Origin of the sequence: Comamonas sp. lk (assembly GCF_900564145.1) — a bacterium.
Lineage (GTDB): Bacteria > Pseudomonadota > Gammaproteobacteria > Burkholderiales > Burkholderiaceae_C > Comamonas.
In genome coordinates this window covers 4002006-4059676 of record NZ_UOOB01000001.1, presented here as the reverse complement: position 1 = coordinate 4059676, position 57671 = coordinate 4002006, and the positions used below count along the sequence as shown (strand labels likewise).

Sequence of the window (57671 nt, the reverse complement as noted above, 5' to 3'; positions counted from 1 at the left end):
AGCGCTGGTGATGCGGGAGTGACGGCGCAGGGGCCTCGCGCTCACCGCGTGCTTGCCGGTTTGCGCTTGACGCGGTAGCAGGCCGTGCTGGCACTGGGCTTCGCTCGGTGTGCATTGAGCAGGGCCTTGCGACCTCTGGTCAGTTAGCGCACACGCCTGGCGAACCCTGGGGCGCCACCGGTCATGGCGTTCCCTGCCGGTCCTGCCCCGGTCGCAGGGGGCCTGGCGCGCGCGGCCTCACCGAGGGTGGTGTTGACCCATGTATTTGGCCCTCGGGCGCAGCATGGCCCCGGTCAGGCGCTGCTCCATCGCATGGGCGATCCAGCCGCTGGTGCGCGCCAAGGTGTGGAGCATCGCGCCACTTCCGTTGGGTAGACCGATCGCCTTGCACAGGATCACGAGGGCGGCGAACACGTTCGGATGCTGCCCTGCCTGCCGTGCACCGGCCACCAGTGCCTGTACCCTCGGCGTGTCCGGTCCATGCGTGTCCAGGCGTCCGATGAAGTCGAGGAGCACTGCCGAGCGCGGATCCTCGCCGTCGTACAGAGGGTGTCCGAAGCAGGGCAGTTCGTTGCTCTTGAAGCCCGAGGCCGCCGCCAGCGGCAGGGCGTCTTCCGGTTCCAGTCCGAAGGGCAGGGCATCGATGAGCGCCTCCACCTCGACGGCCCCCCCGACCTGCATCGACCCCGACTGGGTCAGCATCGCGGCCGCGACGCAGGCATGCAGATCCGCTCCCGTCGAGGCGCAGATCCGCGTGGCGAACGTCGGGGCCGACAGTTCGTGCTCGGCGGACATCACAAGCGCTGCATCGATGGCCCGCACAGCATCGGGCCTGTCGCCCAGGCCCAGCCCGCGGGCTACGCACTGCGCCATGAACTCTCCGTCTCGGGGCGCTGAAAACTGAGCCCTGGGACCGAAGACGCCCGCGGTGCCGGCCAGCGTCTGCAACAGCCTCCGGCAGGCTGCGAAGCCGGCCGTCTGCATGTCGTCCTCGGCCCGCTCGAATGCCGACAGCGAGGTCGTCAGCATCGACAGGAGCTTGAGCGGCGTGACGTGCTCTGCCGAATGCAAGGCCAGATTGACCAGGGATTCCGCTTGGCGGGTGTCCTGCAGGGGGGGCCATGCGATGTCCCGTGTGCGCGGCAGTCCCGTCCAGATGAGCTCGCTGGCGAATTCGAACGACCGGCCGTCGCGCACCAGGTCGCGCGCGAGCACCCCCCGGTAGCGCGGGCCGTGGGCGGTGATCTCGCTGATCCATGTCTGCGCGATCGGCTCGCCATAGCGAAGGGAGTGTGCGACCTGGGGCCCGCCCGAGCGGGCAACGGCCCGGCTCCTGAGTTTTTCGACATCGGCCTTGCGGTATAGCTTGGCCTTCACGCCCGGGCGCTGCATCGTCTTGATGAGTCCGCGGCTGACGTAGGTGTACAGCGTTTCGCGCCGCACGCCCAGGATCGACATGGCTTCGGCGCTGCCGACGTAGTCGACGTCGTTGATCTGGCGCTGAGGACGTGCGCTCTCAGAGGGATTATTCAAGGGCATAGGGTTCTCCCGATAGAATATATCGATTCTCATATCGATCTATACATTAATCAATGTATTGTCTAGTATCCGCTGCGCACGATCAACGCATTTCTGAAAGGATGACCACGATGCAAGTAGCCGAACAACAGCTCCTGGACCTGCGCCCCAAGTTCAAGGAAACTCGCAAGAAATTGCTCAGTGCACGTCACCTGCCGGGCGAGGTGTACAGCTCGCCCGAGATCTACGACATGGAAAAGCAGCAGATCTTTATGAAGTACTGGCTTTCTGTGGGGCGCGTCGAAGAGATCCCCAATGTTGGCGACTACTACACCTTCCAGGTGATGAAGGAATCGATCGTTGTGTCCCGTCCGGCGCCCGATCAGGTCGTGGCCTACATGAACCAGTGCCTGCACCGGGGCGTGGAGATCGCCGTCGGCCGCGGCAATGCGAAGGAATTCAGCTGCCCCTACCACGCGTGGCTGTATGACGTGAGCGGCAAGCTGGTTGTCGCACCCGGCATGAAGGCCTCGGAGGTTGAACTGAAGAACTGCAGCCTGCGGCAGTTGCACGTCAAGGTCTGGCGCGGCTGGATTTTCGTGAACTTCAGCGATGAGCCGATGTCCTTCGAGGACTACATCGCACCGTTCGAGCAGCCGCTGTGGTGGTTCCAGACCGACCATTGCAGGCTTGCCCAGAAGGTCGAGATCGACGTCAAGTGCAATTGGAAATTCCTGGTCGAGAACTTGATCGACATCTACCACGTCGGCGTCATCCACAAGGGAACCTTCGGCGGCTTCGTCAAGGGCGAGCAGGTGCGCTTCAATCTCCTGGGAAACGGCGGATGGCATACCCAGTACGAGGCCCGGCCCCACTCGACGTCCGGTGATCAGGTCTTCCCGACCCTGCCCTGGGCGCAGGACAAGCCCAGTGGCATTGCCTGCAAGGCGGGTATCTATCCCAACCTGAACCTGTCGATGCGCGCCGACAGCGTTCGCATGTGGCACATCTGGCCGATCTCCCCCACCGAGACCCGGGTCATCTGCTACCTGCTGTTCCCCGAAGGCGCCTTCTCGATCCCGAACTACGACGAGGAGATGGAGAAATATGTCGGCTTCGTGCGCCAAATCATCGCCGAGGATGCCGTGATGGTGGAGGGCATGCAGAACAGCGCAGGTTCGGAGTTCTTCAAGCCCGGTCCGATGTCTCCGCTGGAGGAGGCTCTGTACCACATGGAGAATCACTACATCGACGTGATGACGTCCGAGGCGGCGTAAGGCACAGGAACAAATGGGAGTCATTATGGAAGATGAATGGATCAAGGTCGGCAACGTCTCCGATATCGACGAAGACGACACGCATTCGGTGGAGTTCGACGGCAAGCGAGTGTGCCTTTACAACCTCGGCGGGGACATCTTCGCCACGGACGGCACGTGCACGCACGGAGACGCGGACCTGTCGCTGGGCATGGTGGTTGACTCCTGTCTCATCGAGTGTCCGCTGCACGAGGGTACGTTCGACATCAGGAGTGGCCGTGCGGTGGGCGCCCCATGCACCGTGCCGCTGCACTGCTATCCGGTCAAGGTCGAGCAGGGGGTGATCTTCCTGCGGCCGGTCCACTGAGCGATGCAACGGGAAACAGTCATGGATGTCGTCATCATAGGAGCCGGCCAGGCCGGCGCTTGGGTTGCCCGGTCGCTGCGCGAGGGAGGGCATGAGGGAGGGATCCTCCTTCTGGGCCGCGAGCCGCATGCGCCGTACGAGCGCCCCCCGCTGTCCAAGGGGGTACTCAGCGGAGCGCAGGAGCACCCTCCCGTGCTTCTCACCGCACAGCAGTGCGAGGCGCTGCGCGTGGACTTCCGGCCTGGCGTCGAGGCCGTCGGCATCGACCGCGCCGGCCACCTGGTCCGGTGCGCGGATGGCTCGCTGGTCCACTACGACAAGCTCGTGCTGGCCACCGGCGGGCGCCCTCGGCAGCTGTCGTGTCCCGGCGCGGACCTGCCCAGCGTCCATGCCCTGCGCACGATCGAGGATTCCCGGGCCATCGCCAGGCACCTGGTTCCCGGCAACCGGCTGCTGGTCATCGGGGGCGGATGGATCGGGCTGGAGATCGCGGCAACGGCGAGGAAGAAGCAGGTCAACGTTATGCTGCTGGAGGCCGGGCCGCGCCTGTGCGCGCGGTCGCTTCCCCCCCGATTCTCGGAGTTCCTGCTCGAAAAGCACCGCCAGGAGGGCGTCGAGGTCCGCCTGTCGACAACAATCACATCGTTTTCTGTGGGACTCCAGCGCGCTCTGGCCGTGCAACTGCCCGGCGAGTCGCAGGAGTTCGATGCGGTCGTGGTCGGGATCGGGCTGGTCCTGGACACCAGCTTGGCCGAAGCCTGTGGGCTCGAGGTCCGGGACGGCATTGTCGTAGACCAGTCCGGTCGGACCTCCGACCCCGACATCTATGCGGCCGGCGACGTGGCGAATCAGCCCAATTCCTGGGCGGGCTGCCGTCTGCGCTTCGAGTCGTGGGCCAACGCCCAGAACCAGGCGATCGCCGTGGGCAAGGCGATCGCCGGCGGGAACGGGGCATATGACGAGATCCCGTGGTTCTGGTCCGACCAGTACAACCTGAATTTGCAGGTCCTCGGCACTCCGTCCAACGACCTGGAGGGCACCCTGCGCGGGTCTGCAGAGGAGGGCGCGTTCTCCATGTTCCAGATCTCGGATGGCCGACTGCGCAGCGTGATCTCGGTGAATGCACCGCGGGACATCAAGGTGGCCAAGCGTTGGCTCAAGCAGGGCGCGTGCCCGTCGGCAGATATGCTCGCCGACCGCTCGGTGCGCCTCGATAAGCTCTGACCTCCAGGCTGGCCGTCTTCTAAGCGAGGACTGAGCCGGGCACGACCACATGGCTTGGTGTCCCCTGTGGGCGCGCCGGGCCGTAGGAGACCATGGCCTGGCCTCCTGCGTGCAACACCGCGCTACCCGACGCGCACCTGGGCCTTGACCATCGTACTCAGGCTGTTCGTGAACTCATTGAAGCTGGTGTTCTCGGCCCGGTACTTTCAGCGCTTGACGTACCAATCCTGCACGCCTGCTTTGCAGGTGGGCTGCCGGCAGGAAGGTATCCCACTGTCTCATCTCGTGCACCCGCCGGATCTATCGCGCAATGGCACTTTGGAAGTACATCTCCGTGGTTCTTGCCACCTTGCGTTGCTCTGTGCTAGGTTTGCGCGCACATGGGGCCGTGCTGGCCTCTCTCGCCTCAGGGGCCTGCCGAGTCCGTTATGCGCTGCGAGGACAAGGATTCTGGTGACATGCTGCACATCGACACCAGGATGCTCTGGAGCATCGTCAGACCCACCCATCAAGTGACTGGCGGCCGGCGAGACTCGGTCGAGGGTACAGGCCGGGAGACATTGTTTGTGGCGATCGTTGACCACGCGTGCATCAAATGCCTGCTGACTGACAGCAGTGCAGCTTTCCGGTGGAAGGTGTTTGCGGCTGCCTGCGAGGCTTTGGACGTGCGGCAAAAGCTCATCAGATCGCACCGGCCATAGACCAATGGCGAGGCCGAGCGGTCCATCCAGTCAGAGCTAAGTGAGTGGGCCTATGGCCTGACGTACCAGAACTCTGCTGAGTGGCTCGTGCCCTGGCGAACTGGCAGCACCACTACAACTGCCACGGCCGCACAGCGGCATCGCCAACGTCGCTTCGGTGTCCCGGCTCAAATCTGCAAATAACCGCTTGGCGATTCGCAGCCAGCCATCTTTTTGCGCCGTCATTGATTGAGTCCCGTAGTTCCGTGTAAAGGCGGAATGACTAATTGTTAGTTGACAAATAATTTTAGGGAAACCCCGGGGTGAAATTCATTGCCGAGACGAGCTTGCATTGTTAGAATTGTTAGGTGTCTAATAAAAAATTGCCGGCTGTGTATGTCGATGTCTGCTTTGACTATTCAGATGCCTATTGAGTCATCACCGCCGCTCTGGTCAGAGGCGCTATTGCTAGGACTCGCGGCAGTCGATGATGAGCACGAGCGGCTCGCTTGGCTAATCGAACGCATGCAGCGTGCCAGCGCTTCCGATATGGCGCAAACGCTTGAAGCAGTGCTTACGCATGCGACATCGCACTTTGAGGCTGAGAATGAGTTGATGCTCGCTACGCAATTTCCTCCACGCGACTGTCACATTCGTGAGCACGATGCCGTGCTTTCAACGCTTCGAGGTGTGCTCCGGCGTATGGATTGCACCGGCGAAGTCAGCGTTGCATATCGGTTGGCGGACGAGTTGGCTGCTTGGTTTCCAGCCCATGTTCAGCACCTCGACTCGGCCCTTTCTCATTGGCTTTGCAAGCTGCAGCACGGCGCTAAACCGATAGTGCTGCGCAAGGGGCGCCAATCTGAGACTGCCTTGGCGACCTAGTTCGATACCTTTAATCACTCCTGGAGAGAACACATCATGATGACCCACGAAGAAAACGAACTGCTTTGTCGCGTTGAAGGAGACGCACCGATGGGGCGTCTCATGCGTCGGCATTGGACGCCCATCTGCCTAGTGGAGGAGGTGGGCGAGCCTGACGGAACGCCAGTGAAAGCGCGTGCGTTCGGCGAGGATCTGGTGGTCTTTCGCGACAGTGAGGGCCGCGTCGGTGTCATGGACGAGTATTGCCCTCACCGCCGAGCCTCGTTGGTGTACGGTCGCAACGAGGAGGGAGGTCTGCGCTGCCTCTACCACGGCTGGAAGATGGATGTCGATGGCAACGTGCTGGAGATGGCGTCCGAGCCAGCAGCCAGCGGCATGGTTGACAAGGTTAAGCACACCGCGTATCCGACCCAAGAGTGGGCCGGTATGGTGTGGGCTTACATGGGACCGAAGGAAACCATGCCTGAATTCCTGCCGCCGGCATGGGCGCCGACGGCCGACACGCGGGTGAGCATCGCGAAGGTGCTACTGCCGTGCAACTGGGCGCAGATTCTCGAAGGCGCTATCGACTCAGCCCATAGCTCCAGTCTCCATTCTTCAGATATGGTGCCGGCTCGGGTCGATGGCGCGAAGGCTACCGACAAGACTTGGTTGCGTCCCTCGACCGACAAGGCTCCGCGCATGCAGGTGCAGCGTACCGGTTACGGTTTTCGCTATGCCGCGTTGCGCCGGCCGCTCTCGAATGCTGCGGAGAACGATTACGTGCGCTCCACGGTTTTCGTGGCCCCGGCTACTGCGCTGATCCCGCCAAACAACCTCTATAACGTGGCCAACATCAACGTGCCGATGGATGACACAAACACGGCGTTCTATTTCATCGCGTGGGGCCATCCGTCGCAAACGCCGGAGACTGAAACCTGGCGCAAGTTTTTGCGTCAGACGGTGGGGGTCGACCTGGATCAAAACTACCGTCCCTTGCGCAATGAAGCAAACAAATTCTGGCAGGACCGTAACGCTATGAAGGCCGGTAACTTCACTGGCATCACTGGTTTCCCTAACCAAGATGTCGCGATGTGGCTGACTATGGGGCCCATCGCCGACCGTACCCATGACCGCCTGGGCGCAAGCGATCTGGCTATCGTGGAATTTCGCAAGCAGATGCTCGACGCGGTGAAGGCCTTCGAGCAAGGGGCACCTGCCATCGGGACGGGGGTCGAAGCGGCGACGCCAACAGTCTGTTCCTTCCAAGCCATCGTCCCAAAGACGACCGACTGGCGCACATACGACGCTCACTATGTCTGGCTGGATGGCCAGGATCGCCCCGAGTTCGAACCCTCCTATTCCGTGAAGTCCTGATCCCATGAGTAAACTCCAACTTTCCGTCGCGATGGGCGACTACGACCGTACTCGAGCATTGTTCGATGGCCGTGTGCAAATAGATGGCGTCGACCCAGTGTATATGCTCCTCAATCCCGAGGAGATGTTCTTCCGAGCGATGCGTAGCATTGACTTCGACGTCACCGAGCTTTCTTTCTCCAGCTACTTGGTGAAACACTCGCGCGGTGAGTGTCCCTATATCGCGCTGCCGGTCTTTCTGTCGCGGGCTTTTCGGCACACATCAATCTACGTCCGCAAGGACCGTATTAGGGAGCCTTCTGACCTGAAGGGCAAGCGCATTGGTGTACCTGAGTATCAACTTACCGCTAATGTATGGGCACGAGCGGTCTTGCAAGACGATTTCGGAGTCAGTCCCTCCGATGTGACCTGGGTACGCGGAGGCATTGAGACGCCCGGTCGCCCTGAGAAAGTCAAACTGCAGCTTCCAGCTGATATCCGTATTGAACAGGCTCCCGAGGGGGCAACGATTTCGCAAATGCTCGATTCAGGAGAGATCGACGCTTTTATGGCCCCCCGTCCACCCAGTCGGGCAGCGCTGGCCAACCCAAATATTGGCTGGCTCTTCGACGATCCGACTGCGGTAGCCAAGGACTATTACCGTCGTACAGGCGTCTTTCCGATCATGCATGTGGCGGCAATTAAAAAAGATCTGGCGGCCAAGCACCCTTGGCTGGCAGCTGCGATTGTGAAGGCTTTCACCCAGTCCAAGGCTGTGGCTTTGGAGCTTCTTTCCGATACCTCGGCCACCAAGGTCACGCTTCCATTCGTTGAAGAGCAACTGCACGCTGCACGCGTGGCTATGGGTGAGGATTTCTGGTCCTATGGTGTGGCGCCGGCAAGTAGGACCCTGGAGACCTTCGTTCGTAGTCACTACGAGCAAGGCCTGTCATCCAGACTGGTTCCAGTTAGTGAGCTGTTCCATCCCGCAACCTATGAGAGCTACAGCATCTAAATCCAAAAGAACATAAGTGGAGACAAGCCCCATGAGACGCAAAACCCTAATCAAGTTGCTTGGGATGGCCTTTCTGGCTCCCTTTGCATTTAGCTCCAACGCGTACGCTCAAAACTACCCGACCCGCGCTATCAAGTTGATAGTTCCCTATTCTGCGGGTGGTCTTCCTGACACAGTGGCTCGTATCCTCTCTCGCCCTTTGGGCGATGTTTTGGGGCAGCCGGTCTACGTCGATAATCGGCCCGGCGCCGGTGGCGCGGTGGCGGCATCAGCGATACTGCAGGCGCCGGCAGATGGTTACACGCTGCTGGTGACCGATGGACCAATGCTGTCGATTACGCCGCTGCTAACAAAGAAGATTAGCTACGACGCTGGTCGCGATTTTGTCCCGATTTCGCTCGTCGGCAAGGCTCCGCTGTTCCTTGCTGTCAATGCGAAGGTTAAGGCGAAGACGCTGGAGGAACTCATCGCGCTGGCGAAGGCCAAGCCGGGAGAGCTTAACTATGGCTCAGCAGGCACAGGCAGCATCCACCACCTCACGGCAGAGGCCATGAATGCTAGCTTAGGCCTCACGATGACACACGTCCCTTTTAAGGGAAGCGCCAACTCGGTGCCTGCGATGATCGGGGGGCAGGTTGACATGGTTTTCGCTTCGCCACCATCGCTCATGGGGTTTGTCAAATCAGGTCAAGCTCGGCTTCTGGCCACTAATTCCTCAGCGCGGTCCCTTCTAGTGCCGCAAATGCCAGCGCTGGCCGAAAAGATTCCTGGCTTTGACTTTGCCTTTACGGTTGCGGTTCTAGGAAAGAAGGATACACCTGAAGCAGTGGTTAGCCGCATAAATGCCGAGATTGACAAGATTGTGAAGATGCCCGAAGTCATTGAACAGCTTCGCACTGCCGGTGTTGACCCAGTAGGCGGCTCGGTGGAGCAATTGAGGCAGGCACTACGTGCCGAGAAGACGCAGGTGACAGACGCGGCTAAGCGGGCCCAACTCAAGGCCGAATAAGAGAGATTTCACAATGTCTTCTACGCATACTCACTCCGATACGCAGATGCCGTTGAGGGTGTCTCGCATCATCGACTTGGCGCTGGATATCCGCAGCTTTGAGTTGGTGCATGACGATGGCAGCGATCTACCCCCCTTCACTCCCGGCTCGCATGTAAAGGTGCAAGCCCCTAACGGCATGCTGCGAAAATATTCGCTCTGCAATGACCCGACAGAGCGAAAGCGCTATGTTATTGCCGTCAAGCGCGACCCCGAAGGGCAGGGCGGTTCACTTTCAATGCATGAGCAACTGCAGGAAGGCGACACGCTGCCTACATCGCTTCCTTCCAACGCATTTCCGCTGGTGGATAACGCCAAGCGCTACCTTTTTATCGCCGGGGGTATTGGCATCACGCCGATCCTTTCCATGATCCGTTCGTTCGGTGAGTTGCCGCCTGCGCCGTGGAAGCTAATCTATCTGACGCGCTTTCCCGAAAACACAGCCTTCCGTGAAGAGCTTGGAGCCCCCGAACTCAAGGGGCGAGTGCGGATCCACCACAGTCACGGGGACGCTGAGCGCGTCTTCGACCTGTGGCCCGAGCTTGAAAAGCCTAATTCCGCCCACGTATACTGTTGTGGCCCCCGCCCGCTGATGGAAGCTGTGCGCGACATGACTGGGCACTGGTCGCCGACCAACGTACATTTCGAGAGCTTTAACGAAGGCGGAGGAGTGCGGCCAGACGACAAGCCTTTCATGGTAAAACTGGCCAACTCCGGCGCGGCGTTTGAGGTACCAGTCGGCAAGTCGATTCTGTCTGTGCTTCGTGAGCATGGCTGTAATGCAGCGGCGTCTTGCGAGAGCGGTACTTGCGGCACCTGCCGCACGAATCTACTTAGTGGCGAGGCTGATCATCGAGACATGGTATTGCTGCCCGAGGAGATGGACAAGCAAATCATGATCTGCGTCTCTCGGGCTAAGTCAGACGAATTGGTGATCGACCTGTGAACGCCGGCCACCAACTTCGACTGGGTGTCGCCGGACTCGGGCGCGCCTTCACGCTTATGTTGCCGACACTCCAGCAGGACCCGCGGATAAAGCTGGTGGCTGCTTGCGATCCGCGCGAATCGGCGCGGGCTCAATTTGCGAGCGACTTCCGTGCTCCGGTGTACCCGGACATTGAAGGCCTGGCATCTAATCCGGATGTAGAGGCTATCTATATCGCCAGCCCACACCAATTTCATGCGCAGCAGGCACGCATTGCAGCACGTCACGGCAAGCATGTTCTTGTGGAAAAACCGATGGCGCTGTCCCTTGGCGACTGCGACGAGATGATCCAGCACTGCCGTGATGCAGGGGTACACCTGATCGTCGGTCATTGTCACAGCTTTGACACACCCTACCTGAGCGCTCGAGAGATCGTGCAGAGCGGGGAGCTGGGGCCCGTGCGTATGGTCCACGCGTTGAATTACACCGACTTTCTCTACCGACCGCGTCGTCCCGAGGAACTGCGCACTGAAGAGGGCGGTGGCGTGGTGTTCAGTCAGGCTGCTCACCAAGTCGACATTGTGCGCTTGCTGGTTGGCACTCGGGTCAGGAGGGTTCGAGCCATCACGGGTGACTGGGATCCTATGCGTCCTACCCAGGGTGCCTATTCGGCGCTGCTGTGGTTCGAGGGGGGCGCGTTCGCCAGCATCTCCTATAACGGCTACGGGCACTTCGACTCCGACGAGTGGTGCGACTGGATTGGCGAGATGGGCGGTGACAAGTCTCCTGAGGCATATGGCGCCGCCCGCCGCAAGCTGGCTACCGTGGGCTCAGCACAGGAGGAGGCGAACCTCAAGGCTGCTGCTACCTATGGAGGTCCTGGATATGTGGCTGCCGCAATGGATGCGCAGCCTATCTGGCACCAACATTTTGGCCCGATAGTGGTGTCGTGCGAGCGCGGAGACATACGCCCGTTACCGGACAGTGTCTGCGTGTACGCAGACCTCGCCAAGGAGCGGCGGTCGTTGCAGCGGCCGGTGGTGCCCCGTTTCGAGGTTATTGATGAGTTGTACCACGCTGTGGTTAACGAGATCAAGCCGCTGCATGATGGCGAATGGGCGCGCGCTACGCTTGAGGTATGTCTAGCGTTGCTCGACTCGGCCGGCTCGGGTAAAGACGTGGAACTGCCGCGCTGAAGTGCTTGCGTAAGAGAAAGGTGCGGACAGAGTGGTCGGAAGCTCCACCCTATGTGGCCTCTCCTCTGCGATGGCCACAGGCGAGCAAGACGTCAGTGTTATAAGAGTCTCCTTTGGTCTGACGACAGTACCTTGTGTCTGGCCTCATTTTGCAGTGGCCTTATGCGCATGCATGATTCCGGATGCAGTGCATGTAAGGTGCTTGGCTAAGGCTGGAACTCCAACAACTTTTCAAACTATAGACTTATTGCATAGCGTGGACAAAATGACGCCTTCTCAAGAGGACTTGAATCTGCTAATTGTCTTCGAAGCGCTCATGGAAACCCGCAGTGTGTCTAAGGCTGGCGAGCAATTGCACCTGAGTCAACCTTCTATGAGCCACGCGCTGTCGAAGATGCGTAAGGCTTTCGACGATCCAATGTTCGTGCGTGTTAAGAACGAGATGCAGCCTACGCTAAGGGCGCAGGAGGTCGCTGAGCCGATCCGGCAAGCCCTCGAACTCGCCCGCCAGCATATTTTTTCCAAGGTGGCGTTGGACTTGCGTACTTCCTCGCGCATATTCACGATCTGCATGACAGATGTCGGCGAAACTTGCTATTTGCCGCTGCTGATCAATGCTGTACGCAAGCAGGCTCCAGGTGTTCGCCTGAGAACGGTGTCCCCTATCGTGGAAAAGCTCAAGGTAGGTCTGGAATCAGGAGGTGTCGATCTTGCCGTTGGGTACTTTCCCGATATCACTAGTGGAGGTGTTTTTCAGCAGAGGTTGTTGCGCAATAGCGGATTTCTGTGCATCACGGGCGACAGGGAGCTCGCCGCGCGCGGCGAGATGGATATCGCTTCGTTCCAAGCCGCGGAGCACATTGCGGTCAGAACAGAAGGCCGTAGCCAGGAGGTCATTGAGAAGGCTATGGCTGCAATGGGCGTGCAGCGGAATGTGGTGGCCACGGTTCCCCATTATCTTGGCCTGTTGACCATCATTCCGCAAACCGAGCTGACAGCCATTATTCCGATGGATCTGGCCAGTGCGTTTGACGGCAAGGAAGGTATAACGGCCATCCCGCTGCCGTTCGCGTCGCCGAGCGTGGAAATAATTCAGATATGGCACAGGCGCCACCATCAGGATCCGGCGCATCGTTGGCTGCGTACGCTAGTGAGGGATACTCTGCAAAGGCGGTGCTAGCCTAGGGCATATGTGTGCCGGTGCAATGCACAAGGCTTGCGCTTGGCGGGCACCTTGTACGTTCTTGCAAAACGCCCTCCTCAGAGATTTAAGATACAGAGTAGCCTGATCCTGCTGACTGCTGTATGTCATTTTGGGGCGGTTATCCTACAGTCGGCGGCTTACGGTACTGCCGCTCAGGTGTACTTTCAATTTTGCCAGTGGTGCCGTATTGCTGCGTGTTCTGTTTCTGCAGTGGTGGAGTTCGGAACTAAGGAATGCGGAGTGCTATATTTGCTAAGCTCGCTTGGCCTGGTTTCGTACCTTTTCATTCTTCTCCCCCTTGTTTGTACCTGTCGGCTCGTGTAGACGTAGTCGCTCGTTGCCTGTGTTGCGGGGAATAAATCAGGCAAAGTGTCTGTTAGTATGCATTGAGGGATGAACATTGGCTAAGAAAGCAAGGACAGAATCAGCAGAGATGGCGAGCCGAATCCTGCAGCACTGGCATGAGGGCGTTCCTGACGATCGCTTGGCTCACTTGGTTAAAGACGCGACGCGCGCATTTCTTCGGTCACTGCAGAATCGTCTCGCGCGCTACGATGTTCAGCTCGGCCATTGGACTTTTCTGCGGATCCTCTGGGAAAGGGATGGACTCACCCAGGCGGAGCTGAGCGTTGAGGCAGGAGTGATGGCGCCCACGACGGCCATTGCACTGAAAGCCATGGAAGAGTTAGGATATGTCGTGCGAAGGCACCGGCCCGACAATCGTAAAAGCATGTACGTATTCCTTACGCCTGCAGGCAAGCGCCTCAAGGCAAAGCTTGTGCCTATGGCCGAGGAGGTTAACGCACTGGCGGTTAAGTCTCTGTCGGATGCGCATGTCGGGATCGTGCGGCGCTCGCTATTGAAGATTATTGAGAATCTTGCGAATGACGAGTGTATCCAAGATGACACGAGGAGAGCGGCTGTCCAAGGTTCCCCAAAGCCTTAACCCGTGGAGGCGCTAGCCCTCATGCCTAGGCGCTGACCCGCATAGAGCAAGACGCTTTTGAGAATCTTTGTAGATAGGCTAAATGCCATGTCCCATGCGGCAGTTGGCTAAGCTCGCTCTCTGCGGTAGATTCCATCTGTCGTGTAAAATTATTAGATGGCTAATAAATATGAGCCATGTAGATATGGCACGCTTTATGGAATCCCTTGCCATTGCAGGTCTGGATTGCGTGGGACCCCATGATCACAGGCTCTGACTCCACGTCCTCTCGACACCCTGACTTCCTTGATGCGAAGGCTAGTCTTGCCCTCCTGGGCGTTCGACCACAGACGCTCTACGCATATGTGAGCAGAGGGGCAATTCGTAGTGTGCCTCAGCCCGGGACCAAAGCGCACCTATACAGCCGAGCGGACGTTGAGCGGGTCATTGCGCGTGCGGCGGCCCGTGCAGGCCATGCTGCTGCGGCAGCTGGCGCGATGGACCATGGGCAGCCCATCATTAGCAGCGGAATAACAGAAATCACCGAGGCTGGCCCAGCATACCGAGGCTATCTGGCTAGTGACCTCGCGCGCCAGGGTGTTCCATTCGAGCGCGTTTGCGAGTTGCTATGGGGCGCTCCGCTCGACGTTGCCAGAATTGGCGCTTGGATAATCCCTCCGCGGGAGTTGGCTCGCGCTCGGGAAGCTGGCTTGCGGATTTTGCACGGCACCGACCCGCACACAGTGTATGGGGCGATCGCAATGCTGGCCCTTGAGCTGGGACGTACCCGCAAGCTGTCGGGCAGCGGCGGTCGTGTTGGTGGCGTGGTGCAAGAGCCGCATCTGCTGATCTCTGCCATTGCGCAAGCGCTAGGCTGTGTCAGCCCCGTACACGCGCTGACGCTGCCGGAGCGTTCGGAACTGATCGCGTCGACGCTCATTCGCTCCTTCGGATGCGAGGCCACGCTCGAGCGGAGCCGCGCGGTGAACGCGCTGCTGGTGCTCCTTGCAGACCATGAGCTGCCGCCAGGCACCCTGGCTGTTCGGGCCGCGGCATCGGGTGGGGCAAACCTGTTCGACTGTATTTCCGCGGGCATCTGCGCTAGCTCCGGGACCGAGATCGCCGGGCACTATGCGATCGTTGACCGCTTTCTGACGGCAAGACCGACGGCGGTTGCGTTGCGTGAAAAGGCCATTCGCCTTCACCAAAGCGGGCAGCAGATACCGGGGTTCACGCATCCTCTCTACAAGGGGGGCGACCCGCGCGCGAGGCACTTACTTGCCATCGCCGCCGACTTGGCTGACGACTCTTTCGACATGAGACAGGTGTTCGATTTCGTCGCTTGGGCGCAGGAAAACCTCGCAGACCATCCCAGGCATGAGTTCGGACTTGTCTGTCTGGTGCGCGGGCTTCGGCTGCCCGTGTGGTCGGCTGCGGTTCTCTTTTTAGTGGCGCGCATGGCTGGCTGGGCGGCGCACGTACAGGAGCAGCGCGGCGCGACTGGCCTGTGGCGTCCGCGCGCCCGTTATGTCCCTCAACCATGAGCGTGATAAGGCCCTGACGCACGTATTGCTGCCTCGCTCGCGTCGTCTTCTGTCGCTTAGATGTACGGTCCCAGGAAGTCATGGTGCATTCTTCAGCCTGGAACAGGAGAAAGCACTATGGCAATCCGCCTGCATGGTAGCGCCCGCACGACGCCGCGTATCCGCGCAGAACTCCAGCTAGCGACCGGCTCCCATCGGTTCTTGGCCAAGTTCTACGGCATCAACCCCAAGACCGTGGCCAAGTGGCGTGCACGCACCTCGGTTCTCGATGAGCCCATGGGGCCTCGGGACAGAGCAAGCCAGCATCTTTCCCAAGAGTAAGAACACTTGGCAATTGCATTGCGCAAGCAAGGGCATCTGTCGCTGGACGATCTCATGGGACAGCATCCAAGCTCAGCCGTAGCGCCTTGCATCGATGCCTGCAGCGTCACGGAATCAGTTGACAGCCCATAACGCAGGTGTCACAAAGGCACGGAAAGTTTGAAGAAGCGACGCTGGGCTTCGTGCCCATCGACAGCGCCGAAATGAAGGTCTCCCGCACCAAACAGCACACGTTCGTCGTCATAGACCGCGTCACAAATTCACGCATTCCGCGTTCTTTGACAGGGCCACGAAAGCCAATGCAGCAAAGTTCCTTCGACAGGTGCTTGGGGCCTTCCTGTACCGCATGCATTCCCTTCTGACGGAAAACGGCATGGCCTTTACGGGACAAGAATGCTTCAGAGGCGGTGTCACCGACACATGCATCGGTCACATCTTCGAGCGCATCTGCAAGTTCAATGGCGTCGCGAAAACGCATACCAAGCCGTATCACCCGTGGACGAACGGCATGGTCGAACGCATGAACCGGACCTTCAGGGAATCCACGATCAAGGCGTACGAGTACGAGGGACTGGAGCAACGACGGGAGCATGTCCAGACCTTCGTTCAAAGCTACAACTTCGGCAAGCACTTGAAGGCGCTCAGGTGGAAGACACCATTCCGGCCGATGTGCGAGGCATGGGAAAAGACCCAAGCCGCTTTAGACTTCATCCGCACCATCTCTCTGTGGGACTGAACGACAAGTCCTGTGAAATACTGGCACAAACTAGGCCTAGCCGCATAACACCAGTCCAAACTCTTATCCGAACCTCCTGGGGGCCAGTTTTGCGTGGAAATTAACAACCCAGGTGCTCGTGTGGATAGGATACTGGCATAGATCCTTGCTTACCCGGGTAACCCGATGGGTCATGTGGAGTGCGCTGTTTTCAAAAATCACCCGCTTGAGCAACAACCAGGTAGTAAGGCTGGCTAGTTAGCTATACATGTAGTCGAGTGCGAAGCGCATGCTGCAGTCAACGAGCTTCTTGCTGGGTCTAGCATTTTTCTAAGGCCTTGCACAGCCGTCTCGCCGACAGGATGTAGTGCGGGGCGCTGTTGCGACCGGTGCCAGCACAGTCAGGCCGCCCCATCTGGTTGTCCTAGACTGAGAAAAAAGGTATTCATCTTGGGCGACCGCTGGCTGTCGCCATGTAGCTGGAACCGGTACGCGCTCCGCCGTGGATCAGTACTATGGGTGGCTTGCCGGTCTTCGCAACTGGCCTCAATATCTCATAGTAGGCTGAAGGTTCGGTCACGAAGCTGATGCATACTCACACAGCGCCTTGGGGCTTGCACTGGCTTGGAAAGCGCTGTTACAGGCGACTGCAGCTAATATAGCGTCCATACTAATGCCAGTATGGAAGAACCTCCGATTGTCAGAGTACCAGGATTTGTTGAGATTTGATCCTTTATCTCCGTGGCTACGTGACAATCATCGCGGTGATGCGATATGTTTTGAGAGATGGACAATGGACTCGTATGAGTCCATTGTGTTTGGGGAAGGTTGGAGACCGAGGACGCAGTGGCTCCAACAATCGACTCTTCTTGGAAGCAGTGCTTTGGATTACACGAACAGGTAGCCCTTGGCGAGATTTGCCACCCGAGTTTGGTAAGTGGAGCACCGTCTTGAAGCGGTTTCGCGACTGGGTCAAAGCTGATGTTTTTCAAAAGCTGTTTGATGCAGTCAGCGATCAACCGCACATGGAATACGTGATGTTGGATGCAACGATGGTGCGAGTGCACCGGCATGGTAATGGTGCAAAAGAGGGTCTGCGGGCTAGGCCATAGGTCGCAGTCGAGGTGGTTTGACCACCAAGATCTTGGCGCTGACAGATACCCTTGGGAACTTGATCCGATTTGTTTTGCGGCCAGGCCAACGACATGATCTTCAAGGTGTAGAGCAACTGCTTGAAGGCATAGATCTGCTGGCATTGCTGGCCGATAAAGCATTTGACGCAGACTGGCTGGAGCAACGCTTGCTGGCACAGGGCTTCCAAGTGGTGATTGCACATAAGTCCAATCGGCGAGCGCCCTTGCAGATTGATATAGAGGTCTACAAGTGGCGGCACCTGATCGAGAACTTCTTTTGCAAGCTCAAGGAGTTCAAACGTATTGCAATGCGCTGCGACAAGACAGACAGCAGCTTCGCTGCTGTCATCACGTTGGTATCGGCTGTGATCAATTCACGTTAAATCTCAACACGCCCTAGTCGAGCCTCACGTTGACGTTCTTGACCTGCGTGAACTCCAGTAGTTCCTCCTTGGATTCCTCCCTACCGACGCCGGACTGCTTGTAGCCGCCGAACGGCGCGCCAGGAATATGTGCTGAGCATTCGTTGACCCATACATATCCGGCCTGAATACGTTTGGCGGCGCGCAAGCCGGTGTTGAGGCTCGTGGTCCACACCGAGGCCGTAAGGCCTAGTTCGACGGCATTGACATCGGCGAACATTTGGTTCTCGTCTTCCCAAGAGAAGACCGAGAGCACAGGACCGAAGATTTCCTCGCGCGCGATCCGCATATCGGGGAGTACGCCTGTGAATATGGTCGGTTCGATAAACAGACCGGCTTGCAGATGCGCTTCGCGTGCCGGGCAGCCGCCCGTCAAGAGCGTGGCTCCGTCCTCGATGCCTGCACGAATGTAGTGCAGGGCACGCTCGTACTGAGCGCGGCTCGCCATCGCTCCCATGGTCGTGTCCGAATGCGTGGCGATACCGGGCCGGTGCTTCTTCGCGAGTTCCGCCACTACACGCTGCATAAATGTGTCGTGGATAGATCGGTGTACGTATAGGCGACTGGTAGAGCCACAGGACTGCCCACACCATGTGAAGTTCATACCTCGCACGGCACCTTCCACGGCGCGGTCCAGTTCGGCGTCGGGATAGATGACCATTGCGTTCTTGCCGCCGAGCTCAAGCAAGGTGTGCTTCATCGTGTCCGCAGCAGACCTCAGTACAGCCTTGCCCGCGCCAACACTTCCAATTAATGCGACAGCGGCAACATCTGTATGTGCAGAGAGCGCGGCGCCCGTTTCGCGCCCGCCGGTGACGCAGTTCAGTACCCCGGGAGGAAACAGGTCCTCGAGAATTTCCAGCAATCGAATGGTCGAGAGAGGGGCTTGCTCTGGCGGTTTGAGAATGACGGTGTTGCCTGCTGCGAGAGGTGCCGCGATCTTCCCGGCAGCGAACATGAACGGATGGTTGAAGGGGAAGATGCGTGCCACAGGGCCGAGGGGCTCCCTGAGCGTGTAGTTCAGCGAGCCATTCGCGGTCGGAATGGTTTCGCCCTTGATCTCAAGCACTAGTCCCGAGAAATAGTCCAGTTGGGTGGCAGCGATCTCCGCATCCATCTGCATGGCGTGCACGGGATTACCACAGTTGGCGGCGTCTAGCAGCGCTAGCTCCCGTGAATGCAGTCGTACGCGGCGTGCGGCCTCGCGTAATAGCGCGCCACGCTGCAACGGAGGCGTTTCGGCCCATGTCGGGAACGCGGACTTGGCTGAGGCGACCGCCGCGTTCACTTCTGCCTGGGATGCGCAGGGGATATCGGCCAGAAGGTCACCGGTCGATGGGTTGAAGGTCGCAATTGTGTCGCTCCCACCTTCATGCCAACGTCCCGCCCAGAAATGACCGCTTGAACGCGGTAAAGTGCTCTGGATGTACGGGGTCAGGTCGCCGCTTTCCTGCAGGGAGATTGGTATCTTCGTCATGCTTGGCTTCCTTCATGATCTTCATGCGAACGGGTCATGCCGGAGGTCATTGCAGCGCTGTATCCTGGAGTGACCCGTACGTCGACGACAACGGTTGAGCCAGCCCGAACCGCTGCTACGGCGCGAGCTAGTATCTCGTCAAGCATGGCCGGGTTGGTAGTCGGCCCAAAGCCTTGTAGCCCCAGTCCGCGCGCGAGTGCAGCTAGATCCGGATCCGGGTCTCCGATTCGCTGCCCGATCCAGCGATTTTGCACTGGTCGGTCACGGTCGCGTGCCACACGCTCCTGATGCAGTTCGTCGTTGAAAAAAGAACAGTTGTTGCATACAACAGTGAGCAGCGGAATGCCGGCATTGGCCGCTGTCCATAGTGCCGTCAGGCCCATCAAGTAATCGCCATCACCTGTCATCAGTACGGGGAGACGATCGGTATCGCGAAGTGCCAGTGCAGCACCTACGGCCATACCCGGTCCTGAGCCAATACCTGCACCGCCGTCCATGCCTAGGTAGTCCAGAGGATCGCGAAAGTGGCCCATCTCTCCACTCCATCCCAGTGGCACGCGAATCAGCGTCACGGGCTGCTCGCCTGCTGCGCGGCGCAGGGCATCCGCGACCATCGCAATACTGATTGTGCCGTCCTGCAGCGCCGGCAGCTTGGCGGCTACCGTCTTCGAGGGGCGAGTGGCGACCGAGCGGCGATTGCATGCGGCGGATAGGAGAGGAACGGCGACGTCCGGTTCAACTGGCATAAATACGTCGACCGGCGGGAGGCCTTGATGGTCCATGCTCCAGCCGCGATGGCTGTAGTGGTCGAGTGAGACCTGGATCACTTTGGCGCTCACAGACTCACCGCGCCATGCCTGTTGGAGTGTTCCATTCAAGTCGTACCAATCAAGACTAAGGACGACGTCCGCGGCGCGCAGCGTAGTTGCCGCCTCGGGTGAGAGAAAGACACCTGGCACGGCGGCGTGAAGTTCATGGTCCGTAGGAAAGGACGCACCAGCGCGCAGGTCAGTGAGGACCTCCGCATTTAGCTTCTCGGCCAGTTGGATGCGATGGCGCCAGCTTTCGCTCGAGCGAGATACGCGTCCCATGAGAATGACGGGCCGAGTTGCCGAGGAAAGTAGTTCTGCGGCTTTCTCCAGATCTTCCTTGCCCGGTACAGCGGGTGAGGCAACCTCGTATCGCGAGACGTTGGGTAATGGCGGGATCGCGTCGATTCTCGTCTCTTGTAAGGAAACATCAAAACAGACGTAGGTTGGACCGGACGGTGCAGTCAGTGCAATCTGTTTGGCTCGGAGCAGCGCTTCATAAGAGGCAACAACGGAAGCGGGCTGCGCATCCCATTTGGTGAAGGCGCGTACCAACGCACCTTGGTCCTGCGCGGTATGCATCCAGTCGATCCAAGGGCGGCGTTTTGCGGCATCGACTGGGCCCGTTGCGCCGAGAACCATCACCGGCACGCGGTCTACCCAGGCATTAAAGATCGCCATAGAAGCGTGCATCAGTCCGACATTACTGTGGACAATGGCAGCCAGGGGCTTTCCTGTTACCTTTGCATAGCCGTGGGCGATAGCAACGGCATGCTCCTCATGAAGCACAACCAGCATTTGGGGGTTGATATTGCCCAGGTGGTTGACCAAGCTGTCGTGCAGACCGCGAAAGCTTGATCCGGGGTTTAGTAGGACATAGGGGATATCAAGCGCGCGGATCATCTCTGCGATCGCATCGCTAGCCCACAGACTGTCGGTATCATTGCCAGGGAGTGGAATGTCTCGACGCAGCGGGACGGGTTGCATTGAATTCATTTGGTTGCTCCGTTTAATCGGCTTTGATGCCTGCGCCCTTAATGACGCTGGCCCAGCGCGCGGTATCTCTTTCGACAAGTTGGGTCATTTCTTGCGGTGTCGAGGATCGCGCTTCAATACCTTGCTCCGCTAGCTTTTCTTTAACGCCCGACTCCTCCAGAACTCTGGAGACATCGGCGTTGATACGCTTGATCACTGCGGAGGGGGTGCCTGTTGGAGCTGCCAGGCCTAGCCAGATTTCGCTGTCGTACTGGGGTAGGCCTACTTCTGCCATTGTTGGGACATTGGGTAGCAGGCTGGCGCGCCGGGTCCCACCTACGGCAAGCGCTCGAAGCTTACCGCTGCGAATGTGTGGCAGCAGCGAGTTGATGGCACCGAACTGAAGGTCAACCTGTCCAGCTAGCATGTCCGTGATGGCGGGGGCTGCGCCTTTGTAGGGAATGTGGGCTATATCAGTGCCTGTCATGGACTTGAAAAGCTCTGCCGAGAGATGCTGCGGACTGCCTGAGCCCGACGATGCATACGAAAGTTTCCCGGGGCTGATTTTTGCGAGAGCGACTAGCTCCTTCACAGTGGTAACCTTCAAATTTGAATTCACGACCAGCACCACGGGTACTGTGCCCAATTGCGTCACTTGGGCGAAATCGCGTGCAACAGCGTACGGAGTGTTCGGCAGCAGCATCGGGTTGATCGACATCGTGTTGTTGTTGGTTATTAGTAGCTTGTAGCCGTCAGCAGAGGCTTTGGCCACTTGGTCGGTGCCGATACTTCCTGCTGCGCCGGGCTTGTTGTCCACGATGACCGGCTGATGCCAAATTTGGCTAAGCCGCTGCCCGACTACTCGGGCGATAACGTCGTTGCTACCTGCTGGGGTGAAGGGGACGACAAGTGTGACCGGTTTTGCCGGATAGTTCTCTTGTGCAACGGCCGTATGGCCCAGGAAGGCGATGACCAAGGCTGAGGTCACACATAGCGACCGCCGGGTTAGGCTTGAGTTTTTCATGGTGTCTCCAATATCGGGCAACTAAACGTGCTCTCTGGGGATTCAAATGCTAGGAAGTCTGTTGACTGCCATCAAGCTTGAATGCTCCCTCAACCTAAGGGCGGTGGCGAAGGGAGAAGGAGTCTTTCGTTAAATGGCTCCTCCAGCTACGTTGCTCTCGGCTGAGTAGTACCTTCGTGCTGTGTGCGACGAAAAGGTTCTACGACGTAATCTTCAATTCGATGTAGCACGTTCCGGTTCACAGCCAGGGTGGGCACAAATAAATTGCTTTGTGAAGCGCAGAAGGTGCACTGCCTCATGAAATCGATAAATCAATTACGGCGCGGTTACCGAGCGCGGCCTGTCTGCACACACTGTGCTTGCCGAACTGGTGATACCTAGTGCTCAGATGGCATTGATCACTTAATCAATCCGGGTTGTTTGGGATGAATTGGGGGACACTTCTCGAGCGTTGCTTGTTTGCCTGCGACGCCTCGCAGATAAAGCGTGGCACCTCAGCCACAGTCGGGAATTTTGAACCTAGGAAATTTACTTAGATGGCTATCTAAATTGTTAGATGGCTACCTATACTTCGCAAGCCAGAGGAGCCATGTTGAATTTGAGATTCATCTGAGGATGTGGACGCTGGAAGACTGTGCTTGGGACTGCCCATGAAGATTCAAGTGCATTGTGAGGAACAGGAGTTGGGGCAAAAGGCCCCAAAAAAAATGAAGGAGACATCAATGATCGGACTGACCAAACATGCTGTGGCATGCGCGGTGTTGCTCAACGTTTGCGGAGCAGCGAACGCACAAGGAAGTGTGACCATTTATGGGCGCATGGACTCTGGTGTGGATGCCCCTCGCTCGAACGGTTCCAGCATCAATCGCCTGTATTCGGGCGGCAGCGCTGGTAGTAACCTAGGCTTCCGAGGTGTAGAGAACTTGGGAGGAGGGCTCTCAGCCGTTTTTCGCCTAGAGCAAGGCCTTAACCTCGATGAAGGTACCTTGGCCCAAGGCGGACGTGCATTCGGGCGGGAAGCATCGGTTGGCCTCAGCGATACAAGGCTCGGTACTGTGCAGATGGGGCGCGCTCCTACGCCCTACTATTTGGTCCAGAGTAATGTGGACGCCTTCATCTGGGAGGGAGCGGGTGGGCTGCTGTCGCTCACCCGAAACATCAGCTCAACGACGCAGCGACAGGTATTGCCGATGGGGGTAGCGGCTCGCCAAGATAACGCCATCAATTATGTGTCTCCGCGCTGGGGGGGGCTTGAAATACGCGGGCAGTATTCCTTTGGTGAGAAGTCCGCGACGATCGGTCGCGGTTACGGCGTATCTGGTCGTTATCAGGCTGGTAGCTTCGACCTCAATGCTGGCTTCCAGTGGCAGGAGGGGGCGGACAACGCCGGCTCGGGTAAGGTCTCGGCAATGGTGCTGGGGGGATCCTATGATGCCCGCTTCGCTAGGTTTTTCCTCGGCACGACGGTTGAGAAGAACTCCTGTAGCACCTGCACTGGTGCCATCGCTCGACTGCCAGGAACTTCCACAAGCGAATTCAGGTTGACCAACGTCGGTGTGCGCGTGCCATTTGGGTTGTTCACCGCCATTGCCCAATTCACTCGAGTTAACGACCGCTCCGACTACACCGCTTCGACCGGCAATCGCAATGCTAATTGGATTGCCTTTGGTGGTGACTATGACTTGTCTAAGCGAACGCGTCTCTACTTCGGTGCCGCTCGGATTACCAACCAGAACGGATCGCAGTACGTGCTAGGCACTGGAACTGCACAAGCTCCAGCAACGTTAGTTGGCTCGACGAATGGAAGCTCACGCAATATCTACATGGGGGTACGGCACAACTTCTGAGGGCGGCTCGTAGAGCAACCTTGCATTCTTTCAATGCTTTGCGGCGTGTAACAGACGGTAGCGGTGGAATAGCTGTTCCAGAGGCTTTGTGTCGGAGAAATTCGGTACTTTTTAAGCACTTACCAATTGGACTGCCCCTAGGCAGAGAGAGAACCCTTTCTATCTTTTGAGCATAGGAGGTAGTCCATGAGTGCGCAGATGTTTACGCCGGAATTCAAGGAAGAAGCGGTCAAGCAAGTCGCTGAGAAGGGACTCTCGGTGGCTAAAGTCGCAGTCCGTTTAGGCGTGCCTACGCATACCTTGCATAAATGGGTCAGGCCCTTATCCCCAGCCACGAGCGAGCAGCAGTCCAAAGAGCTGCTCGAAGCCAAGAGCGAGATCCTGCGTTTGCGCAGTCAGATGCGACGCATCAAAGAAGAACGGGATATCTGAAAAAAGCCGTGCGGTACTTGGCCAGGGAGCCCGGGTGAAGTACCACTTCATCAACGAGCACCGCAGCCAACATGCCATTAGCTTGATGTGCAGATTGCTGCGAGTGCCTCGTGCAGGGGTCTATGCGTGGCTACACGATCTGGCCTCAATTCACGAACATGACGACAGACGCTTGCTCAAGCTGATCCGCCATTCACTTACGCCCGGCCACGGAGTCTACGGTGCTATCCGTGCGTTTGCGGATCTGCGCGAGGCCGTGGAGCGCTGCGGTAAGCATCTCGTTGCCCGCATCATGCGCAAGCAAAAGACCAAAGCGATATGGGGCTACAAGACTCCTGGCACATTCCAGGCCAGCCTTCCATCATTGCCTCCAACCACTTGCATTGGCAGTTCACCGAGGATGCCCCAGACAAAGCGTGCGTCACTGATATCACCGTGCATCTTGGGTCTGTGGTGGCTAGCTCCTGCTGGCGCAGTACGCACGTCTGGTGAAGCAAAGGAAACCCGGTGTTGCGACGACCGGTTGAATCCGCCCAGTACAGCAGCGATGACTTCAAGCGTTTCTGCCGAGCCCATGGCCTAGCGTCCAGCATGAGTCGCCGTGGCAACTGCTGGGACAACGCCGTCGTGGAGTCTTTCTTCAGCAGCCTGAAGAAGGAGCGCGTCCGCGAGCGTATTTACAAGACCCGGGACAAAACCTGGGCCGATGTATTCGACTATATCGAGGTGATCTACAACCGGTCATGCCGCCATAGCCATCTGGGTGGAATCAGCCCTGAGGCGTTTGAGCGCACCGGACTTGTGGCTGGGATTTGCCTACCTGAATAGAAGCAGTCCACCAAAGAGTGGCCGAGTATGTCTGCCTGCCTAGGGCAGTCCAAGATGATAGCGCTGAGGCGGTTACACAAAAAGTCACAGTCTGTCGTGAACTTCTAGAAGCGTTGGCCAATAACGCCAACAGGGTAGCACGCTAGGCCGAAAAGCTCGCAGTGGATGAGGTGATGTATTTAGCCTGAGCGATCCTGACGACCGGAACACAGCGGAACGTTTTCAGCACCATGTGCGAGCAGGCGTTGTCCTTGCAAGAAGGGGACAACGCCTTTGCGCGGTGCATTCCTGATGTGATCAGTGGGACGCTGTGATGACTTCACGTCGCACTGATTTTGCATTTCGATTCGTCTAGGGGTGGCAAGGTTGGGGCGGTCTTCAACCTCAACATCAAATGGGTCTGTATGTCTCTAACTTAGTGTGAGACGTGCTGTGCGGCAGTGCGCTGGGTGTCATGGGAGTTAGTGCATGGAGCGGATGGCAGATTCCTTTTTTCGATACAGCGAATTGCCACTGCCACATTGCCGGGCGTGTGGCACCCGACCAGAATTGACTACTAAACAAATATCCGCAGTTCGTTGTTGCGGATATCGACAACCGTATAGGAGACTCTCCATGATGACCTCCCAGGCCGCAGCGGCCCTAGCCTTATCGTTAGTGTGGAGCTCTGTTCCGCTACAAGCGCAGGCACAAGCTTCGCGTGATTTTCCAAGTCGGCCTATCAGGATGGTTGTACCTTTCCCGGCTGGCGGTCCTACTGATTTGCTGGCCCGCGTCGTTGGGCAGCGTATGGGTGAATTGGTGCGCCAGCCGATCGTCGTTGACAACAAGCCAGGCGCAAATACCATCATCGGCGCTGACGTCGTTGCGAAGGCAGTGCCAGATGGATATACGCTGCTGATGGCTATCGACAATACGCTGGTGATGAATCAGTATCTCTACTCCAAGCTGCCCTACGATCCCATCAAGGACTTCGAGCCAATAGGCAAAGTAGCCACCACGCCGTTGGTCGTTATGACCAATCAGGCAGGGCCTGATTCAATGCAAGTGCTGCTGTCACGAACCAAGGCTGACCCCACTGCAATTAGCTACGGTTTTGGAACTTTCACATCCCAGCTTTCTGGTGAACTCCTCAAGCGCGTGCTAGGAAAGGATGTGGTTTCTGCGTCCTACAAGGGCAGTGCTGGGACAACCCAAGGCCTACTTTCCAAGGACATCACCTTTACTATCGACGGAATCACGACGGCCATGCCCCATTTCGCGAAGGGCACGTTAAAGCCGTTGGCTCGTCTGAGCGCAAAACCCATCCCCTCGCTGCCGGCCGTGCCGTCTATGTCCGATGTGGGTATCAAGCTGCCCGATATCGATGTATGGATGGCGTTGCTGGCGCCAAAGGGAACTCCGGCCGCCGTGGTGGAAAAGCTTAACCAGGCGCTGATGCAGGCCCTTGCCTCGAAGGACGTACAGGAAAAGCTCCTGGGCGCTGGCCTGATGGCGGACGTCAGCTCGCCACAGGCGCTGCGAAGTTTTATGGCCTCGGAAGCGGCGCGCTGGCGTCCGGTCATCGCGGAAGCCGGCATCAGGATCGATTGAATCTCACCACGAAGGTATTTCACCATGAGCATCACCACCCCCCAGTCCCAAAGCTTCGCACCGATCGTCCATAGCGCCGCCGAATGGCGCGCGGAGATGGCTCGCCTTTCCAAGCCGGGCCAACCCAGCTTCTTTCATATCCGTGCCCAACTGCCGAAAGAGGGGCGGACTAATCAGGTGCTGGGCGCCTCGCGCTACATGAACGTGGTGCTTAAGACCTATGCCAGCGGGGGAGAGAACGAGATCCACGCCCATTCCAATGAAGACCATGTGTTCGTTGTCCTGCAGGGCGGCGCAGTGTTCCACGGGCCTAACGGCGAAACGCGTGAGGTCGGCAAGAACGACTGCGTTCTGCTGCCGGCCGGAGCTTTCTACTGGTTCCAGGCCAAAGAAGGCGAGGGTGCCCTAGTGATGCTGCGCATCGGCGCGCACATCGATCCCAGCAGCGACGTGCTCGCGCGCATCGACCTCGCAGGAAAGCCTTTCGACGGCTATTCGGAGAGGAACAAGGAGGTGCCGGTGGTGCTCCATGAGGACAAGGTCTTTGAGTGACCGCCCTCCTTCTAACAACGACTATGCAAGCGCCTGAGATGATTCCACTGTGCCAGCCTCCCTATCCTGTTGCTCGCAAGCCTCGGCTGATCTGCCCGCCGGGTACGGCGGACTGCCATGTGCATGTCTACGGTCCTGCCGAGCGCTATCCCGTCGCCCCAACGCGTGCTTTCGATGTGCCCGAGGCCCTGCCCAGCCAACTGCGGGCGCTGCACGACGTCCTGGGTGTCCAGCGCCTAGTCCTCGTGCAGCCCAGTGGCTACGGCACTGACAACCGGCGCCATCTGGATGCGATGGCCGATATGGGGCGGCCGACGCGCGCCATCGTCACGCTGCGTGCTGATGTGCCGGACGTCGAACTGGACCGTATGCATGAAGCTGGAGTGCGCGGCGTGCGCTACAACATTGGCCATGCTGGCGCAGTGCCAGTGTCCGAGATGCCCGTGCTTGCGGCACGCATAGCTCGCTTGGGCTGGCATGTCCAGCTACATGTCATGGATGACGAGGGGCGCGCCCTTCTTGCCGAGATGGAGTCGACGCTGCGCGAATTATCCACGGATGTCGTGATTGACCACATGGGCTCGCTCAGGCCAAGCGAGGGCCTGGGACAGCCCGGATTCCAGTCTTTGCTGAGGCTGGTCGATACAGGGCGTTGCTGGGTCAAACTTTCCTGCGGCTACCGCATGTCGGCCTTGCCGCCGCCCTACGAAGACATGCTGCCCTATGTGCAGGCGCTGCTGGCTGCCCGGCCAGACCGTCTGGTATGGGGCAGCGACTGGCCGCACGTTTCGTTCAAGGGCCGTATGCCCAATACAACGGACCTGCTGGACCAGATGCTGGCCTGGGTGCCCGAAGAGGCGCAGCGCCAGCGGATCTTGGTGCGCAACCCTGAGCACCTCTACGGGTTCTGAGTAGTTCGGACTGTAGCCGCTGGTCTGAACTCTCATAAAACTACATGAGAGCCATATCCATGCTCTGACTTCGGGGGATTTCGGGGGATGCAGATGAAATCTTGGATTACTGAGAGGTAGTTCATGTATTCATACGAAGCTCGAATCCGAGCGGTGACGTTGTACATCAAGCTTGGCAAACGAGTCGCAGCAGCCATGCTGCAGGTGGGGTGTGGTTCAGTCGGCGGTGGTCCACCCGCCATCGATCAGCAATGCGGAGCCGGTCACCATCGCGGCGGCATCGCTGGCCAGGTAGATGAGCCCGCCCAGCACGTCGTCCAACTGCGCATCGGTTGCCCTGACGAGCTGTCTGTCGGTAATGTGTTGCAACAGGCTGCTAAAAAAGACCTCCATTTGGTTGGATGAAATCGACTGGGCATAGGGCGGCCTTGTTTGTCGTATTTCAGGTTCAGCAGATGGCGTTGTGCTGCTACCTAAATACTCCTCAAAACAAAAAAGAAGCGATGTGCGTCCTCTTGGACTGCATCGTTTCTTTGAGATCGGCCCGCCTCAGATGGGGCCAGCATCCACGCACTTAGGGCGTTGAATGGGCTGCTGCCTGCACTTGATGGTCGTTGTCCGCTGCACATCAGCGATCGCCTATGTTCGCACGCCGCTGAATGCTTCCGGGTCACTCAATCGCACACTCAGTTAGCTGCATTGGGTCGGGGCCGGAAGTTCGCAACGCCGCATAGTGGTCTTTCGGAATGCCGCCGGAAGGCCCTGCGATGCCGAGGCCACTTTCCTGGTGAAACCTGACACCGCATCGACGCAGCTGCATTCGCCCGAATGACAGCGATGCAGCCGACGCCGTGAGCCTGGCCGCCAACGCCGATCGGCCGCACCCGCTGAACACAAGCTATCGGTCGTCAAAGCTCCGATGACGCCAATGGTCGCATGCTGCCGCTGGTCAACTCAAGCATGACTAGGTAGCTTCGAGCGGAATGGAAGTCAGCGATGACCGGCATCCGCGGGAAGCGCACATCCTTGCTCTGGTCCAGATCAGTGTGATTCGGTTGGAATCAAGTGCAAATTTGATGGTAGATGGGATGGTAGATGTTTTTGCGATAAAAACAAAAAAGCCCTTGAAAACAAGGGCTTAGTTGTTTTTGTGGCGGAGGCTGTGAGATTCGAACTCACGGAAGGATCACTCCTTCGGCAGTTTTCAAGACTGCTGGTTTAAACCACTCACCCAAACCTCCGGATGCGCCGATTCTACACAAGGATTGTGAGCAAACTTGCAATTCGGTGCATTTGAAGCGCCGTTCAGTGGGTTGCAACTTTTGCTATTGAAAATATAGCGTAATGCGTATGTATTTATTGCGCTAAAGCCTATTTCTTTGAAGTTCTATAACTGGCATCAAGCTGGATGGCCGTGCAGGCCGTGCTCAGTTGCTGCGCCATGCCTTGCCTGAGTTGGCGGTTCAGCGATCCTGGTTTCAGTGCCCAACGAAAAAACGCCCCGAAGGGCATTTTGTTTTGAGCAGGTGTCAAACCCGCTTTGCCAGTTAGGCGTCAGGCACGCAAGGTGATGGCCTGTGCCGCAGCCAGAGCCGTCATGTTGACAACGCGGCGCACGGTGGAGGAGGGGGTGAGCACGTGGGCCGAGGCTGCGCCACCCATGAGGATGGGGCCGATGGTGGTGCCGTGGCCGCCGGTGGTCTTGAGCACGTTGAACAGAATGTTCGCTGCGTCCAGATTGGGGCAGATCAGCACATTGGCTTCGCCGTGCAGGCTGGAGTCCAGCAGCGAACGGTTACGCACTTCGGGCGAGAGGGCTGCGTCGCCGTGCATTTCGCCATCGCATTCGATGCCGGGGTTGGCGGCAGCGAAGATGTCGCGGGCAGCGCGCATCTTGCGGGCGGAACCACGGGTCGAGGAGCCGTAGTTGCTGTGCGAGAGGAAGGCAACCTTGGGTGGCAGGCCGAAGCGGGCCACTTCATCGGCAGCCATCTTGGCGATTTCGGCCAGCTCTTCGGCTGTCGGATCTTCGTTGATATAGGTATCAGCGATGAACAGGGTGCCGGATTCAAGCATGACGGCGTTGACCGTGGCGAATTCGTTGGCGCCTTGCTTGAGGCCCAGTACATCTTGCAGATGCATCAGGTGGCTGTCGAAGCGACCGACCAGACCGCAGAGCATGGCATCGGCATCACCCAGATGCACCATCAGCGCGGCGATCAGGGTGTTGGAGCGGCGCACGGCAGCCTTGGCAGCCTCGGGCGTCACGCCATCGCGGCCCATGAGCTTGTGGTAGGTTTCCCAGTACTGGCGGAAGCGTGGGTCATCTTCTGGGTTGCAGATTTCCACGTCCTTGCCGGGCACGATGCGCAGACCGGCCTTGGCAATGCGGGCTTCAATGACGGCGGGACGGCCGATCAGGATGGGCTTGGCCAGGCCGTCGTCCACTGCCACTTGCACGGCGCGCAGCACGCGCTCGTCTTCACCTTCGGCATAGGCCACGCGTTGCTGGTTGGCCTTGGCGGCAGCAAACACGGGGCGCATGAACATGCTGGTCTGGTAGACGAAGCGAGTCAGGCTTTCGCGGTAGGCGGCGATGTCTTCGATGGGGCGGGTGGCCACACCGGATTCGGCGGCTGCCTGGGCCACGGCAGGAGCGATACGCAGAATCAGGCGCGTATCGAAAGGCGTGGGGATCAGGTAGTCGGGGCCGAAGGTCAGTTCCTTGCCCTGGTAGGCGGCGGCGACTTCATCGCTGACGTCTTGCTTGGCCAGTGCGGCGATTTCGCGCACGCAGGCCAGCTTCATGGCTTCGGTGATCTTGGTGGCGCCGCAATCGAGGGCACCACGGAAGATGTAGGGGAAGCACAGGACGTTGTTGACCTGGTTGGGGTAGTCCGAGCGGCCGGTGGCCATAATGCAATCCGGACGAATGGCCTTGGCCAGTTCGGGGCGGATTTCAGGCTCGGGGTTGGCCAGGGCCAGGATGATTGGCTTGTCGGCCATGGTCTTGACCATGTCGGCCGTCAGCACGCCAGGGGCGGAGCAGCCCAGGAAGACATCGGCGCCATCCACGGCATCGGCCAGTGTGCGGGCTTCGGTCTTTTGAGCGTACTGGGCCTTGGATGCGTCCAGACCGCCGGGGCGGCCTTCATAGATCACGCCCTTGGAGTCGCACATGAAGACGTTTTCACGCTTGATCCCCAGGCCCACCATGACGTTCACGCAGGCAATGGCGGCAGCGCCGGCGCCGGAGACGGCGACCTTCACCGCGCCGATTTCCTTGCCCACCAGTTCCAGGCCGTTCAACAGGGCGGCGCTGGAGATGATGGCCGTGCCGTGCTGGTCGTCATGGAACACGGGAATGTTCATGCGCTTGGACAGCTCTTGCTCGATATAGAAGCACTCTGGCGCCTTGATGTCTTCAAGGTTGATGCCGCCCAGGGTGGGCTCCATGGCCGCAATGATGTCGATGAGCTTATCGGGGTCGCGCTCGGCCAGTTCGATGTCGAACACGTCCACGCCGGCAAACTTCTTGAACAGGCAGCCTTTGCCTTCCATCACGGGCTTGGAGGCCAGAGGGCCGATATCGCCCAGGCCCAGCACGGCGGTGCCGTTGGTGATCACGCCCACCAAGTTGCCGCGTGCGGTGTACTCGGAGGCGGTGGAAGGATCGGCTTCGATATCCAGGCAGGGGTAGGCCACGCCGGGCGAGTAGGCCAGCGACAGATCGCGCTGGTTGGACAGAGGCTTGGTGGGCGTGACGGAAATCTTGCCCTTGACGGGGCTGCGGTGGTATTCGCGGGCCGCATCGCGCAGGGCTTGTTCGGCGGTGGACAGGTTTTGTGTCATACGAAAAATATCAGCAAGTGGCGTCTCTGAGCTTACCGGATGGCGAGAAGGTTTTGGGTCAGGTCAGTTTTGCCCGAAGTGCACTGACAACAAACCCCCTGGCGCTATGCACTGCGACAGGGGGCGGGCTGGCGGGTAAGCCAGCGGTTCCTAAACTAGGCTGCAGCTCAGTGGGCGTCAGCCTGGCGCGCTGCGTTGATGGCAGCGCTGTTGTCTTTGGCGGCCCCATTGAAGAAAAGATTCAGTGCCACAGCGGTAATCGAAGCCAGCAGGATACCGGATTCAATCAGCGGATGGATGGAATGGGGCATCCATTGACGGAAATTAGGCGCAACCAAGGGAATCATTCCTACACCGATGGACACGGCCACGATCATGGCGTTGTGCTTGTTGTTGCGGAAGTCGACGTTGGACAGGATGCGGATGCCGGTGGAGGCCACCATGCCGAACATCACCAGACCTGCGCCGCCCAGCACCACGGTGGGCAGGGATTCGATCAGCGCGCCCATCTTGGGCAGCACGCCCAGCACGATGAGGATGGCGCCACCGGCCACGCAGACCCAGCGGCTCATCACGCCCGTCACGGCCACCAGGCCCACGTTTTGCGAGAAGCTGGTGTAGGGGAAGGTGTTGAAGATGCCGCCGATCAGCGTGCCGAGGCCGTCGGTGCGCAGACCGCGGGTCAGATCGTCCTGCGTGATTTCGCGCTTGGTCATGTCGCCCAGGGCCAGGAACATGCCGGTCGATTCAATCATCACCACCACCATCACCAGGCTCATGGTCAGGATCATGATGGGGTCGAACACGGGCATGGCGATGTCAAAGGGCAGGATCAGTGTGAACCATTCGGCCTTGGCAACCTTGTCGAAGTTCATCAGACCCATGGCGACCGAGATCACGCCGCCGATCAAGATGCCCAGCAGCACCGAGATGTTGGCGATAAAGCCCTTGGCAAAGCGTGCGATCAAGAGGATGGAGATCAGCACCACGGCCGATACGGCGGCGCCGCTCAGGTCTGCGTACTTGGGGTTGGGCACGGTGGGCAGCACCGAGAAACCCTTGGGCACGGCAGGCAGCGAGGAGCCGGGGGCGCCCGCCATGGCTTGCGCTTCGGCCAGCCACTTCAGGTGTTCGGGGTTGGGCACGCTGGGAGCTGTCGGGCCTACGGGGTTGCCGAAGATCCAGTTGATACCCACGCGCATCAGGCTGATGCCGATGACGGCAATGATGGTGCCGGTCACGACGGGCGGGAAGAAGCGCAGCATGCGACTGATGGCCGGGGCGATGATGATGGACACCACGCCCGCGCCTATCACCGAACCGAAGATCAGCCCCGCTCCTGCGTTGCCGCCGGTGGACTGGGCAATCGCCACCATGGGAGCCACGGAGGCAAAGGTCACGCCCATCATGACGGGCAGCTTGATACCGAACCACTGGGTTGCGCCCATGGCCTGGATCAGGGTGACCAGACCGCAGACGAACAAGTCGGCCGAGATCAGATGCGCCACCTGTTCAGGCGGCAGGTTGAGGGCACGGCCCACGATCAGCGGAACGGCCACGGCGCCCGCATACATGACGAGCACGTGTTGCAGGCCGAGTGCGGTGAGCTTGCCGGCTGGCAAGACTTCATCCACGGGATGCACGGTTGATGTCATAAAACTTATCTCCTCACTCCGTATTGGGATCAGGTTTGCGCACGAATGTCGTACTCGCTGCAATCCATACAAAAAGTGTATACAGGTCATAACGGCGAACAACTACCGGTAAACCCTGCTTAAAAATCCCGTTGCGGCGCAAACGTCAAGCTATATGCGTTTGCTGCATAACCATGGCAATCAAATGGCTGTTGCTATTGAAATGAAAGCACGTTACGCAGATTCATAGCGATTTTTTATCGAAATTAAGTTTGGATATGAAATGCAGCAAGCGCTTGGCGCTCTTTTATTCATAGCAAACATTGCGCCATATGCAATTTCCGGTGAATAAGGCCCGCTTATGCGGATGAAAGTTGGGGCAGTTGAAACCTGCTGTGTCTAAAAGCCCATGCTCCTGAATGCACGCGTTGGCATGATTGCATTGATCGGGCCCACTGAAAACTCGGTAAATGCCCTGAATTGATGCGGTGAAACGCATAAGCACGGTTTCAAGGGATGAGGTGCTGCATTGAGGTGACTGCGCTCTGCCGCGCTGCGATGAAGGCCCAGGCAAAAAAAGCGCGGCTTGCACCAGGCAAACCGCGCTGAATTCGCACCGGGGAGTTCAGGCCAGTGCCGGACCTGTCTGGCAAGCGCTGCTCTGTCTGGGTGTGGCCGCAGCCAGGGCCAGGCCGGCGGCTGCCAGAGCCGTGGCAGCCCAGGCAATCGATGTGAGGTTCAGGCCGTGGCTGATGACCGCACCGCCCAGCCAGGCGCCCAGGGCGTTGCCCACATTGAAGCTGGCGATATTGAGACTGGAGGCCAGATTGGAGGGGCTGCCTTCGGTGGCCTGCAGCACATACATCTGCATGGGAGCCACGGTGGCGAAAGCGGCAATGCCCAGCACCAGCACATAAAGCATGGCCACGGCGGCCTGGTCAAAGGCCCAGCGTCCGGCAAGCAGCACCAATAGCAGGGCGGCAAGCGAGACCAGCAGCGCGTGCCGCGTGCCAAAGCGGTCGGCCAGCTTGCCGCCTGCGTGGTTGCCCAGGGCCAGGCCCGCACCGAACAGCAGCAAAGTGGCGGCGACCCATTGGTTGTCCATATGCGTCACCTGGGTCAACAGCGGCTCTATATAGGTATAGAGCGCAAACACCCCGGCAAAGCCGATGACGGTAATCGCCAGGCCCAGCCACAGCTGGGGCTTGCGCAGCACGGCCAACTCCTGCGCCAGACTTTGCGGGCCGGATGCGGCAATCTGGCGCGGCACCAGCAGCGCCACAATGCCCATGGCCAGCACGCCGATGATGGAGACGGCCACAAAAGCCATGCGCCAGCCGAAGTGCTGACCAATCCAGGCACCAGCAGGCACGCCCAGCAAGGTGGCCAGCGTCAGGCCCGAGAACATCAGCGCAATCGCCGATGCTTTCTTCTCCGGCGCCACCAGCCCTGTGGCCACCACGGCACCGACGCCAAAGAAAGTGCCATGGGTCAGCGAAGTCAGCAAGCGTGCGGCCAGCAGCCATTCATAGCTGGTGGCGAATGTCGCCGCTACGTTGCCGGCGATGAAGATGGCCAGTAGCGCCAGCAGCAGGCGCTTGCGAGGCCATTGGCGGGTCAGCAGGGTGAGCACGGGCGCGCCCACGGCCACGCCCAGGGCATAGCCGGAGATCAGCGTGCCCGCCGTGGGAATGGAGATCTGCAAATCCTGGCTGACCTGGGTGAGCAGACCCATGATGATGAATTCCGTGGTGCCGATGCCGAAGGCTCCGGCGGCCAAGGCAAGCAAGGCGGCTGGCATGAAAGTCCTTTGAGAATATTCCGAGAAGGACTGCACTGTGAACCTTCCGAGTGACTGGCGGTAGCCCGTCGCCTGGAAATGCATTTGTTCCTTCATGGAATTAATGGAGTGAATACCATCTTGCTTATGCCGAAATCAAACCCCGTTTTTCCGCCATTGGCTCCGCTCGCACAAGCTGCCGGGCTGGAGATCAACCGCTTTGCCGAGCTGCAGACCTTTGTGCAGGTTGCCCAGCTGGGCAGCTTTTCTGCGGCGGCACGTGCGCGCGACGTCTCGCCGTCGGCGGTCAGCAAGATCGTGGCGCGGCTGGAGGCCCGCTTGGGTGTGCAGCTGCTGCGCCGCAGCACCCGGCGGCTGGAGTTGACGGCGGAAGGCGAGCAATTGCTGGAGAGCGGCAAGCAGCTGCTGACGGACTGGATGGCGCTCGAGTCCTCCATCACCCAGCAGGGCCAGCCTACGGGCGTGGTGCGTATCAATGCCAGCTCCACCACGGGGCAGCGCTTGCTGGTGCCCCTGGTCTCCCGCCTCATGGAGACCTGGCCCGGCCTGCAACTGGATCTGAGTTTTACCGACCAGGTAGTGGATTTGATAGCGGCACGCGCAGATATTGCCTTGCGTTGGGGGCAATTACCATCTTCAGACGTGGTGGCTCGCCGCCTGGGGCGTACGCGCCAGGTGATTGTGGCTTCGCCAGCCTATCTGGCGCGGCGCGGAACGCCGCAGCATCCCGATGATCTGGCACAGCATGTGCGCATAGGCTGGAATTACCCGCGTGCCGTGCCCCACTGGCCGTTTGTGATCGACGGCCAAAAGCGGGCCGTGAGCATGGGCGAGGTGTTGCGTGTCAACGATGGCGAGGCCATGTGTGCGCTGGCGCTGGCAGGTGCCGGTCTGGCACGTCTGTCGCTGTACCACGCCTGGGATGATTTGCATGCCGGGCGGCTCAAGGGGGTGCTGGAAGACTTCAACTGTGGCGATCTGGAGCCCATACATGCCGTGTATGTAGGCAAGCCGGGTCAGTTGCCCACGCGTACCCGGGCCGTGCTGGATTTTCTGCAGCAGCATGTGGATTTGAGTCACGCGGAAATCTGGCCGGCTGCGCTGCGGGAGCGCTAAAAAACAAAGCCCGGAAAACCGGGCTTGTGAAAAGAGCACAGACCTTCAAACAGGCATGCCTCGAGTGAGAGGCAGCAAGCAAAGGCCGCCCTGCGGCGATGCTGCCGTCCCCTTTGGGGGGAAGCGGCGGGGCCGCCTAGGCGGAGCCGCTCAGGGGGAAACCTTACGCCGTCAGATCCACCAGCGAACGGGCCACCACCTTGGTGGCGCGGCGCAGGTCTTCCAGCACCAGACGCTCGTCGGAGCGCTTGGCGTGCGATTCCAGCACGGTGCGGGGGCCGGCGCCGTAAATCACGCCGGGAATGCCGCGCTCGACATACAGGCGCACGTCGGTGTACAGGGGCGTGCCCACTGCAGGGGGCTTTTCGCCGAAGATGGCTTCGCCGTGGGTCTGGATGGCGTCCACCAGAGGCTTGTTGCCGTCCAGAGGCGTCATGGCGTTGGCCAGCAGCAGGCGCTTGATGTCCACGCGCACAGCGTCTTCACCGGTGTAGCCGCCCTGGGTGTTGAAGTCGGCAATGGCCTGGGCGATCACGGCGCGGATGCTGGCTTCGACTTCCACGGGGTTCTCTTCGGGAATCATGCGGCGGTCGATCTTGAGCATGACCTTGCCGGGCACCACATTGGTGTTGGTGCCGCCGTCAATGCGGCCGATGTTCAGATAGGGGTGCTTGATGCCAGGCACTTGCGAAGTGACTTGCTTGTACTTGGTGTTTTCTGCGTACAGAGCGTTCATCAGCACCACGGCGGCTTGCAGGGCGTCCACACCGGTGTGGGGCACGGCGGCGTGGGCCATCTTGCCTTGCACGGTGATTTCCATCTGCAGGCAGCCGTTGTGGGCAGTCACGACTTCGTAGCTGAAGCCGGCGGCAATCATCAGATCGGGCTTGGTCAGGCCTTTTTCCAGCAGCCAGCCGGGGCCCATCAGGCCGCCGAACTCTTCGTCATAGGTGTAGTGCAGTTCAACTGCGCCCTTGACTGGCTTGGCCACGGCTTCCAGGGCACGCACGGCGTAGGTGAAGCTGGCAAAGTCGCTCTTGCTCACGGCAGCGGCGCGGCCGTAAAGCTTGCCGTCCTCGATCTCGGCGCCATAGGGGTTCTTGCTCCAGCCTTCGCCTGGAGGCACCACGTCGCCGTGGGCGTTCAGGGCAATGGTCTTGCCGCCGTCACCATACTGGCGGCGCACGATCAGATTGGTGATGGACTCCATGCCGTAGGCCTTCACATCGGCTTCGGGCACCACATGCTTTTCGGCATCAAAGCCAAAGGTCTTGATCAGCTCGGCCGTGCGCTCGGCGTGGGGCGCATTGTTGCCTGGAGGCGTATCGGTAGGCACTTGCACCATGGCTTGCAGAAAGCGCACTTCTTCGTCGAAATGCTGATCAATCCATGCGTCGATGGCGGCGTAAGTGGCTTGCTTGTCTTGGTTCATATTGGTCATTGCTGTTCTTGAGCCAGTTGATGAAGGACGTGAGTGAAGGCATCCACCGACAGTTGCATGTCGTCGGAGGTGGAAGACTCCAGCGGGTTGTGGCTGATGCCGGCGTTCAGGCCGCGCACGAACAGCATGGCCTGGGGCATGATTTCGTGTAGCTTCATGGCATCGTGGCCGGCGCCGCTGGGCATGCGGAACAAGGGCACACCCAGGGCATCCACGGCGTTTTCCCAGCGCTTTTGCCATTCGGGTGCGCTGGGAGCAGCGGCAGCCTTCATGGACAGATCGGTGGTGAAGCGCAGGCCGCGGCGCTCGGCGATGGCTGCCATCTCGGCCATGATGTCGTTGATCATGGCGTCGCGCTGCTCGTTGGTAGGGGCGCGCAGATCCAGCGAGAACTGGCAGCGGCCGGGCACCACGTTGACCGAACCCGAGGGCACGTTCAGCTGGCCGATGGTGGCCACGCTGTCGCCATCCTGGCCGGCACGCTTTTCTATATACAGCGACAGCTCGGCCACACCGGCGGCAGCGTCGCGGCGGCGGTCCATGGGCGTGGTGCCGGCGTGGCTGGCCATGCCGATGAACTCGCAGACGTAGCGGGCGCTGCCGTTGATGGAGGTGACGATGCCCAGAGGAATGTCCAGCTCGTTGAGCACCGGGCCCTGCTCGATATGCACTTCGATGAAGCCCAGGTACTTGGCGGGATCGCGCTCCAGCTTGGGGATGTCGTCAATGCACAGACCGGCATGCAGCATGGCTTCGCGCAAGGTGATGCCGTCGGCATCCTTTTGCTCCAGCCATTCCTGCTTGAAGTCGCCCACCAGAGCACCGGAGCCCAGGAAGGTGGCCTTGTAGCGCTGGCCTTCTTCTTCGGCAAAGCCCACCACTTCGATGTTGAAGGGCAGACGCTTGCCCTGCTTGTGCAGCTGCTGCACGCAGGCCATGGGCACGAAGATGCCCAGACGGCCGTCGTACTTGCCGCCGTTGCGCACGGTGTCGTAGTGGCTGCCGGTCAGCAGGGTCTTGGCGCCTTCGGTGGCAGCCTTGTAGCGGCCCACCACATTGCCCACGGCGTCGATTTCGACTTCGTCAAAGCCGACTTCGCGCATCCAGTGGCTGATGCGCTGGGCGCAGGCACGGTGGGCGTCGGTCAGATAGGTGACGGTGAGCTGGCCTTTTTCGGCATAGCCGGGGTCGCTGTGGGTGGCCAGGCGTTCCTGCCAATCCCAGACCTCGTTGCCATCCACGGGCTGGTAGCCGAACTTGTCGTTCAGGCGGATTTCGGCAATGCGGTGAATATTGCGCAGTGCTTCGGCTTGTTCGTAGGCCGGGTGATTGAAGATGCGGCGCTCGAAGGTCGCCATGATCTCGGCCTTGGACAGGCCTGCACCGCGCGGACCGCGTACCGCCAGGATGAAGGGGAAACCAAAGCGCTGGCCGTATTCTGCGTTGAGCTTGCGGATGTGCTCCAGCTCTTCGGGCGTGCAGTTGGTCAAACCCGCCTTGGTCTGCTCATTGGTCGATTCGGCCGTGAGCGTGTTGGTCTCCATCTGCTTGCCGGCCAGCTCCGGGTGAGCGCGGATCAGATCAAGCTTGGACTGCTCGCTGGCCTCGGCCAGCACCTGGGCCATGGCGTGCTTGATATGGGCCATGGATTTGAAAGGGCGCTGCTCCAGCGCCTTGGCGGCAATCCAGGGCGAATGCTCGTACAGACCGTCGAGCAGTTCGGTGGCGGTGGCCGCATCTGCGGCGTTCAGTTGTTCCAGCGTCAAAGCCATGTCGCTATCAATCCTTGCAAGGGAAACGCTCTGCCCAGTGGCGAGCCAAATCAATACGGCGGCACACCCACACCTTGTCGTGCTGTTGGATGTGATCGAGGAAGCGCTGCAGCGCCGTGATGCGGCCGGGGCGACCCAGCAGGCGGCAGTGCATGCCTATGCTCATCATCTTGGGGGCATCGTCGCCGTTGGCATCGCCTTCGGCGTACAGGACATCGAAGGTGTCCTTCAGATACTGGAAAAACGGGTCGGCATACGAGTAGCCCTGGGGCAGGGCAAAGCGCATGTCGTTGCAGTCCAGGGTGTAGGGCACGATCAGCTGGTTGCGGGTGCTGCCGTCGCTCTTGCCTACCTTCATCCAGAACGGCAGGTCGTCGCCGTAGTAGTCGCTGTCGTAGCTGAAGCGGCCGTTGTCGGCCACGATACGGTGGGTGTTGGGGCTGTCGCGGCCGGTATACCAGCCCAGGCCGTGGTCGCCGTCGTGGCCGTACAGCTCGCCGAAGATTTCCAGGCATTGGTCCATGTGGGCGCGTTCCACCTCGGCAGGCACGCCCTGGTAGTGAATCCACTTGAGGCCGTGGCAAGCCACTTCATGGCCTAGCTCGGCAAAGGCCTGGGCCAGCTCGCGGTGCTTTTGCAGGGCGGTGGCCACGCCAAACACCGTCAGCGGCAGGCCGCGTTTTTCAAACTCGCGCAGGATGCGCCACACGCCAGCGCGCGAGCCGTATTCATAAATGCCTTCCATGCTCATATGGCGCTCTGGGTAGGCGGCCGGATTGAACATTTCAGACAAAAACTGCTCGCTGGCCGGATCACCGTGCAGCACGCAGTTCTCACCGCCTTCTTCGTAATTGAGCACAAATTGCACGGCCACGCGGGCCTTGCCAGGCCATTGCGGGTGCGGTGTGTGGCGACCGTAGCCAAGCAGGTCGCGGGGATAGGAGGCGGTGGCGTCGTAAATCATGGTGCGAGAGAGGAAAGAGCCATCGATAAATCGTTCGTTGGCAAATCGCGGTCGAAGGTCAGGCCTGCTTCCACGTGGTCTAAGTGCTGCTGCATCAGCAGCACGGCATGGTCGGCATCGCCATCGGCCAGTGCGGTCACGATCTCGGCGTGCTCGTCATGCGAGTGTTCTGCAGCGGTGCTGGACTGGTACATCAGCGTGATCAGTGCGCAGCGGGAAATCAGCTCTCCCAGCAACTGGGCCAGCACCTCGTTGCCCATCAGCTCGGCCATGCGCACGTGAAAGTCGCCCAGCAGCTCGGTGCGCTGGCCCACGTCCTCGGACTCCATGGCTTTTTTCTCGGCGGCCACGTGCTGCTTGAGGGCGCGAATCTTGGCCGTAGTGCGTTGGGCCACAAAGCTGCGCACCATCTCGGCTTCCAGCATGCGGCGCACGGCAAACACCTGGCGGGCCTCGTCGACCGAAGGGGTGGCCACAAAGGCGCCGCGTGCGGGTTCAAGGCGGATCAAGCGGTTTTGCGAGAGCTGAAACAGAGCCTGGCGTACCAGGGTGCGCGAGACGCCGAAGTGATCGGCCAGCTTTTGTTCGGCCAGCTTGGTGCCAGGCATCAGTCGGTGTTCGACGATGGCCTTGGTCAGGCTTTCGACAATGAAACTGGTGGTGGAAGTTTCCATGAGGCTCATCATAGCGGTGAAGAATAAGTTTTGTATACAATTTCTGTAGACCGGACTTGGCGTTTTTCCCTAGTAGCGGGTTCCGGAATACCTTGAAGTCGCGCAAACCCATGGCTGGCGCGGCTTGCAGCCATTGGTGACGGAATCATCATCAATGTTGTGACGTTTGCGCGCTTGTGAGGCAAAAATGCCGGGTTGCACAATGCGTGAACTATGCAAGCTCAGAATACCTCCTCTCGCGCGAGCGCCGCTGTGCCATCGCCCCAGCAAGACCCTGCAGGTTTTCTGCGCCATCTGTATGAGGTGGCGGTGCGCAATGCCCTGCCCATCGAAGGCCTGGCGCGCTACCTGCCCAAGCCGCCCAAGGGCCGCACGCTGGTGTTGGGTGCCGGCAAGGCCGGCGGCTCCATGGCGCAGGCGCTGGAGGCGCTGTGGCCGGCAGATGCTCCGCTCTCGGGCCTGGTCGTTACTCGCTACGAGCATATTCCTCCGCGTCCCGAAGATCTGCCCGTGCGTCTGGAAGTGGTGGAAGCCGCCCACCCCGTGCCCGATGCGGCCGGACTAGCCGCTGCCGAGCGCATTCTGGCGCTGACTCAAGGCCTGACGGCGGACGATCTGGTGATCTGCCTGATCTCGGGCGGCGGCTCCTCCTTGCTGACCCTGCCCGCCCAAGGCATTGACCTGGCCGAGAAGCAACGCATCAACAAGGCGTTGCTGGAAAGCGGCGCCGCCATTGGCGAGATGAACTGCGTGCGCAAGCATCTGTCGCGCATCAAGGGTGGGCGTCTGGCTGCGGCCTGCCATCCGGCCCAGGTGGTGACGCTGACCATCAGCGATGTGCCCGGCGACGATCCCTCGGTGATCGCCAGTGGCCCCACGGTGCCTGATGCCACGACTTGCGCTGACGCACTGGCAATCTTGAATCGCTATCAGATCAGCATTTCCGAATCCGTGCGCGCAGCGCTGGAAGCCGGTCAGCTGGAAACGCCCAAGCCCGGCGATGCGCGCTTTGAAGGCCATGCGGTGCACCTGATCGCCACGCCACAGCAGTCGCTGGAAGCTGCAGCCGCTGCGGCGCGCGAGGCCGGTATGGCCGTGCATGTGCTCTCCGATGAAATCGAAGGTGAATCGCGTGAAGTGGGCAAGGTCCATGCCGCACTGGCCCGCGCTGTGGCCAAGCATGGTCAACCGTTTGCCAAGCCCTGCGTGATTCTCTCCGGCGGCGAAACCACGGTGACGATTCGCCCGCGCCAACCGGGCGCAGCCAAGGGGCGTGGCGGCCGAGCCGGCGAGTTCTGTCTGGGGCTGGCGCAAGCGCTGCAAGGCCAGGAAGGCGTCTGGGCGCTGGCGGCGGACACCGACGGCATTGACGGGGTGGAAGACAATGCCGGCGCCCGCGTCTCGCCTTGCACGCTGGCACGTGCGGCGGACAAGCAACTGCGCATCAGCGATCATCTGGATCGCAACGATGCCTACGGCTACTTTGCTGCGCTGGACGATCTGGTGGTGACGGGGCCTACCCACACCAATGTCAACGACTTCCGCGCCATCCTGATTCTCTGAATTTGGCGCTTGAGGGTGGCCTCAGTTTTGATAGCGCCTTGCGCTCTATCAGATGAGGTTTCAAGTATCTAAAGGCCTGCAGCTATCGCCACACGTGCGGTAGCTGCTTCTTTTCCTAATAGCTGCGCATCAGCCGCCGCGCGGCAACTCTTCCCACCAGGTGTCATCGAACTTGCCTTGCAGAAAGGCGATGAAGGATTGCACTTTTTGAGGCACCAGGCGAGGCGAGGGGTAGACGGCGTGAATCTCCTGCTCCGGCAGGCGACAGGTCTTGAGCACTTCCACCACGCGGCCGTCGGCCAGAGAGTCGTGCGCCACATAGCGGGGCAGGGCGGCAATGCCCATGTTCAGCCGTGCGGCGGCCAGTAGCGCCGAGAGGTTGTTGGAGCGCAGGGGGCCGGTGACCGGCACCGACACCGGCTCGCCGCTGGGATTGCGCAGCCGCCACAAATCATTGCCTTGCACGCTGCTGTAGATCAGCGTGGCGTGTTCCTTGAGGTCCGAGGGTCTGCGCGGCGTGCCGCGCTTTTTCAGATAGCTGGGCGATGCCACCAGCACCCAGGGGTTCACGCCCAGCATGCGTGCGCCCAGCGATGAATCGGCCAGCTTGCCCAGACGCAGCGCCACATCGATGCCGTTGGCCACCAGATCGGTGTAGCGGTCTTCAAAGCTCAGATCGACCTGGACCTGCGGGTTGTGCTTCATGAACTCCATGGTCAGCGGAATCAGCACGCGACGCCCGAAAGCGACCGAGCTGCCTATGCGCAACTGGCCTTGCACCTGGGTCTGGCGCACCTTGACCACGTTTTCGGCCTCGGCCACATCGTTGACGATGATCTTGCATTTTTCGTAGTACAGCGCTCCCGCTTCGGTGAGGCTGACGCCGCGTGTGTTGCGGTTGAGCAGTCGCACTTTCAGACGCGCTTCCATGGCGGCAATCTGCTTGGTGACCGTGGGCTGGGTGGTGGCGAATTCCTGCGCCACTTTGGTGAAGCTGCCGGTCTCCACCACCCGCACAAACATGTGCATGGCATCGAGTCTGTCCATGACTTTTATCTCCTGTTTATTCTTGAATGGAATAAATTTTATGGTCTGCAAGCAGCTTCCGGCAAGCAAAGGTCTTGACTAAAGTCGAATCCAGTTTAAAGGAGACCTCATGGCCAAAATGAAAGCAATCGAAGCAGCAGTCCTGGTGCTCGAAAAAGAAGGTGTTACCGTTACGTTTGGTGTGCCAGGTGCGGCCATCAACCCCATGTACGCAGCGATGAAGAGCCACGGCGGCATCGGCCACATCCTGGCCCGTCACGTGGAAGGCGCAAGCCACATGGCTGAAGGCTACACCCGTGCCGTTGCCGGCAACATCGGCGTGTGTATCGGCACCAGCGGCCCTGCTGGCACCGACATGATTACCGGCCTGTACTCGGCCAGCGCTGACTCCATCCCAATCCTGTGCATTACCGGCCAAGCTCCCCGCTCGCGTCTGCACAAGGAAGACTTCCAGGCCGTGGACATTGCTTCCATCGCCAAGCCCGTGACCAAGTGGGCCACCACGGTGCTGGAGCCTGCGCAAGTGCCCCGCGCCTTCCAGCAAGCTTTCCACCTGATGCGCTCCGGCCGTCCCGGCCCCGTGCTGATCGATCTGCCCATCGACGTGCAGCTGGCTGAAATCGAATTCGACATCGACACCTACGAGCCTCTGGCTGCGTACAAGCCTACCGCTTCGCGCAAGCAAGCCGAGAAGGCGATCGAGATGCTCAACGAATCCGAGCGTCCTTTGCTGGTCTCCGGCGGTGGCGTGATCAACGCCGATGCTTCCGACCTGATGGTCGAGCTGGCCGAGATCCTGAACGTGCCCGTGATCCCCACGCTGATGGGTTGGGGCACCATCCCTGACGACCACCCGCTGATGGTCGGCATGTGCGGTCTGCAGACCAGCCACCGTTATGGCAACGCCACGATGCTGGCTTCGGACTTTGTGTTCGGTATCGGCAACCGTTGGGCCAACCGCCACACCGGTTCGGTCGAGGTCTACACCAAGGGTCGCAAGTTTGTGCACGTGGACATCGAGCCCACACAAATCGGCCGCGTGTTTGCCCCTGACTACGGCATCGTCTCCGACGCCAAGGCTGCTCTGGAGCAATTCGTTGCCGTGGCCAAGGAGTGGAAGGCTGCCGGCAAGCTCAAGTGCCGCAAGACCTGGGTTGCCGAGTGCCAGGGTCGCAAGAACAGCGTCGAGTTCCTGCGCAAGACCAACTTCGACAACGTGCCGATGAAGCCACAGCGCGTCTACCAGTGCATGAACCGCTCTCTGGACCGCGACACGACTTACGTGTCCACCATCGGTCTGTCGCAGATCGCCGGTGCCCAGTTCCTGCACGTGTACAAGCCACGTAGCTGGATCAACTGCGGTCAAGCCGGCCCTCTGGGCTGGACCACTCCCGCCGCCCTGGGCGTGCGCGTGGCGGACCCGGCACGCAAGATCGTGGCCCTATCCGGTGACTACGACTTCCAGTTCATGATCGAAGAGCTGGCCGTGGGCGCACAGTTCAAGCTGCCCTATGTTCACGTGCTGGTGAACAACAGCTATCTGGGCCTGATTCGCCAGGCTCAGCGCGCTTTCTCCATCGACTATTGCGTGCAATTAGCGTTCGACAATATCAACACAAATGAAGAAGAAGCCACCCATGGCTACGGTGTTGACCATGTTAAGGTCGTCGAAGGTCTGGGTTGCAAGGCCATTCGCGTTCACAAGGCTGAGGACTTCGCTCCTGCCATGAAGCAAGCCGAAGCCTGGATGACCGAGTTCAAGGTTCCCGTCGTGATCGAATGTGTGCTGGAGCGTGTGACCAACATCTCCATGGGCGCTGAAATCGACAACGTCATGGAATTCGAAGACCTGGCCATCGGCTCCGCTGACGTGCCTAGCGCACTGGCTCTGCTGGACTAAATCAGCAGCCAAGGACAGAGCCCTGGCTCTGTCCTTTTTTCCCTTTTGACGAGATATCTGGAGACAAAACCATGCCCCGTTTTGCTGCCAACCTGAGCATGTTGTTCACCGAGGTGCCCTTCCTCGAGCGTTTCGAGCGTGCCGCCAACGCAGGCTTTGAAGCCGTGGAATTCCTCTTTCCCTACGCTCACAGCGTGGAAGAAATCCAGGAGCGCCTGAATGCTACCGGTCTGAAGATCGTGTTGCACAACCTGCCCGCTGGCGACTGGGATGCCGGCGAGCGTGGCATTGCCTGCGATCCCAACCGCGTGGATGAGTTTCGCGCCGGCGTGGCCAAGGCCGTGACCTATGCCCATGCCCTGGGTGTGCCGCAGTTGAACTGCCTGGCAGGCAAGGTTCCCGCTGGTTCCGACCCCGTCGTGGTGCGCCGCACTTTTGTGGAAAACCTGCGTTTTGCGGCTTCTGCATTGAGCGCGGCCAATGTGCGTCTGCTGATCGAGCCTATCAACCCCTTTGATATTCCCGGCTTCTATCTGAACCGCACGGACCAGGCTCTGGACATCCTGGATGAAGTGGCTGCGCCCAATGCTTTTGTGCAGTACGACATTTACCACGCGCAGCGCGTGGAGGGCGAACTGGCTGCGACCATGCAAAAGCAGCTGGCCCGCATCGGCCACATTCAGCTGGCCGACAACCCCGGCCGCAACGAGCCAGGCACGGGCGAGATCAACTACCCCTTCCTGTTCGCACACCTGGATCGCATCGGCTATGACGGCTGGATCGGTTGCGAATACAAGCCCGCCAACGGCACTGAAGCCGGTCTGGGCTGGCTGGAAAAGATTGGCGGCTGGAACAAGGTTGCCGTGGCCGCTTGAGCGCTGCTGACAAGCGCAAGCAGCTAGCAAATTTGAATAAGCGTATTTAGAAGACTAGGAGAACACCATGAACGCATCGTCCCTCAAGCTGGGCTTTATCGGTCTGGGCATCATGGGCGCCCCCATGTGCGGCCACCTGATTTCGGCTGGTCACCAGCTGTTTGTCAACACGCACGGCAAGGTGCCTGCCAACATCGCTGAAACCAGTGCTACGCAATGCACCACCGCACGTGGAGTGGCCGAGCGCGCCGACATCATCTTCGTGATGGTTCCCGACACGCCTGACGTCGAAAAAGTGCTGTTCGGTGAAGACGGCGTGGCCGCTGGCCTCAAGGGCAGCAGCGGCAAGATCGTGGTGGACATGTCCTCCATCTCGCCCGTGGCCACCAAGGAATTCGCCAAGCGCATCGAAGCTGTGGGCGCCCAGTACCTGGATGCTCCCGTCTCCGGCGGCGAAGTCGGTGCGAAGAACGGCACACTGTCCATCATGATCGGCGGCCCCGATGCTGCTTTCGAGCGCGTCAAGCCCTTGTTCGAGAAGATGGGCAAGAACATCACCCTGGTGGGCGGCAATGGCGACGGCCAGACGGCCAAGGTGGCCAACCAGATCATCGTGGCGCTGAACATCGAAGCCGTGGCCGAAGCCCTGCTGTTCGCATCGCGCGCCGGTGCCGATCCAGCCCGCGTGCGTGAAGCCCTGCTGGGCGGTTTTGCCTCTTCCAAGATTCTGGAAGTGCATGCCGAACGCATGATCAAGCGCACGTTTGACCCCGGCTTCCGTATCGCCCTGCACCAGAAGGACTTGAACCTGGCCCTGTCCAGCGCTCGTCAGCTCGGCGTGTCCCTGCCCAACACGGCTCAGGCCCAGGAATTGTTCAACAGCTGCGTCGCCCACGGCGGCGCGGGCTGGGATCATTCCGGCATGGTGCGCGCTCTGGAAATCCAGGCCAATTTCGAGATCGGCCAGAAGGTTGAGTCCTAAAGCCTAGGTGGGGAAGGCGGCGATAGCCGTCTTGAAAGAAAAGCCGCACTCAGTGAGTGCGGCTTTTTTTACTTTAAAGCGGCGAAATTAGAACCCCATGGTTTTTCCGTCCGGATTGCGCGGGTCGGATGCGCCATAGAGCATGCCGTCCTTGATCTCGATGGTTTGCGTGCGGCCCATGGAAGGCTTCAGTGCAACCTTGTGTCCCCATTGCTTGAGCAGAGCGATCGTGTCGGCGCTAAAGCCTTTCTCGATGCGCAGCTCATCCGGCGTCCACTGGTGGTGAAAGCGCGGTGTGGCCGCTGCTTCGGCGGGGTTCATGCCGTAGTCGATGCGGTTGACGATTTGCTGCAGCACCGTGGTGATGATGCGCGCGCCGCCGGGGCTGCCGGTCACCAGCACCGGCTTGCCGTCCTTGAGCACCAGGGTGGGCGTCATGGAAGACAGGGGGCGCTTGTTGGCCGCCACCGCATTGGCATCGCCGCCCACCAGGCCGTAGGCGTTGGCGACGCCGGGCTTGGCCGAGAAGTCGTCCATCTCGTTATTGAGCAAAATGCCCGTGCCCTTGGCCACAATGCCGCTGCCAAAGTTGGTGTTGAGCGTATAGGTCACGGCCACGGCGTTGCCGGCCTTGTCCACCACGGAGTAATGCGTGGTCTGGTCGCTTTCATAAGGCTGGGGCTTGCCTGGCTTGATGTCGCTGCTGGCTCTGGCCTGCTGGGGCTTGATGGTGGCCGCCAGCTCATTGGCGTAGTTTTTGGAGATCAGGCCCTTGAGCGGAATCTTCACGAAATCCGGATCGCCCAGGTACTCGGAGCGGTCGGCATAGGCCAGTTTCATGGCCTCTGTCATGTAGTGCACGCTCTGGGCGCTGTCGGCGCCCCACTGGTTCATGGGCCAGCGCTCCATCAGGTTGAGAATCTGCAGCAAGTGCGCGCCGCCCGAAGACGGCGGCGGCATGGTCACGACCTGGTAGCCGCGGTAGTTGCCGCGCACGGGTTCGCGCTCCACCACCTTGTAGTCGCGCAAATCCTGCAGCGTCAGTGCATTGGCATGTGCTGCCATTTCGCTGGCCAGTTTTTGTGCAATCGCTCCCTGGTAGAACGCCTTGGCGCCTTGCTGGCTGATCAGGCGCATGGACTGGGCCAGGTCCTTTTGCTGCAGCAGTTCACCCGCCTTGAGCGGTGTGCCGTTTTTCCAGAAGATGGCCTGTGTGGCGGGCCACTGGCCCATATTCTTTTTTTCCTGGCTCAGTGTCTTGGCCAGGGTCACGCTCACGGGGTAGCCTTTGTCGGCCAGTGCAATGGCCGGAGCCATGACCCGGCTCAGCGGCATGGAACCCCATTTCGACAGTGCATGCGTCATACCGGCCACCGTGCCGGGCACGCCCACGGCGTAGTGGGTGTAGAGCGATTTGCCGTCTATGACCTTGCCTTGCGCATCCAGGTACATATTGCGCGAGGCGCCTTTGGGGGCGGTCTCGCGAAAATCCAGGGCGATGTCTTTGCCGGTCTTGGCGTCATGCACCATCATGAAGCCGCCACCGCCGATATTGCCGGCATTGGGCAAGGCCACTGCCAGCGCAAAGCCCACGGCTACCGCCGCATCCATGGCATTGCCGCCGGCTTTGAGAATGTCCAGACCGATTTGCGTGGCCAGTTCCTGCTCGCTGGCCACCATGCCGTTTTTGCCAACGACTGGATGGAAAACATCCATATCGAAGTCGTAGGCCGCCGATGCGGCCTGAGCGGCTTGAGTCTGGACAATGGGGGCGGTGGCCGCAGGCTTTGTCACATTCTCCACGGCAGCGGCTGGCGCTTCGGTTCGAACGGCCTGCGGGGCGCTGCAAGCCGTCAGGCCGGCAATGGCCAAGGCCAGGCTGGCTGCCAGCACGGTGTGGCGCATTTGCATACTTGTCTCCTTGTAATCGTTGATGGTGCTGCAGAGTTTAGAAGCGCAACGGGCATCTGCAGGGCAGCTGGCCTGACACGCTGCGGGTATGTGCGTAGAAGTCAGGGCAGTAAAGCCTTGGATGGAGTACAAGAACTGTATACACTTTAATCAAGCAGGGTCCGCTTTGGCGTGCCTGCTGGCATGCGCCGATCCACTTTTACACACTGATGGCGGGAACAATTCCGCCGCTGAGGAGATATCCATGGGCCTGAGCACCCACGTTCTAGACACCATGAACGGCTGCCCCGCTGCGGGCATGGCAGTCGAGCTGTTTTCCACCGAAGGCGACAAGGTCACGCTGATCAAAAGCCTGGTGCTGAATCACGATGGACGCACCGATGCGCCTTTGTTTGACAACAGCACGCTGAAGGTGGGCACTTACCGCCTGACCTTTGATGTGGCGGCTTATTTCAAGGCCCGTGGCGTGCAACTGCCCGAGCCCAGCTTTCTGAACAAGGTGAGCCTGGACTTTGGCGTGGCCAATGTGGAGCAGCACTATCACGTGCCGTTGCTGGTCAGCCCCTGGAGCTATTCCACCTATCGCGGTTCCTGACCGCAGCGCGCTGAAGGCGCATCTCTTTGACTGAGAGACATGGCAAAAGCAAGAGCGGCTTGCGCTGATCAAGATTGAGTTTCAGATAGAAAAATATCTGAAACCCTTTGTTAATCAGCGCAAGCCGCTCTTGTTTTATGTCCGCTATCGCGGATTCATTTGCTTTTGGAATCACTCATGGCCACGACCAGGGCGGTGACGAAAAAAAGCACCTGCAGCTCCAGCGCCCAGCCGCCCGAGCTTTGCAGCGTGAACACCTGCTTGGTGTGCACCAGCGCAAACGCCACCAGCATGTTGACGGCGATTACCAGCGCGGCAGGCGTCACCCACAGGCCGACGATCAGAAACAGCGGGGCCACCACTTCGCCCAGATATACGCCATAGGCCAGCCAGCCTGGCGCGCCCAGGGCTTTCACCATGTTTTCGATGCCGCCGATGCCATGGTGAATCTTGGCCCAGCCGTGAAACAGCATCAGCACGGCCAGCGTGACGCGCAGCAGCACCATGGCCGCATGGGGATGGTGAAAGTAACTCCAGAACTTCATGAACTTCCTTTTGAAACCAGAACTCAGTGGTGATGGGGCGTGTCAATGCTAGCGAGATTCGGGCTTGCTCAATGTCAATCATTGCTGTCGTTTTTGTAGCAGCAGTGCGTGATCAGGTTATGGTGGCCGGGGAATCCTGTGGCGCAAGTGCACGGGTTTCCCAGAAAAATCCGGGGTGCTCTGTAGGTCGAACCCTCAAACAGGGCCGATGTGCGAGCTTTCTGATACAGAGCGCACTAGGATTGAATTCTCCCTGTCTGTTGTGGGCTGCTGCGCTGGAGGTGGAGCACGGTCCGGAAAAACGCAGATCAGGGGAATTGGAACTTCGGGATGTGCAACACACATTCATAGCCTTGAAAGGAATTGGTATGCGTCAAATCTCTGTGCGTTCGGTTGCGATGGCTGTTGCGGTAGCTGCTGGTGCGCTGTCTCTGGCAGCTTGCACGACGACCAAGCCTGAAACATCGGCCGCGCCGCGTTCGGATTCCACGACCATCAACACCCGTGCCAATGCGGCGCTGGAGCGCCTGTATCAGACGGCGCCGGGCTCCAAGCAAATGGTGCAGAACGCCAAGGGCGTGCTGATCTTCCCATCGGTGATTGGCGGCAGCTTTGTGGTGGGTGTGGAGCACGGCCGTGGCGTGCTGCGCGTTGGTGGCCAAAACAAGGGCTACTACAGTACGACAGGTGCCTCGATCGGCTGGCAGGCCGGCGGACAGTCCAAGGCCGTCATCTATGTGTTCAACACACAGGAGGCGCTGGATAAGTTCGTCAAAAGCGACGGCTGGGCCGTGGGTGCCGACGCCACGGTGGCCGCTGGCCGCATTGGTGTGAACGGTGGCATAGACACCACAACCGCTCCTGCACCTGTGACCAGCTATGTGCTGACCAATGCGGGCCTGGAAGCCGGTGTGTCGCTGCAAGGCACCAAGATCTCCAGAGTGGTTGAATAAGCGGCCACGCCGCCAGGGAGCACATGCTCTCCTCGTCAAAAACCGGCCATTTGGCCGGTTTTTTCATGGATGGATCCTATTTGAGCTTTGCGGCCGCTATTGCTCTCGCTGGCCTTCGGTCAGCGTGTCGAGCTGGAAGCGGCCGGATTTATCCCAAAGCCAGGTGTCGGTGTAAACCACCTGCCCCATGCGTGCAGGGGCGGGGAAGGGCGCCGCAGAGCGTACCGTGCGTTCAATCTCCGAGACCACTTCGGGCGCATGCGATGGCGCGCGCATCCACTGCAGCTTGGTGACACGGCCCTGACCATCGACCGAGACCTGCAGCACGCCGACTGCATAGAGCATGGGCGGCAGCATGCCCTTGTAGATGCGATCCGCATTGCGGGCGTAAACATGCTTGGCCGCATCCTGGCGGTAGGCTTTGGGTGTGGTGGCGGAGGAAGAGAAGGGGGCGGGGCCTTGGCTAGGACCGGGGCCGGGACCCATGCTTCCGGGCACGATCTGGCAGCCAGTAATCAGGGCTGTGATCGAGGCGACCATGGCCGCCGCCCAGCGCAAAGGGTTCTTGCGCTCGGCGGGAGTGACGGTTGGCTGTGAGTTTTGGGGCATTTCAGTGTTCTCCGACATAGGTCAAGCGTATCTCCAAATGCCGCCGTGGCGGGGAAACCGCAGAGATTCGCCGCCACGGTCACAAAAAGATACTGCGCCGCAGTGCGCAAGTACAGCAGAAGTCAGGTGAAGCTGCTGTAGGAGGTGCTGCGGGTATGGCAGCTTTGATGCGCAGTTCATATCAGTTTCTATCTGAGCAGTTGCCAAAAATCAGTGAATATGCAGGGATGTGGAGTCAGTCATACAAAAGCATTCTGGCCCGCGTGGCGGAGCAACCGCTGTGCTGGGTGCAGGTGGCGAGCACGCGCGGATCGGCTCCGCGTGAAGCAGGGGCGTGGATGGCCGTTTTTGCCGATACCGTGTTCGGAACCATTGGCGGAGGCCATCTGGAATGGCAGGCCATAGAGCATGCCCGGCGTTTGGTGGCCCAGCCGCCTGGGGCTGAGGCGTCGGCACAGCCCGTGACTCAGCACTACGCGCTAGGCCCCAGTCTGGGGCAGTGCTGTGGCGGTGCCGTGGTTCTCAGCTATACGTTTTATGCAGCGGGAGAGCAGCAGCGCTTGCAGGCCTTGCTGCCCATGCCTTCGCGCAGCGTCGCCTTGTTTGGGGCCGGGCATGTGGGCCATGCCCTGGTGCGCATACTCTCTTGCCTGCCGTACCGTGTTGTCTGGGTGGATAGCCGTGACGCCGTATTTCCCGAGGATGTGGCCTTGGGTGTGCAATGCGAGTACTCCGATCCCGTGCAGTCAGCGGTGCACGATTTGCCTGCACAGTCGCAGGTGCTGATCATGAGCTTCAGCCATGCAGAGGATCTGGAGATCGTGGCCCAGTGCCTGCTGCGTCAGCGGGCCAGAGCCGATCTGGGTTTCATCGGCCTCATAGGCAGCAAAACCAAATGGGCAACCTTCAGGCGCCGTTTGCGCGATAGAGGCTTTAGCGACACAGAGCTGGCACAAGTGACCTGCCCTATTGGTGTGGCCGGCATCACGGGCAAGGAGCCCGATGTGATTGCCGTCGCCGTTGCCGCGCAGCTGCTGCAAAACCTGCAGCACTGAAGCATCCGTCTTCGCCAATCAGAATGCCCGGTTCCCGGGCCGCCCGGCATCGACCTCTGGCTGGGTTGCAGATGACGTCAGCCCTGCGAAACATCGGTTTTCAGTGGAGCAGCCAGTGCGCAACGGAGCCAAAAAATGCCCAACCAAGGGAAATCACTGAGGCTTGAGAAGCATTGTTTGATTGGCTTGACGTAGTTAAGTGTATACAATTTTTGTCAACAGACAGGTCGCAGCGGTGCCCCTAAGCTTTTAGCCTAGGGAGCGTGGCCTTTTCTACTGCTCAGAGCGCCCGCAGTGGTGAGCAGGTTGAACGGCAGCCCCACGCTGCCAAGGTTGAGAGCTATGGAAAGCTACATTCTCGACTGGGCCAACCTGCTATTGCGTTGGCTCCACGTCATTACCGCCATTGCCTGGGTGGGCTCCTCTTTCTATTTCGTGTTCCTGGACAGCAGCTTGACGCCGCCTGTCGATGAAGACTTGAAGAAACAAGGCGTCAGCGGCGAACTCTGGGCTGTGCACGGCGGTGGTTTCTACCACCCCGTCAAGTTCAATGTCTCACCTCCCAAGATGCCGGATCACCTGCATTGGTTCTACTGGGAGAGCTACACCACCTGGCTGTCCGGCTTTGCGCTGCTGACAGTTTCTTATCTGTGGAATGCCAAGATTTATCTGGTCAATCCCGGTGATCCGAATGCCATGAGCTCGGCTGCAGCCATCGGCTCCGCACTGTCCTTCCTGGTCGTCTTCTGGCTGCTGTATGACTTCATCTGCCGTACCTTCGGTCAGAAGAAGAATGGCGACGCCACCGTTGGCGCCATGGTGCTGGTGCTGGTGTGTATTGCCGCCTTCCTGGCCTGCCACATCTTCCCCGGCCAGGCTGCCTTCCTGCTGATGGGCGCGATGATCGCGACTTCCATGAGTGCCAACGTGTTCTTCTGGATCATCCCTGGCCAGCGCAAGGTGGTGGCGGCTCTGAAGGCCGGTCAGCCTGTGGACCCTCTGCACGGCCAGCGCGCCAAGCAGCGCAGCGTGCACAACACCTACTTCACGTTGCCCGTGCTGTTCGCCATGTTGTCCAACCACTACGGTTGGCTGTACAGCCATGAGCTGAACTGGCTGGTTCTGATCGGCATGATGTTTGCCGGTGCTGCCATTCGCCAGTTCTTTGTGATGCGCCATGGCTTCAAGCTGGGTCGCAACAGCCACCCCTGGCCTTATGCAGCAGTGGGCGTGGTCGCGCTGATTGCCGTGTTTGCCTGGCTCAAGCCGGCTCCTGCTCCTGTTGCCGCTGTAACTCCTGCCGCCGCTCCCGCTCCTGCTGCGGTGGCTCCTGCTGCTCCAGCGCCTGAAGCTTCGGCAACTGCGCCTGCTGCGGCACCTGAAGCTGCCGTGCCAGCCGCTCCTGCGGTAGCCGCTGCAGGCGGTGATGGCTTTGCCAAGGTCAATGCCGTGTTCCAACAGCATTGCGTGCTGTGCCACGGTGCGGCCATTCAGCAAAAGAGCGTGCGCCTGGATTCTCCGGAAGCCGTCAAATCGCATGCCCAGCAGATCTACCAACAAGTGGTTCAGTTGCGCAAAATGCCTTTCGGCAATCCTGGCGCCCTGTCGGATGACGAGCGCAATCTGGTCAAGAACTGGTACGAGTCTGGCGCTTCGGTGAACTGATGCGTCTGTTATTCTGGGTAATTAAAGTCGTAAACATCGGCCTAGTATCCATGCGGCTTTCCATGGAGTGGGTTGCGGCACCAAAGTCGTAAACTCCCTTTCCCTAATAGAAAAAGCGCTCTTTATGAGCGCTTTTTCTATCGAAGATTCAATGGGTTGGATTCGCTAGCGCGGGAACCCCCGTGAATAAATCCGAGAACACCCCTGAGACCGTATGCAGTCGCTCAATTCAAAGTGAATCGACCAGCTCTTTGCTAACGGGTTGTCTTGCCATGAGAGCATGAAGCATAAATGCTTCATGCCGGTCTCAGGGGAAGTCGTGTTAGCGGCTCTTAGCTCATGAGATCGTTGAGCCCCCATCTGGCGCTTGAATCGAACCAGTCGTCATACGAGAGTCGTCTGATGCTAGATAGAGCGCAGTGAGCGCAATATCTTCAGGGTAAGCGAGGCCCAGATGATTTCGTGAGGCATGTCCACTTGCTCCGACGGCTGTCTTGATTCGCTCGGCCACGCGTGGCGTCATCGTTATAGTTGGCGCAATGGCGTTGACACGAATACGCTTGGAGGCGAACTCAACAGCAAGGGAGCGAGTGAGTGCCGCGACACCTCCTTTGGCGGCGGTATAGCAATCCACGCCGGGACAGCCAATCAACGCCACGTTCGAAGTTGTATTAATGATGGCTCCTCCTCCCGCCCTGACGATGTGAGGAATGACAAGTTTGCAACCGAGGAAAGTACCCCAGAGATCAAGCTTGATGGCTCGCCAGAACTCGTCAACGGGTGCGTCGACCACATTGCTGTCTCGCGGAGTGGAACCTCCCGCATTGTTGTAGAGGATGTTGATGCTCCCGAAGGCGGACAAGGCCATGTCGATCATCGCCAACATGCTTTGTTCCTCGGTCACATCGGTACGCACCGCGATAGCGCGTCCATTGGTGTTTGCAATCTCCTCCGCAACTTTGCAAGCACCCTCGTGATCAATGTCTGCGATTACAACATTAGCGCCCTCGCGAGCGAACAGCAATGCTGAGCTGCGGCCAATGCCACTCGCCGCGCCCGTGATAATGGCAGTTTTTCCTTCCAGACGGCCCATTTAATGATCTCCTTGAAGAATCGTTGTTTAGAGAACGTGAAACTGTTTAACTAGCTTTTTCTGAGCTCAAATGAAAGATGCATGCAGTCGCAATGGCGTGTAGTTGCGCAGTTGAGCTCCGCCACTTTTACCGGTCCATTTCCCGAGTCACTACTGCACCTGAGGTGCTGAAGGTTACTGCGCCCGTGCCCGCGCAAACGCCTGGTCCAGCACCCGGAGGTCGAAATCCGCGGGCGTGCCAATGGCCACCAACTGCGCTTCGTCGCCGGCACGATGTTCTGGCGCAGGCGTCAACTGCCAGCGCCGGCCGGCCCATTGCAGCATTTGCCATTGCTCGGGCGCGCTGGACAGACGCACAAAGCCTTTGATGCGCAGGACTTCAGCGGGCAGCTTGTCGAGCTGCTCTTGCAGGCGTTGAGCATCCAGCAGGCCCCGATCCAGGCATTGCCAGCGAAAGAATGCCGTATCGTGCCGCTTGACCTGCCAAGATCCAGGCTGACCCAAGCGTGCACTGCGCCCGTGCTCTCTTTCCTGCGGCGTGTGAAGCAGCAAGTCCAGTGGCAGCGCGCCGTTCACGGCATCCAGGATGGGAGCGCGCGGTGCGGTTTCGGCCAGCCAGGCGTGCAGTTCGCTGCGCTGTGCCGGGCTGATCAAATCGGTCTTGTTCAGCACCAGCATGTCGGCGGCGTGCAGCTGGCTCAAAACGACCTCTCCGACATAGCGGTCCCGCGCATGCTGGCGTACGGATGTGGCATCCACCAGCACGATCACGGCGTCCAGTCGCAGGCGCGGCCCTATCAGGCCGACCTGGGCGACTTTCCAGGGATCGGAGACGCCGCTGGTTTCGATGATGATGCGCTCGGGCGGCTGCTCCATGACGCGCAGCAGCGCCTGGGAAAAGTCGCCTCCCACGCTGCAGCACATGCAGCCATTGGTCAGCTGTATGACGTCTCCAGACCGCCAGGCAATCGCGTCCGCGTCGATGTTCACGCTGCCGAAATCGTTGATCAACAGCGTGGTGCGCTCGCTCAAACCGCTGCTCAGGATATGGTTGAGCAGCGTGGTCTTGCCCGCGCCAAGAAAGCCGCCGATCACCGTCAGGTGGGTGACGCCGGAATGCAGAGCGGCCGTCATGCCTGATGCGCTGGCATGACGCGCCCGCCCAGTACCGTGCCCCAAACCCGCACATCCTTGAGCCGTTCGGGAGCCACGACCAGCGGGTCGTCTTCCAACACCGCAAAATCTGCGAACTTGCCGCATTCGATGCTACCGATTTCATGGTCCATCTTGAGCGTCCAGGCCGTGCCCAGCGTGATGGCATGCAAGGCATCCGCAACGCTAATGCGCTCGCTCTCACCCAGCACACGCCCCGACAGGGTCAGCCGGTTGGTCGCACACCAGGCGGTGAACAAAGGCCCGAGCGGCGTCACCGGTGCATCCGAGTGCATGCCGAAAGGCACGCC

General features: G+C 59.6%; 46 protein-coding genes, 1 tRNA gene and 2 pseudogenes (2 of these 49 cut by a window edge). 29 read left to right on the top strand and 20 right to left on the bottom strand.

The genetic code is table 11. The features are described 5' to 3' along the window. Nucleotides 1-22, top strand: the 3' portion of a protein-coding gene (locus EAO39_RS18480; RefSeq protein WP_043374600.1) for a DUF2798 domain-containing protein. 263 nt of this gene lie to the left of the window's left edge; 22 of the gene's 285 nt are visible here — the last part of the coding sequence; its start codon lies beyond the left edge, outside the window; the stop codon is at nt 20-22. Nucleotides 23-237: 215 nt separating this feature from the next. Here the strand turns inward: EAO39_RS18480 and EAO39_RS18475 are convergent, their stop codons facing one another. Next, a complete protein-coding gene (locus EAO39_RS18475) occupies nt 238-1539 on the bottom strand; it encodes a citrate synthase (protein WP_162989615.1) in 1302 nt (433 codons plus the stop codon). Between the two features lie 110 nt (nt 1540-1649). Here EAO39_RS18475 and EAO39_RS18470 point away from each other — a divergent pair, with 110 nt between their 5' ends. The 14 genes and pseudogenes from EAO39_RS18470 (at nt 1650) to EAO39_RS18400 (ending at nt 17674) form a co-directional block, all read left to right on the top strand. Beyond that, complete coding sequence (locus tag EAO39_RS18470) at nt 1650-2795, top strand: aromatic ring-hydroxylating dioxygenase subunit alpha (protein WP_043376751.1); 1146 nt, start codon at nt 1650-1652, stop codon at nt 2793-2795. A 25-nt stretch (nt 2796-2820) separates the two neighbouring features. Further along, on the top strand, nt 2821-3141 hold the full coding sequence (locus tag EAO39_RS18465; protein WP_051962318.1) for a non-heme iron oxygenase ferredoxin subunit: 321 nt from the start codon (nt 2821-2823) through the stop codon (nt 3139-3141). Nucleotides 3142-3162: 21 nt separating this feature from the next. Then, nucleotides 3163-4365: an FAD-dependent oxidoreductase gene (locus EAO39_RS18460; protein WP_051962226.1), complete on the top strand. Its 1203-nt coding sequence runs from the start codon at nt 3163-3165 to the stop codon at nt 4363-4365. A 1076-nt stretch (nt 4366-5441) separates the two neighbouring features. Beyond that, nucleotides 5442-5930, top strand: coding sequence for a hemerythrin domain-containing protein (locus tag EAO39_RS18450; protein WP_080731569.1), 489 nt, complete (start codon nt 5442-5444; stop codon nt 5928-5930). Between the two features lie 36 nt (nt 5931-5966). Then, a complete protein-coding gene (locus EAO39_RS18445; RefSeq protein ID WP_003054408.1) occupies nt 5967-7286 on the top strand; it encodes a Rieske 2Fe-2S domain-containing protein in 1320 nt (439 codons plus the stop codon). A 4-nt stretch (nt 7287-7290) separates the two neighbouring features. Beyond that, the gene (locus EAO39_RS18440; protein WP_120970397.1) at nt 7291-8280 is read left to right on the top strand and encodes an ABC transporter substrate-binding protein; all 990 of its coding nucleotides are present in this window, start codon (nt 7291-7293) and stop codon (nt 8278-8280) included. Nucleotides 8281-8311: 31 nt separating this feature from the next. Then, nucleotides 8312-9289 carry a tripartite tricarboxylate transporter substrate binding protein gene (locus tag EAO39_RS18435; protein WP_043374586.1) on the top strand — a complete coding sequence of 326 codons (978 nt, stop codon included), beginning with the start codon at nt 8312-8314 and terminating at the stop codon, nt 9287-9289. 13 nt (nt 9290-9302) lie between these two features. Further along, on the top strand, nt 9303-10274 hold the full coding sequence (locus tag EAO39_RS18430; protein ID WP_043374584.1) for a PDR/VanB family oxidoreductase: 972 nt from the start codon (nt 9303-9305) through the stop codon (nt 10272-10274). Beyond that, nucleotides 10271-11449 carry a Gfo/Idh/MocA family oxidoreductase gene (locus tag EAO39_RS18425; protein WP_043374582.1) on the top strand — a complete coding sequence of 393 codons (1179 nt, stop codon included), beginning with the start codon at nt 10271-10273 and terminating at the stop codon, nt 11447-11449. Before EAO39_RS18430 ends, EAO39_RS18425 begins: the two co-directional genes overlap by 4 nt. A 265-nt stretch (nt 11450-11714) precedes the next feature. Then, entirely contained in the window at nt 11715-12629 is a 915-nt protein-coding gene (locus tag EAO39_RS18420) for a LysR family transcriptional regulator (protein ID WP_120970395.1), read from the top strand. 457 nt (nt 12630-13086) lie between these two features. Next, nucleotides 13087-13599 carry a MarR family transcriptional regulator gene (locus EAO39_RS18415; RefSeq protein WP_043374577.1) on the top strand — a complete coding sequence of 171 codons (513 nt, stop codon included), beginning with the start codon at nt 13087-13089 and terminating at the stop codon, nt 13597-13599. 239 nt (nt 13600-13838) lie between these two features. Beyond that, entirely contained in the window at nt 13839-15122 is a 1284-nt protein-coding gene (locus EAO39_RS18410; protein ID WP_346427107.1) for a citrate/2-methylcitrate synthase, read from the top strand. 117 nt (nt 15123-15239) lie between these two features. Then, nucleotides 15240-16166 (top strand): annotated as a pseudogene (locus EAO39_RS18405) (integrase core domain-containing protein); the annotation flags it as partial. A 750-nt stretch (nt 16167-16916) separates the two neighbouring features. Further along, a protein-coding gene (locus tag EAO39_RS18400) for an IS5 family transposase (RefSeq protein ID WP_120971248.1) occupies nt 16917-17674 on the top strand; the annotation gives its coding sequence in 2 pieces (ribosomal slippage) (nt 16917-17262 and nt 17262-17674; 759 coding nt in all). Between the two features lie 13 nt (nt 17675-17687). Here the strand turns inward: EAO39_RS18400 and EAO39_RS18395 are convergent. From EAO39_RS18395 to EAO39_RS18385, 3 genes are read right to left on the bottom strand one after another with little or no spacing between them, the layout of a single operon-like run. Further along, complete coding sequence (locus tag EAO39_RS18395; RefSeq protein ID WP_043374571.1) at nt 17688-19190, bottom strand: aldehyde dehydrogenase family protein; 1503 nt, start codon at nt 19188-19190, stop codon at nt 17688-17690. Then, the gene (locus EAO39_RS18390; RefSeq protein WP_205589408.1) at nt 19187-20995 is read right to left on the bottom strand and encodes a thiamine pyrophosphate-binding protein; all 1809 of its coding nucleotides are present in this window, start codon (nt 20993-20995) and stop codon (nt 19187-19189) included. The genes EAO39_RS18395 and EAO39_RS18390 overlap by 4 nt, the downstream gene beginning before the upstream one ends. 13 nt (nt 20996-21008) lie before the next feature. After that, the gene (locus EAO39_RS18385) at nt 21009-21998 is read right to left on the bottom strand and encodes a tripartite tricarboxylate transporter substrate binding protein (RefSeq protein ID WP_043376740.1); all 990 of its coding nucleotides are present in this window, start codon (nt 21996-21998) and stop codon (nt 21009-21011) included. Between the two features lie 650 nt (nt 21999-22648). Here EAO39_RS18385 and EAO39_RS18380 point away from each other — a divergent pair. The 5 genes and pseudogenes from EAO39_RS18380 (at nt 22649) to EAO39_RS18360 (ending at nt 28161) form a co-directional block, all read left to right on the top strand. Continuing rightward, on the top strand, nt 22649-23845 hold the full coding sequence (locus tag EAO39_RS18380) for a porin (protein ID WP_240467051.1): 1197 nt from the start codon (nt 22649-22651) through the stop codon (nt 23843-23845). A gap of 186 nt (nt 23846-24031) precedes the next feature. Continuing rightward, nucleotides 24032-25105 (top strand): annotated as a pseudogene (locus EAO39_RS18375) (IS3 family transposase). A gap of 615 nt (nt 25106-25720) precedes the next feature. Continuing rightward, entirely contained in the window at nt 25721-26698 is a 978-nt protein-coding gene (locus tag EAO39_RS18370; RefSeq protein WP_162989613.1) for a tripartite tricarboxylate transporter substrate binding protein, read from the top strand. A gap of 24 nt (nt 26699-26722) precedes the next feature. After that, on the top strand, nt 26723-27250 hold the full coding sequence (locus EAO39_RS18365) for a cupin domain-containing protein (protein WP_043374566.1): 528 nt from the start codon (nt 26723-26725) through the stop codon (nt 27248-27250). Nucleotides 27251-27288: 38 nt separating this feature from the next. After that, on the top strand, nt 27289-28161 hold the full coding sequence (locus tag EAO39_RS18360) for an amidohydrolase family protein (RefSeq protein WP_240467050.1): 873 nt from the start codon (nt 27289-27291) through the stop codon (nt 28159-28161). Nucleotides 28162-28377: 216 nt separating this feature from the next. Here EAO39_RS18360 and EAO39_RS22735 read toward each other — a convergent pair whose 3' ends face one another. The 5 genes from EAO39_RS22735 to EAO39_RS18335 all read right to left on the bottom strand — a co-directional run bounded on the left by EAO39_RS22735 (nt 28378) and on the right by EAO39_RS18335 (nt 35448). After that, nucleotides 28378-28530, bottom strand: a complete 153-nt coding sequence (locus EAO39_RS22735) for a hypothetical protein (RefSeq protein WP_162989460.1) — start codon at nt 28528-28530, stop codon at nt 28378-28380. Between the two features lie 782 nt (nt 28531-29312). Beyond that, nucleotides 29313-29402: transfer RNA gene (locus EAO39_RS18350), tRNA-Ser, on the bottom strand. 313 nt (nt 29403-29715) lie between these two features. Beyond that, nucleotides 29716-32013, bottom strand: coding sequence for an NADP-dependent malic enzyme (locus tag EAO39_RS18345; RefSeq protein WP_120970385.1), 2298 nt, complete (start codon nt 32011-32013; stop codon nt 29716-29718). 167 nt (nt 32014-32180) lie between these two features. Next, nucleotides 32181-33668 carry a nucleobase:cation symporter-2 family protein gene (locus EAO39_RS18340; RefSeq protein ID WP_120970383.1) on the bottom strand — a complete coding sequence of 496 codons (1488 nt, stop codon included), beginning with the start codon at nt 33666-33668 and terminating at the stop codon, nt 32181-32183. A 604-nt stretch (nt 33669-34272) separates the two neighbouring features. Continuing rightward, nucleotides 34273-35448 carry an MFS transporter gene (locus EAO39_RS18335; RefSeq protein ID WP_120970381.1) on the bottom strand — a complete coding sequence of 392 codons (1176 nt, stop codon included), beginning with the start codon at nt 35446-35448 and terminating at the stop codon, nt 34273-34275. Nucleotides 35449-35574: 126 nt separating this feature from the next. On the opposite strand from EAO39_RS18335, the gene EAO39_RS18330 reads away from it, so the two are divergent. Next, on the top strand, nt 35575-36564 hold the full coding sequence (locus EAO39_RS18330) for a LysR family transcriptional regulator (protein WP_120970379.1): 990 nt from the start codon (nt 35575-35577) through the stop codon (nt 36562-36564). A gap of 163 nt (nt 36565-36727) precedes the next feature. Here the strand turns inward: EAO39_RS18330 and EAO39_RS18325 are convergent, their stop codons facing one another. The 4 genes from EAO39_RS18325 to EAO39_RS18310 are packed head-to-tail and all read right to left on the bottom strand — an operon-like array spanning nt 36728 to nt 41415. Then, nucleotides 36728-38005, bottom strand: a complete 1278-nt coding sequence (locus EAO39_RS18325; RefSeq protein ID WP_120970377.1) for an ArgE/DapE family deacylase — start codon at nt 38003-38005, stop codon at nt 36728-36730. Continuing rightward, a complete protein-coding gene (gene uraD / locus EAO39_RS18320; RefSeq protein WP_120970375.1) occupies nt 38002-39777 on the bottom strand; it encodes a 2-oxo-4-hydroxy-4-carboxy-5-ureidoimidazoline decarboxylase in 1776 nt (591 codons plus the stop codon). Before uraD ends, EAO39_RS18325 begins: the two co-directional genes overlap by 4 nt. Before the next feature lie 7 nt (nt 39778-39784). Beyond that, complete coding sequence (puuE, locus tag EAO39_RS18315; RefSeq protein WP_120970373.1) at nt 39785-40741, bottom strand: allantoinase PuuE; 957 nt, start codon at nt 40739-40741, stop codon at nt 39785-39787. After that, nucleotides 40738-41415 carry a GntR family transcriptional regulator gene (locus tag EAO39_RS18310; RefSeq protein ID WP_120970371.1) on the bottom strand — a complete coding sequence of 226 codons (678 nt, stop codon included), beginning with the start codon at nt 41413-41415 and terminating at the stop codon, nt 40738-40740. The genes puuE and EAO39_RS18310 overlap by 4 nt, the downstream gene beginning before the upstream one ends. Nucleotides 41416-41628: 213 nt before the next feature. On the opposite strand from EAO39_RS18310, the gene EAO39_RS18305 reads away from it, so the two are divergent. Continuing rightward, nucleotides 41629-42978, top strand: a complete 1350-nt coding sequence (locus EAO39_RS18305; protein ID WP_120970369.1) for a glycerate kinase — start codon at nt 41629-41631, stop codon at nt 42976-42978. A gap of 129 nt (nt 42979-43107) precedes the next feature. Here EAO39_RS18305 and EAO39_RS18300 read toward each other — a convergent pair whose 3' ends face one another. Further along, entirely contained in the window at nt 43108-44025 is a 918-nt protein-coding gene (locus tag EAO39_RS18300; protein WP_120970367.1) for a LysR family transcriptional regulator, read from the bottom strand. Nucleotides 44026-44134: 109 nt separating this feature from the next. Here EAO39_RS18300 and gcl point away from each other — a divergent pair, with 109 nt between their 5' ends. The 3 genes from gcl to glxR all read left to right on the top strand — a co-directional run bounded on the left by gcl (nt 44135) and on the right by glxR (nt 47782). After that, on the top strand, nt 44135-45925 hold the full coding sequence (gene gcl / locus EAO39_RS18295) for a glyoxylate carboligase (protein WP_120970365.1): 1791 nt from the start codon (nt 44135-44137) through the stop codon (nt 45923-45925). Nucleotides 45926-45996: 71 nt separating this feature from the next. Continuing rightward, entirely contained in the window at nt 45997-46800 is an 804-nt protein-coding gene (gene hyi / locus EAO39_RS18290) for a hydroxypyruvate isomerase (protein WP_120970363.1), read from the top strand. Between the two features lie 67 nt (nt 46801-46867). After that, on the top strand, nt 46868-47782 hold the full coding sequence (gene glxR / locus EAO39_RS18285) for a 2-hydroxy-3-oxopropionate reductase (protein WP_120970361.1): 915 nt from the start codon (nt 46868-46870) through the stop codon (nt 47780-47782). Between the two features lie 87 nt (nt 47783-47869). Here the strand turns inward: glxR and ggt are convergent, their stop codons facing one another. Continuing rightward, nucleotides 47870-49693 (bottom strand): gamma-glutamyltransferase, encoded by a 1824-nt coding sequence (gene ggt / locus EAO39_RS18280; RefSeq protein ID WP_120970359.1) that lies wholly within the window; start codon nt 49691-49693, stop codon nt 47870-47872. Between the two features lie 244 nt (nt 49694-49937). On the opposite strand from ggt, the gene uraH reads away from it, so the two are divergent. Beyond that, nucleotides 49938-50288 (top strand): hydroxyisourate hydrolase, encoded by a 351-nt coding sequence (uraH, locus tag EAO39_RS18275; protein ID WP_120970357.1) that lies wholly within the window; start codon nt 49938-49940, stop codon nt 50286-50288. A gap of 155 nt (nt 50289-50443) precedes the next feature. Here the strand turns inward: uraH and EAO39_RS18270 are convergent, their stop codons facing one another. Then, nucleotides 50444-50833 (bottom strand): DoxX family protein, encoded by a 390-nt coding sequence (locus EAO39_RS18270; protein ID WP_120970355.1) that lies wholly within the window; start codon nt 50831-50833, stop codon nt 50444-50446. A 368-nt stretch (nt 50834-51201) separates the two neighbouring features. Here EAO39_RS18270 and EAO39_RS18265 point away from each other — a divergent pair, with 368 nt between their 5' ends. Continuing rightward, a complete protein-coding gene (locus EAO39_RS18265) occupies nt 51202-51786 on the top strand; it encodes a YSC84-related protein (RefSeq protein WP_120970353.1) in 585 nt (194 codons plus the stop codon). Between the two features lie 96 nt (nt 51787-51882). Here EAO39_RS18265 and EAO39_RS18260 read toward each other — a convergent pair whose 3' ends face one another. After that, the gene (locus EAO39_RS18260) at nt 51883-52395 is read right to left on the bottom strand and encodes a hypothetical protein (protein ID WP_240467049.1); all 513 of its coding nucleotides are present in this window, start codon (nt 52393-52395) and stop codon (nt 51883-51885) included. Nucleotides 52396-52622: 227 nt separating this feature from the next. Between EAO39_RS18260 and xdhC the strand changes: the two genes are divergently transcribed. Both xdhC and EAO39_RS18250 read left to right on the top strand, forming a co-directional pair. Beyond that, complete coding sequence (xdhC, locus tag EAO39_RS18255) at nt 52623-53450, top strand: xanthine dehydrogenase accessory protein XdhC (RefSeq protein WP_120970351.1); 828 nt, start codon at nt 52623-52625, stop codon at nt 53448-53450. 342 nt (nt 53451-53792) lie between these two features. Then, a complete protein-coding gene (locus EAO39_RS18250) occupies nt 53793-55115 on the top strand; it encodes a urate hydroxylase PuuD (RefSeq protein WP_120970349.1) in 1323 nt (440 codons plus the stop codon). A 337-nt stretch (nt 55116-55452) separates the two neighbouring features. Here the strand turns inward: EAO39_RS18250 and EAO39_RS18245 are convergent, their stop codons facing one another. From EAO39_RS18245 to EAO39_RS18235, 3 genes are all read right to left on the bottom strand, one after another. Further along, nucleotides 55453-56208 (bottom strand): SDR family oxidoreductase, encoded by a 756-nt coding sequence (locus EAO39_RS18245; RefSeq protein ID WP_120970347.1) that lies wholly within the window; start codon nt 56206-56208, stop codon nt 55453-55455. 174 nt (nt 56209-56382) lie between these two features. Further along, on the bottom strand, nt 56383-57342 hold the full coding sequence (locus tag EAO39_RS18240; RefSeq protein ID WP_120970345.1) for a GTP-binding protein: 960 nt from the start codon (nt 57340-57342) through the stop codon (nt 56383-56385). Next, nucleotides 57339-57671, bottom strand: partial view of an amidohydrolase gene (locus EAO39_RS18235; RefSeq protein WP_120970343.1) — the end only. 1335 nt of this gene lie beyond the right edge of the window; 333 of the gene's 1668 nt are visible here — the last part of the coding sequence; its start codon lies beyond the right edge, outside the window; the stop codon is at nt 57339-57341. Before EAO39_RS18235 ends, EAO39_RS18240 begins: the two co-directional genes overlap by 4 nt.

Bases quoted from the DNA above. Each gene is read 5' to 3' on its own strand.
- EAO39_RS18475 (WP_162989615.1), bottom strand. From the start codon at position 1,539: ATGCCCTTGAATAATCCCTCTGAGAGCGCACGTCCTCAGCGCCAGATC.
- EAO39_RS18470 (WP_043376751.1), top strand. From the start codon at position 1,650: ATGCAAGTAGCCGAACAACAGCTCCTGGACCTGCGCCCCAAGTTCAAG.
- EAO39_RS18465 (WP_051962318.1), top strand. From the start codon at position 2,821: ATGGAAGATGAATGGATCAAGGTCGGCAACGTCTCCGATATCGACGAA.
- EAO39_RS18460 (WP_051962226.1), top strand. From the start codon at position 3,163: ATGGATGTCGTCATCATAGGAGCCGGCCAGGCCGGCGCTTGGGTTGCC.
- EAO39_RS18450 (WP_080731569.1), top strand. From the start codon at position 5,442: ATGTCGATGTCTGCTTTGACTATTCAGATGCCTATTGAGTCATCACCG.
- EAO39_RS18445 (WP_003054408.1), top strand. From the start codon at position 5,967: ATGATGACCCACGAAGAAAACGAACTGCTTTGTCGCGTTGAAGGAGAC.
- EAO39_RS18440 (WP_120970397.1), top strand. From the start codon at position 7,291: ATGAGTAAACTCCAACTTTCCGTCGCGATGGGCGACTACGACCGTACT.
- EAO39_RS18435 (WP_043374586.1), top strand. From the start codon at position 8,312: ATGAGACGCAAAACCCTAATCAAGTTGCTTGGGATGGCCTTTCTGGCT.
- EAO39_RS18430 (WP_043374584.1), top strand. From the start codon at position 9,303: ATGTCTTCTACGCATACTCACTCCGATACGCAGATGCCGTTGAGGGTG.
- EAO39_RS18420 (WP_120970395.1), top strand. From the start codon at position 11,715: ATGACGCCTTCTCAAGAGGACTTGAATCTGCTAATTGTCTTCGAAGCG.
- EAO39_RS18415 (WP_043374577.1), top strand. From the start codon at position 13,087: ATGGCGAGCCGAATCCTGCAGCACTGGCATGAGGGCGTTCCTGACGAT.
- EAO39_RS18410 (WP_346427107.1), top strand. From the start codon at position 13,839: ATGATCACAGGCTCTGACTCCACGTCCTCTCGACACCCTGACTTCCTT.
- EAO39_RS18395 (WP_043374571.1), bottom strand. From the start codon at position 19,190: ATGACGAAGATACCAATCTCCCTGCAGGAAAGCGGCGACCTGACCCCG.
- EAO39_RS18390 (WP_205589408.1), bottom strand. From the start codon at position 20,995: ATGAATTCAATGCAACCCGTCCCGCTGCGTCGAGACATTCCACTCCCT.
- EAO39_RS18385 (WP_043376740.1), bottom strand. From the start codon at position 21,998: ATGAAAAACTCAAGCCTAACCCGGCGGTCGCTATGTGTGACCTCAGCC.
- EAO39_RS18380 (WP_240467051.1), top strand. From the start codon at position 22,649: ATGAAGATTCAAGTGCATTGTGAGGAACAGGAGTTGGGGCAAAAGGCC.
- EAO39_RS18370 (WP_162989613.1), top strand. From the start codon at position 25,721: ATGATGACCTCCCAGGCCGCAGCGGCCCTAGCCTTATCGTTAGTGTGG.
- EAO39_RS18365 (WP_043374566.1), top strand. From the start codon at position 26,723: ATGAGCATCACCACCCCCCAGTCCCAAAGCTTCGCACCGATCGTCCAT.
- EAO39_RS18360 (WP_240467050.1), top strand. From the start codon at position 27,289: ATGATTCCACTGTGCCAGCCTCCCTATCCTGTTGCTCGCAAGCCTCGG.
- EAO39_RS18345 (WP_120970385.1), bottom strand. From the start codon at position 32,013: ATGACACAAAACCTGTCCACCGCCGAACAAGCCCTGCGCGATGCGGCC.
- EAO39_RS18340 (WP_120970383.1), bottom strand. From the start codon at position 33,668: ATGACATCAACCGTGCATCCCGTGGATGAAGTCTTGCCAGCCGGCAAG.
- EAO39_RS18335 (WP_120970381.1), bottom strand. From the start codon at position 35,448: ATGCCAGCCGCCTTGCTTGCCTTGGCCGCCGGAGCCTTCGGCATCGGC.
- EAO39_RS18330 (WP_120970379.1), top strand. From the start codon at position 35,575: ATGCCGAAATCAAACCCCGTTTTTCCGCCATTGGCTCCGCTCGCACAA.
- EAO39_RS18325 (WP_120970377.1), bottom strand. From the start codon at position 38,005: ATGACCAATATGAACCAAGACAAGCAAGCCACTTACGCCGCCATCGAC.
- uraD (WP_120970375.1), bottom strand. From the start codon at position 39,777: ATGGCTTTGACGCTGGAACAACTGAACGCCGCAGATGCGGCCACCGCC.
- puuE (WP_120970373.1), bottom strand. From the start codon at position 40,741: ATGATTTACGACGCCACCGCCTCCTATCCCCGCGACCTGCTTGGCTAC.
- EAO39_RS18310 (WP_120970371.1), bottom strand. From the start codon at position 41,415: ATGGAAACTTCCACCACCAGTTTCATTGTCGAAAGCCTGACCAAGGCC.
- EAO39_RS18305 (WP_120970369.1), top strand. From the start codon at position 41,629: ATGCAAGCTCAGAATACCTCCTCTCGCGCGAGCGCCGCTGTGCCATCG.
- EAO39_RS18300 (WP_120970367.1), bottom strand. From the start codon at position 44,025: ATGGACAGACTCGATGCCATGCACATGTTTGTGCGGGTGGTGGAGACC.
- gcl (WP_120970365.1), top strand. From the start codon at position 44,135: ATGGCCAAAATGAAAGCAATCGAAGCAGCAGTCCTGGTGCTCGAAAAA.
- hyi (WP_120970363.1), top strand. From the start codon at position 45,997: ATGCCCCGTTTTGCTGCCAACCTGAGCATGTTGTTCACCGAGGTGCCC.
- glxR (WP_120970361.1), top strand. From the start codon at position 46,868: ATGAACGCATCGTCCCTCAAGCTGGGCTTTATCGGTCTGGGCATCATG.
- ggt (WP_120970359.1), bottom strand. From the start codon at position 49,693: ATGCAAATGCGCCACACCGTGCTGGCAGCCAGCCTGGCCTTGGCCATT.
- uraH (WP_120970357.1), top strand. From the start codon at position 49,938: ATGGGCCTGAGCACCCACGTTCTAGACACCATGAACGGCTGCCCCGCT.
- EAO39_RS18270 (WP_120970355.1), bottom strand. From the start codon at position 50,833: ATGAAGTTCTGGAGTTACTTTCACCATCCCCATGCGGCCATGGTGCTG.
- EAO39_RS18265 (WP_120970353.1), top strand. From the start codon at position 51,202: ATGCGTCAAATCTCTGTGCGTTCGGTTGCGATGGCTGTTGCGGTAGCT.
- EAO39_RS18260 (WP_240467049.1), bottom strand. From the start codon at position 52,395: ATGCCCCAAAACTCACAGCCAACCGTCACTCCCGCCGAGCGCAAGAAC.
- xdhC (WP_120970351.1), top strand. From the start codon at position 52,623: ATGTGGAGTCAGTCATACAAAAGCATTCTGGCCCGCGTGGCGGAGCAA.
- EAO39_RS18250 (WP_120970349.1), top strand. From the start codon at position 53,793: ATGGAAAGCTACATTCTCGACTGGGCCAACCTGCTATTGCGTTGGCTC.
- EAO39_RS18245 (WP_120970347.1), bottom strand. From the start codon at position 56,208: ATGGGCCGTCTGGAAGGAAAAACTGCCATTATCACGGGCGCGGCGAGT.
- EAO39_RS18240 (WP_120970345.1), bottom strand. From the start codon at position 57,342: ATGACGGCCGCTCTGCATTCCGGCGTCACCCACCTGACGGTGATCGGC.